The sequence below is a fragment of the Vibrio sp. 1CM7H genome, assembly GCF_023161645.1.
In the GTDB taxonomy this organism is placed as follows: domain Bacteria; phylum Pseudomonadota; class Gammaproteobacteria; order Enterobacterales; family Vibrionaceae; genus Vibrio; species Vibrio diabolicus.
The window spans coordinates 707,389-765,059 of record NZ_JALNTV010000003.1; the positions used below are offsets into that span (position 1 = coordinate 707,389).

At 44.6% G+C, this 57,671-nt stretch carries 46 protein-coding genes, 1 pseudogene and 1 other annotated feature (2 of these 48 only partly in view); of the genes and pseudogenes, 16 read left to right on the plus strand and 31 right to left on the minus strand.

The window, feature by feature from the left end; genetic code table 11:
- Positions 1 to 454, plus strand: the 3' portion of a protein-coding gene (locus MSG33_RS15430; protein ID WP_248381400.1) for an ABC transporter ATP-binding protein. 251 nt of this gene lie to the left of the window's left edge; only the last 454 of its 705 coding nucleotides appear in the window; its start codon lies off the left edge, out of view; its stop codon occupies positions 452 to 454.
- 66 nt (positions 455 to 520) lie between these two features.
- On the opposite strand, the gene MSG33_RS15435 is transcribed toward MSG33_RS15430, so the two are convergent.
- Together MSG33_RS15435 and MSG33_RS15440 are read right to left on the minus strand one after the other, a co-directional pair.
- Positions 521 to 1,204, minus strand: a complete 684-nt coding sequence (locus MSG33_RS15435) for a topoisomerase I (RefSeq protein ID WP_248381401.1) — start codon at positions 1,202 to 1,204, stop codon at positions 521 to 523.
- A 68-nt stretch (positions 1,205 to 1,272) separates the two neighbouring features.
- Positions 1,273 to 2,190: a leukocidin family pore-forming toxin gene (locus MSG33_RS15440; RefSeq protein WP_053809756.1), complete on the minus strand. Its 918-nt coding sequence runs from the start codon at positions 2,188 to 2,190 to the stop codon at positions 1,273 to 1,275.
- A 1,116-nt stretch (positions 2,191 to 3,306) separates the two neighbouring features.
- Here MSG33_RS15440 and MSG33_RS15445 point away from each other — a divergent pair.
- Entirely contained in the window at positions 3,307 to 4,281 is a 975-nt protein-coding gene (locus MSG33_RS15445; protein ID WP_164666455.1) for a DUF1852 domain-containing protein, read from the plus strand.
- A 30-nt stretch (positions 4,282 to 4,311) separates the two neighbouring features.
- Positions 4,312 to 5,340 (plus strand): methionine synthase, encoded by a 1,029-nt coding sequence (locus MSG33_RS15450; protein ID WP_248381402.1) that lies wholly within the window; start codon positions 4,312 to 4,314, stop codon positions 5,338 to 5,340.
- Between the two features lie 624 nt (positions 5,341 to 5,964).
- Here the strand turns inward: MSG33_RS15450 and MSG33_RS15455 are convergent.
- Positions 5,965 to 6,984, minus strand: coding sequence for a DUF2955 domain-containing protein (locus tag MSG33_RS15455; protein ID WP_203495791.1), 1,020 nt, complete (start codon positions 6,982 to 6,984; stop codon positions 5,965 to 5,967).
- Positions 6,985 to 6,993: 9 nt separating this feature from the next.
- Positions 6,994 to 8,058, minus strand: a complete 1,065-nt coding sequence (locus tag MSG33_RS15460; RefSeq protein WP_031852158.1) for an HlyD family secretion protein — start codon at positions 8,056 to 8,058, stop codon at positions 6,994 to 6,996.
- A gap of 99 nt (positions 8,059 to 8,157) precedes the next feature.
- Between MSG33_RS15460 and MSG33_RS15465 the strand changes: the two genes are divergently transcribed.
- Together MSG33_RS15465 and MSG33_RS15470 are read left to right on the plus strand one after the other, a co-directional pair.
- The gene (locus MSG33_RS15465) at positions 8,158 to 9,018 is read left to right on the plus strand and encodes a LysR family transcriptional regulator (RefSeq protein ID WP_005376746.1); all 861 of its coding nucleotides are present in this window, start codon (positions 8,158 to 8,160) and stop codon (positions 9,016 to 9,018) included.
- 150 nt (positions 9,019 to 9,168) lie between these two features.
- The gene (locus tag MSG33_RS15470) at positions 9,169 to 9,711 is read left to right on the plus strand and encodes a hydrolase (protein ID WP_005457944.1); all 543 of its coding nucleotides are present in this window, start codon (positions 9,169 to 9,171) and stop codon (positions 9,709 to 9,711) included.
- Positions 9,712 to 9,750: 39 nt separating this feature from the next.
- On the opposite strand, the gene MSG33_RS15475 is transcribed toward MSG33_RS15470, so the two are convergent.
- Complete coding sequence (locus tag MSG33_RS15475) at positions 9,751 to 10,647, minus strand: 1-aminocyclopropane-1-carboxylate deaminase/D-cysteine desulfhydrase (RefSeq protein WP_046874495.1); 897 nt, start codon at positions 10,645 to 10,647, stop codon at positions 9,751 to 9,753.
- A 280-nt stretch (positions 10,648 to 10,927) separates the two neighbouring features.
- Between MSG33_RS15475 and MSG33_RS15480 the strand changes: the two genes are divergently transcribed.
- Positions 10,928 to 12,166, plus strand: a complete 1,239-nt coding sequence (locus MSG33_RS15480) for a leucine-rich repeat-containing protein kinase family protein (protein ID WP_046874459.1) — start codon at positions 10,928 to 10,930, stop codon at positions 12,164 to 12,166.
- 95 nt (positions 12,167 to 12,261) lie between these two features.
- Here MSG33_RS15480 and MSG33_RS15485 read toward each other — a convergent pair whose 3' ends face one another.
- Positions 12,262 to 13,551, minus strand: a complete 1,290-nt coding sequence (locus MSG33_RS15485; protein ID WP_248381403.1) for a HAMP domain-containing sensor histidine kinase — start codon at positions 13,549 to 13,551, stop codon at positions 12,262 to 12,264.
- Positions 13,548 to 14,225 (minus strand): response regulator transcription factor, encoded by a 678-nt coding sequence (locus tag MSG33_RS15490; RefSeq protein WP_048625732.1) that lies wholly within the window; start codon positions 14,223 to 14,225, stop codon positions 13,548 to 13,550. Before MSG33_RS15490 ends, MSG33_RS15485 begins: the two co-directional genes overlap by 4 nt.
- A 578-nt stretch (positions 14,226 to 14,803) precedes the next feature.
- On the opposite strand from MSG33_RS15490, the gene MSG33_RS15495 reads away from it, so the two are divergent.
- Positions 14,804 to 16,900: a methyl-accepting chemotaxis protein gene (locus MSG33_RS15495; protein WP_248381404.1), complete on the plus strand. Its 2,097-nt coding sequence runs from the start codon at positions 14,804 to 14,806 to the stop codon at positions 16,898 to 16,900.
- 102 nt (positions 16,901 to 17,002) lie between these two features.
- Here MSG33_RS15495 and MSG33_RS15500 read toward each other — a convergent pair whose 3' ends face one another.
- The 3 genes and pseudogenes from MSG33_RS15500 to MSG33_RS15510 all read right to left on the minus strand — a co-directional run bounded on the left by MSG33_RS15500 (position 17,003) and on the right by MSG33_RS15510 (position 24,067).
- Entirely contained in the window at positions 17,003 to 17,956 is a 954-nt protein-coding gene (locus tag MSG33_RS15500; protein WP_248381405.1) for a hypothetical protein, read from the minus strand.
- A 3-nt stretch (positions 17,957 to 17,959) separates the two neighbouring features.
- A pseudogene (locus MSG33_RS15505) lies at positions 17,960 to 21,471 on the minus strand (T6SS effector BTH_I2691 family protein).
- 262 nt (positions 21,472 to 21,733) lie between these two features.
- Positions 21,734 to 24,067: a YgiQ family radical SAM protein gene (locus MSG33_RS15510; RefSeq protein WP_164666462.1), complete on the minus strand. Its 2,334-nt coding sequence runs from the start codon at positions 24,065 to 24,067 to the stop codon at positions 21,734 to 21,736.
- Between the two features lie 422 nt (positions 24,068 to 24,489).
- Here MSG33_RS15510 and MSG33_RS15515 point away from each other — a divergent pair, with 422 nt between their 5' ends.
- The 3 genes from MSG33_RS15515 to MSG33_RS15525 all read left to right on the plus strand — a co-directional run bounded on the left by MSG33_RS15515 (position 24,490) and on the right by MSG33_RS15525 (position 28,097).
- The gene (locus MSG33_RS15515; protein WP_248381406.1) at positions 24,490 to 26,946 is read left to right on the plus strand and encodes an EAL domain-containing protein; all 2,457 of its coding nucleotides are present in this window, start codon (positions 24,490 to 24,492) and stop codon (positions 26,944 to 26,946) included.
- A gap of 86 nt (positions 26,947 to 27,032) precedes the next feature.
- Positions 27,033 to 27,743, plus strand: a complete 711-nt coding sequence (locus MSG33_RS15520) for a hypothetical protein (RefSeq protein ID WP_012841615.1) — start codon at positions 27,033 to 27,035, stop codon at positions 27,741 to 27,743.
- A 153-nt stretch (positions 27,744 to 27,896) separates the two neighbouring features.
- Positions 27,897 to 28,097 (plus strand): DUF4250 domain-containing protein, encoded by a 201-nt coding sequence (locus MSG33_RS15525; RefSeq protein WP_005392843.1) that lies wholly within the window; start codon positions 27,897 to 27,899, stop codon positions 28,095 to 28,097.
- Positions 28,098 to 28,116: 19 nt separating this feature from the next.
- Here the strand turns inward: MSG33_RS15525 and metR are convergent, their stop codons facing one another.
- Positions 28,117 to 29,028, minus strand: coding sequence for an HTH-type transcriptional regulator MetR (metR, locus tag MSG33_RS15530; RefSeq protein WP_005392844.1), 912 nt, complete (start codon positions 29,026 to 29,028; stop codon positions 28,117 to 28,119).
- Between the two features lie 278 nt (positions 29,029 to 29,306).
- On the opposite strand from metR, the gene metE reads away from it, so the two are divergent.
- The gene (metE, locus tag MSG33_RS15535; RefSeq protein ID WP_248381407.1) at positions 29,307 to 31,589 is read left to right on the plus strand and encodes a 5-methyltetrahydropteroyltriglutamate--homocysteine S-methyltransferase; all 2,283 of its coding nucleotides are present in this window, start codon (positions 29,307 to 29,309) and stop codon (positions 31,587 to 31,589) included.
- Positions 31,590 to 31,721: 132 nt separating this feature from the next.
- Here the strand turns inward: metE and gspS2 are convergent, their stop codons facing one another.
- The 8 genes from gspS2 to MSG33_RS15575 form a co-directional block, all read right to left on the minus strand.
- Positions 31,722 to 32,114 (minus strand): GspS/AspS pilotin family protein, encoded by a 393-nt coding sequence (gene gspS2, locus MSG33_RS15540; protein ID WP_048625727.1) that lies wholly within the window; start codon positions 32,112 to 32,114, stop codon positions 31,722 to 31,724.
- Between the two features lie 3 nt (positions 32,115 to 32,117).
- The gene (locus tag MSG33_RS15545; RefSeq protein ID WP_005392847.1) at positions 32,118 to 32,414 is read right to left on the minus strand and encodes a YciI family protein; all 297 of its coding nucleotides are present in this window, start codon (positions 32,412 to 32,414) and stop codon (positions 32,118 to 32,120) included.
- A gap of 115 nt (positions 32,415 to 32,529) precedes the next feature.
- Complete coding sequence (yciA, locus tag MSG33_RS15550; RefSeq protein WP_005392848.1) at positions 32,530 to 32,925, minus strand: acyl-CoA thioester hydrolase YciA; 396 nt, start codon at positions 32,923 to 32,925, stop codon at positions 32,530 to 32,532.
- 227 nt (positions 32,926 to 33,152) lie between these two features.
- The gene (locus MSG33_RS15555) at positions 33,153 to 33,716 is read right to left on the minus strand and encodes a septation protein A (RefSeq protein WP_005392849.1); all 564 of its coding nucleotides are present in this window, start codon (positions 33,714 to 33,716) and stop codon (positions 33,153 to 33,155) included.
- 203 nt (positions 33,717 to 33,919) lie between these two features.
- The gene (locus tag MSG33_RS15560) at positions 33,920 to 34,162 is read right to left on the minus strand and encodes a hypothetical protein (RefSeq protein WP_005392851.1); all 243 of its coding nucleotides are present in this window, start codon (positions 34,160 to 34,162) and stop codon (positions 33,920 to 33,922) included.
- Between the two features lie 111 nt (positions 34,163 to 34,273).
- Entirely contained in the window at positions 34,274 to 36,814 is a 2,541-nt protein-coding gene (locus MSG33_RS15565; RefSeq protein ID WP_005392853.1) for a hybrid sensor histidine kinase/response regulator, read from the minus strand.
- Positions 36,807 to 37,991: an acyl-homoserine-lactone synthase gene (locus tag MSG33_RS15570; protein WP_248381408.1), complete on the minus strand. Its 1,185-nt coding sequence runs from the start codon at positions 37,989 to 37,991 to the stop codon at positions 36,807 to 36,809. Before MSG33_RS15570 ends, MSG33_RS15565 begins: the two co-directional genes overlap by 8 nt.
- Positions 37,992 to 38,146: 155 nt before the next feature.
- The gene (locus MSG33_RS15575; RefSeq protein WP_012841620.1) at positions 38,147 to 39,406 is read right to left on the minus strand and encodes a dicarboxylate/amino acid:cation symporter; all 1,260 of its coding nucleotides are present in this window, start codon (positions 39,404 to 39,406) and stop codon (positions 38,147 to 38,149) included.
- Positions 39,407 to 39,950: 544 nt separating this feature from the next.
- On the opposite strand from MSG33_RS15575, the gene MSG33_RS15580 reads away from it, so the two are divergent.
- Entirely contained in the window at positions 39,951 to 41,492 is a 1,542-nt protein-coding gene (locus tag MSG33_RS15580) for a long-chain fatty acid--CoA ligase (protein ID WP_248381409.1), read from the plus strand.
- A gap of 122 nt (positions 41,493 to 41,614) precedes the next feature.
- Here the strand turns inward: MSG33_RS15580 and MSG33_RS15585 are convergent, their stop codons facing one another.
- The 8 genes from MSG33_RS15585 to MSG33_RS15620 form a co-directional block, all read right to left on the minus strand.
- Positions 41,615 to 42,310 carry a Crp/Fnr family transcriptional regulator gene (locus tag MSG33_RS15585; protein WP_248381410.1) on the minus strand — a complete coding sequence of 232 codons (696 nt, stop codon included), beginning with the start codon at positions 42,308 to 42,310 and terminating at the stop codon, positions 41,615 to 41,617.
- Positions 42,311 to 42,510: 200 nt separating this feature from the next.
- Complete coding sequence (gene trpA, locus MSG33_RS15590; RefSeq protein ID WP_248381411.1) at positions 42,511 to 43,317, minus strand: tryptophan synthase subunit alpha; 807 nt, start codon at positions 43,315 to 43,317, stop codon at positions 42,511 to 42,513.
- Positions 43,317 to 44,507: a tryptophan synthase subunit beta gene (gene trpB, locus MSG33_RS15595; protein ID WP_005394827.1), complete on the minus strand. Its 1,191-nt coding sequence runs from the start codon at positions 44,505 to 44,507 to the stop codon at positions 43,317 to 43,319. The genes trpA and trpB overlap by 1 nt, the downstream gene beginning before the upstream one ends.
- Before the next feature lie 64 nt (positions 44,508 to 44,571).
- A complete protein-coding gene (gene trpCF / locus MSG33_RS15600; RefSeq protein ID WP_248381412.1) occupies positions 44,572 to 46,011 on the minus strand; it encodes a bifunctional indole-3-glycerol-phosphate synthase TrpC/phosphoribosylanthranilate isomerase TrpF in 1,440 nt (479 codons plus the stop codon).
- A 13-nt stretch (positions 46,012 to 46,024) separates the two neighbouring features.
- The gene (trpD, locus tag MSG33_RS15605) at positions 46,025 to 47,035 is read right to left on the minus strand and encodes an anthranilate phosphoribosyltransferase (protein ID WP_248381413.1); all 1,011 of its coding nucleotides are present in this window, start codon (positions 47,033 to 47,035) and stop codon (positions 46,025 to 46,027) included.
- 36 nt (positions 47,036 to 47,071) lie between these two features.
- The gene (locus MSG33_RS15610) at positions 47,072 to 47,680 is read right to left on the minus strand and encodes an aminodeoxychorismate/anthranilate synthase component II (RefSeq protein WP_248381414.1); all 609 of its coding nucleotides are present in this window, start codon (positions 47,678 to 47,680) and stop codon (positions 47,072 to 47,074) included.
- Between the two features lie 16 nt (positions 47,681 to 47,696).
- Positions 47,697 to 49,262, minus strand: a complete 1,566-nt coding sequence (locus tag MSG33_RS15615) for an anthranilate synthase component 1 (RefSeq protein WP_248381415.1) — start codon at positions 49,260 to 49,262, stop codon at positions 47,697 to 47,699.
- Positions 49,263 to 49,388: 126 nt separating this feature from the next.
- Positions 49,389 to 49,492 (minus strand) — a sequence feature (Trp leader region).
- Positions 49,439 to 49,564, minus strand: a complete 126-nt coding sequence (locus MSG33_RS15620; protein WP_005394819.1) for a trp operon leader peptide — start codon at positions 49,562 to 49,564, stop codon at positions 49,439 to 49,441. (Overlaps the previous feature by 54 nt.)
- Before the next feature lie 95 nt (positions 49,565 to 49,659).
- Between MSG33_RS15620 and MSG33_RS15625 the strand changes: the two genes are divergently transcribed.
- A complete protein-coding gene (locus tag MSG33_RS15625; protein ID WP_248381416.1) occupies positions 49,660 to 50,517 on the plus strand; it encodes a PHP domain-containing protein in 858 nt (285 codons plus the stop codon).
- A gap of 185 nt (positions 50,518 to 50,702) precedes the next feature.
- Entirely contained in the window at positions 50,703 to 51,323 is a 621-nt protein-coding gene (locus tag MSG33_RS15630; protein ID WP_005376791.1) for an L-threonylcarbamoyladenylate synthase, read from the plus strand.
- 104 nt (positions 51,324 to 51,427) lie between these two features.
- On the opposite strand, the gene MSG33_RS15635 is transcribed toward MSG33_RS15630, so the two are convergent.
- Positions 51,428 to 52,138 (minus strand): calcium-binding protein, encoded by a 711-nt coding sequence (locus tag MSG33_RS15635; protein ID WP_005394815.1) that lies wholly within the window; start codon positions 52,136 to 52,138, stop codon positions 51,428 to 51,430.
- Positions 52,139 to 52,685: 547 nt separating this feature from the next.
- On the opposite strand from MSG33_RS15635, the gene rluB reads away from it, so the two are divergent.
- Positions 52,686 to 53,624 (plus strand): 23S rRNA pseudouridine(2605) synthase RluB, encoded by a 939-nt coding sequence (rluB, locus tag MSG33_RS15640; protein WP_005376798.1) that lies wholly within the window; start codon positions 52,686 to 52,688, stop codon positions 53,622 to 53,624.
- A gap of 185 nt (positions 53,625 to 53,809) precedes the next feature.
- On the opposite strand, the gene MSG33_RS15645 is transcribed toward rluB, so the two are convergent.
- Together MSG33_RS15645 and yeiP are read right to left on the minus strand one after the other, a co-directional pair.
- Entirely contained in the window at positions 53,810 to 54,130 is a 321-nt protein-coding gene (locus tag MSG33_RS15645; protein ID WP_005376800.1) for an HI1450 family dsDNA-mimic protein, read from the minus strand.
- A gap of 2 nt (positions 54,131 to 54,132) precedes the next feature.
- Complete coding sequence (yeiP, locus tag MSG33_RS15650) at positions 54,133 to 54,699, minus strand: elongation factor P-like protein YeiP (protein ID WP_005376801.1); 567 nt, start codon at positions 54,697 to 54,699, stop codon at positions 54,133 to 54,135.
- Between the two features lie 194 nt (positions 54,700 to 54,893).
- On the opposite strand from yeiP, the gene MSG33_RS15655 reads away from it, so the two are divergent.
- Positions 54,894 to 55,661, plus strand: a complete 768-nt coding sequence (locus MSG33_RS15655; protein ID WP_248381417.1) for a nucleotidyltransferase domain-containing protein — start codon at positions 54,894 to 54,896, stop codon at positions 55,659 to 55,661.
- Here MSG33_RS15655 and MSG33_RS15660 read toward each other — a convergent pair.
- Positions 55,658 to 57,671, minus strand: partial view of a DNA polymerase II gene (locus MSG33_RS15660; RefSeq protein ID WP_248381418.1) — the 3' portion only. It continues 350 nt past the right edge of the window; 2,014 of the gene's 2,364 nt are visible here — the last part of the coding sequence; its start codon lies beyond the right edge, outside the window — the gene reads right to left on this strand; the stop codon is at positions 55,658 to 55,660. The two genes, MSG33_RS15655 and MSG33_RS15660, sit on opposite strands and share 4 nt — an antisense overlap.

Sequence of the window (57,671 nt, forward strand, 5' to 3'; positions counted from 1 at the left end):
CATCCGTAACCAGAGGATCGGATTTGTCTTCCAAAGCTTTAACTTATTGGAATACGCGACGGCGCTCGATAACGTGGCACTGCCGTTGGTTTACTCTGGCATCAAAGCCAAAGAACGTCGACAGCGCGCTGCTAAATTGCTAGAGCAAGTCGGGCTAGGGGATCGTTTAGACCATAAACCAAACCAGCTTTCTGGTGGTCAAAAGCAGAGAGTTGCGATTGCAAGAGCCTTGGTCAACGATCCGCAAATCATCTTAGCGGATGAGCCAACGGGTGCATTGGATTCAAAATCCGGCGCAGAGATTGAAGCCTTGTTCAACCAACTCCACGCTGAAGGCAGAACCTTGATCATCGTGACGCACGATAACGCGCTCGCAGAACGCACCAAACGCATCATCACCATCAAAGATGGTAAGGTGATTTCGGATAGGGTGCCGGTAGGTAGAGAGAAATGAGCTTTTCTTAATTGAGAACTGAGTTTTAAGGGAAATAGCGATACAGAGGCTATCTCCCTTTACTTTTTATTCGCGATGTTCGTTTTGTCTCTCTTTTATCAAGTCATGCTTTTGTTCTTTAAGTAGAGTGATTGCGAGTTTAGTGTCCTCAATCAATTTACTGCTATCGTTGAGATCTTTGCTCTTCAAAGGCAAAACCAGATAATGAATGCTGCCATCCTCATTCTGTACTCCGGTAGCAATGATGACATCACCTTCAGACGCCGTACCAAAATACTCTGAAACCACTTTGGTTTCGCTGACACCGTAGCTATCCAAATAGGATGATTCCGTGTTGTCAAACAAGATAGGAACCCCTTGCTTAGCTAATGTTCGCAATTGTTCTTGCTTTTGCTCGTCGAATGGATAGTCGGTTGTACTGATATAACTTACCTGTTCAGCTTCAATAAAATCGTACAGTTCATTGCTCAATTCATTTAATGGGGCAGATATCCAAGGTGTAGCTGGAATGACATCGGAAGTAGCGTCATTGTCATTCTGTGGTGTTGGAACGGTAACCACCTCTTGAGCAGCATCGCTCTCAGGAGGCGTTACATTCATTGTCGCAGCGTCTTCTGTCTTGATTTGCTCGTCAAGGCTTGCAACAGGTTCGGTCTGGGAATTCTTGTTATTTGAATTAATTAGAAATATGGCGAGTACTGCACCAAGTGCTAGCGCCGATCCAGTCAAGAGTTTTTTATTACTTGTCATGTCTTACCGTTTATTTCATTAGTAAATACGGCGGCCACTTATTCACTCCGTGGCCGCAGGCTAATAAGTTAGTGGTAGAGCGCGTCATTCCAAGAGATAGTTACGGCTCGGCTAGTCTCTGTCCATTGACTGCTATCACGATTTTTCTTCCAGGTATTTTCTGGGGTGGTATACCAGCTACACCAGTCACGACCAAAGTAGTAATTGGTTTTTCGCCAACCTGCAACCAGCTTGACTTCTGACGTATCTAGGCCATCTTGAATATCATTTTTTCGATATACAACACCGACTTGCGGTTTAAAGTCAGAGCGCATCACGACAGGTAATTCGCTATAGTCAATTAGGTTGCCCATGTCACAGCTGGTCCAACGGTACAATAACCAGTCTTTAGGTGGAGTATTGTGGCGGATAGTCTGGTTTTCGATAAGCCAATTAATGCTCTCATTGGTCTGATCAAAATCAGCCACCGTCTGAAATTCTGGTTGATCGTAAGTTACGCGGTTGCTCCAGGAGATACCACCGCTAATATTTGGAGAATCAGAAGCACTGAAGCCAAGATTAAAGTCCAAAGACTCACTGACAGATGCTGTTGCAATAGTGTTTTCTGGAGCATGGCTCATATGACGTAAAGGGGCACCATTTAAATAACTCAGTGCCAGTTTAAAGGCGGTTGGGATTGTGTAACGGTAGTCTCCACCGGTGGCAAAACCATAGATCTGCTCTTTATTCGGCACATTAGTCATGTCGAAACCAGAACCTCCGTTTAGAAGCAACTTGGCTTCCTTAGCTCCATTCGGCAGCAAAGATTGATTCCAGACATTTTCTAAGGAGTAAATTAAGCGGATTTTCTTCGAGCGTGCATCGCTATCATCGAGCTGTAGCAAGGTCGAAGTGTAAGCTTTTAATGTATCTTCAGCATGTGCTGGAGCTAGAGAACCAAGTAATGCGAGCGCGATAATACTCGCGGAAAGATGCTGTTTTTCCATTGTTGTTTCCTATTAGTCAGCTCATAAAGGTTATTATTGGTTTTTAACAATAACTCTATGGGTGTTTTATAATTATGGACTGGTTATTAATTGGTGCTCAATAATTGAGCGGTGAAATATTGCATCTTGTTTTTTAATAAAAAAAGGAAAAGTATAGATTCGTGGGATTAATGTCTCATAGTTTTTAAATTCATTACTCAACTATAATAAATAAGAATTTGGTTATTAAGTTTTACCTTTTTAAGTTATTGCTTAATTTTTATCTTCTAATGTTATGTTTAAAATTCCTTATTGATAGAAGTGAGGTTTATAAGTATTAACCATGTTATTGTTGAGGTTTCTGTTATGCCAAATTAAGTAAAGTGTCGTTATGTGGTCATTACGGCTTCCTGAATTTAATTTAAATTAAAACAGTAGGTTATGTTTGTTTTATTATTAGTTATTTCGAGCTTCATGTAATAGTTGGGTGACAAAGCTTGTCAATGAAGTTGTCATATTCGTGTATGAGGTTATATGTGCTTTTACAACAGAAAAATGAAACTTTACGTTTGAGATGGTAAATATAGGAAAAGAAAGAAATAAGATAATTAAATAATAATTTTTCCGAAAATATTAAATGTAAGGTACTTCTGATTAAACGAATGCTTGAATAAATGATTGAATGTGAAAAGTACTATTTAAGCTACGCTGTCCTATATTCCAGTTAGCATCTTGTTTATATAATGCGTTTTCCAAGTTTAAAACTGGTTCACATACAGCTAATCCCTCACGAGTCATCAGTTTCTTAATTACACATATTGGCACTATGCTCGCCAAGTTACGTGTATTGGTGTCAATGAATAACAGTATCTACGATAGTTCCCTCAGGGTCGGAACTCCCACTATGAATTTCTTTCATGTTCAATGTGAAACAATACCAATATTATTCAACTCGTGAAGCAAGTATAAAAAACGGACTGCTCTGGTGTTAGGCACTGTGACCACCGTTTTTAGTACGAACTGTTCGTCGTGAACGCTGCGTAACCTAACGATTGGGAAAACCAAAAACAAAAATATCCCCATGTACAGAGTTAGGAAAAGTCTGCTTTATCTAAGGAAATAGGATACCAACTCACGATGAATAACGATTTCACATTTGCTATCAAAAGCATTCGCTTTGATGAGAATTACCAACCATCAGACAACACGCGAATCACTACCAACTTTGCTAATCTGGCTCGAGGAAACTACCGCCGAGAGAATCTGCGCAATGCACTCCGAATGATCGACAATCGTTTTAATGCGTTGGCATATTGGGATAACGCGCAAGGTGACCGCTACTCTGTTGAGCTTGAAATCATCTCTGTTGATATGGATATCCAAGGTAGTGGCGAAGCCTTCCCATCGATTGAAGTGCTCAAAACCAACATTGTTGACCACAACACTAACGAGCGCATTGAAGGCATTGTGGGTAACAACTTCTCGTCTTACGTGCGTGATTACGACTTTAGCGTTTTGCTTTTGGACCACAACAAAAACCAGCCCCGTTTCAGCATCCCAGCTAACTTCGGTGATTTGCATGGCAAACTGTTCAAAGCTTTCGTTAATTCTGAGTCTTACAAACAGCATTTCAAAAAGCTGCCTGTGATTTGTTTGAGCGTATCGGACAACAAAGTATACCGACGCACCGAAAATCAACATCCTGTTTTGGGCTTTGAATATCAGCCGAACGAATCTTCGTTGACGGAGCAGTACTTCAAAAAGATGGGCTTACAGGTGCGCTACTTTATGCCACCAAACAGTGTCGCACCATTGGCATTCTATTTCTTCGGTGACTTGCTGAACGATTATTCAAACCTAGAGCTTATCAGTACGATTAGCACGATGGAGACATTCCAGAAGATTTACCGACCTGAGATTTACAATGCCAACGCGGTTGCCGGTAATTGCTACCAGCCAAACCTAAAAAACCTAGACCACTCGCTAACTCAAATCGTTTACGACCGAGAAGAGCGCAGCCAACTGGCGATTGAACAAGGGAAATTTGCCGAGGAGCATTTCATCAAACCTTATCAATCTGTGCTTGAACAATGGTCTGCAAGCTACGCGTAATCGATAACGAGAATCTAGAAAGGAATGACGATGAAAACACTATTACCGACTTCAACGGCTGGCAGCTTGCCGAAACCTTCTTGGCTAGCGGAGCCAGAAAAACTTTGGTCACCGTGGAAACTGCAAGGTGAAGAACTTATTGATGGCAAACGCGATGCGCTACGTGTCGCTTTGCAAGAGCAAGAACTGGCAGGCGTTGATATCGTCAGTGATGGCGAGCAAACTCGCCAACATTTTGTGACGACCTTTATTGAGTATTTAAGCGGCGTAGATTTTGAAAACCGTAAAACGGTGACCATTCGCAACCGCTATGAAGCAAGTGTTCCGACGGTGGTTGGCCCAGTAAGCCGCACAAAGTCCGTGTTTGTTGAAGATGCAAAGTTCTTGCGTCAGCAAACTAAGCAACCGATCAAATGGGCGCTGCCAGGCCCTATGACGATGATCGACACGCTTTATGATGATCATTACGGTAGCCGTGAAAAGCTGGCTTGGGAATTTGCGAAGATCCTCAATCAAGAAGCGAAAGAGCTTGAAGCGGCAGGTGTCGACATTATCCAATTTGATGAGCCTGCGTTCAATGTGTTTTTCGATGATGTGAACGAGTGGGGCATTGCATGTTTAGAGCGTGCGATTGAAGGGCTGAAATGTGAAACGGCGGTGCATATCTGCTATGGCTACGGCATCAAAGCGAACACGGATTGGAAGCAAACGCTAGGCACTGAATGGCGACAATACGAAGAAGTATTTCCGAAATTGCAGCAGTCTAATATCGATATTATCTCGCTCGAATGTCATAACTCACGAGTGCCTATTGAGTTACTTGAGTTGATTCGCGGTAAGAAAGTGATGGTTGGTGCGATTGACGTTGCAACCAACGAAATTGAAACGCCAGAAGAAGTGGCGAATACACTGCGAGAGGCATTGAAATACGTTGATGCCGACAAGCTTTACCCATGTACCAACTGTGGTATGGCGCCTTTGTCTCGTGAAGTATCAACCGCTAAGCTCAATGCGCTAAGTGCGGGAGCGGAGATCATTCGTAAAGAGTTGGTGGGTTGATATTAAGACTTGGGCTCGACACCATAAACTAAAGTTAGGGTCATTCCAGCGAGTTTAAACGAGACTAGGAATCTGATTACAGCTCGCTAGGAAATGGCGATAACTTTCGCACTTCAAAGCACGTGGTTAGTAGATCCTGAATCACGCTCGTCCCTCGCTGTTCAGGATGACGGATGTTGGGAGATACGTTACTCAAATACCCAATTATTTGGTTTGTATCCAAGATTGGGTCATTCCAGCGAGTCTAAACGAGACTAGGAATCGGATTACAACTCACTGGAAAGATGGCTATAACCTTAGAACTTCACAGCACTCGGTGGGTAGATCCTGAATCACGCTCGTTCCTCGCTGTTCAGGATGACGGTTGTTGAGATATACGTTACTCATGTACACAACTATTTGGTTTGTATCCAAAGTTGGGTCATTCCAGCGAGTCTAGGAATCTACTAACAACTCGACGGGAAATGGCGATAACCTCCAAGCTTTACAGCACTCGGTGGGTAGATCCTGAATCACGCTCGTTCCTCGATGTTCAGGATGACCGTTTTAAATAAAAATGCCGCTCGCAGTAAAGTGAGCGGCATAGTTTGTTTTCCGTTTTCCGTTTTCAGCCTCGGCCAAGGCTTAATTCAACTCCACGTTCCTCATCTCAGGATGCTTTAGCAACATCACACGAATCCAGTGATGTACCACCCACATCACCATCGCGGTGAGCAGAACCGCGACGAAAATCGAGCTGAAACGGTACAAGATCGAAAAGAACGCGTCTTTTTGTTCTGGCACCAATGAGGTCGTCAGCGGAACCGATAGGGCAGACATGGCAGAAAACGCGATAGCCGCTTTAATTTGCCCCTTGGTGAGCCACAAGCAGAATGGTCCCATGGCAATGGTAAAGGCGAGCCAAAAGAGTAGCCCATGCCCATACCAACTGCCTAATATAAGCTGAACAGCCATCCCCGCTATGCAGCCTAGTGCGGTGCCGATGATGCGAATTTTTGCCATGGCGAGCGAGCCCGCTAAAGTCATTGGGGTTAGGATGATCAAAATGGAAGCTTGTGCGGATAGCGAGTCATATAAGTCCGCTACTTGGAATACGATAAACGCCGCCATCGCCACTACCCAACCCATGGCAACTTGGCTGATGTAGTCAATATCGCTTTTCACTGGGGTCGACATCTCAATGTGCTCGGCGGGGGATTTTGGCTCCGGGAACAACCAATACGCGAATGCGCAAACAAAAATATTGCTGAACGCCATCACCCACATGTTGACGTTGAACTCTTCAATATCCATGAAGTTATAGCTGGCAAAGTTCAACACAATTGAACCCACCAATAACCCCATGTAACCAAACAAATAGGTTTTCTGGTTCATCATTGCAATGCACTTAAACAGCATCATGATTCCGACGGCAACGGTCATTAATGTTGGATGAAACTGCAAGTATTCCAGCAAAAATGTGGCTTGTATGGTTGTCCACACCGCAGAGAAAAACACGATCAATAAAGCCGAAAGATTAAAGTTGTCCATTCTGCCCAATATAAACAGCGGCATCATGATGGCAAAAAATCCGTAAGACCAACCGAAGACCATGCTTAGCGCAAGCCCTAAAGAGCAGCCGAACCAAATTCGTAAGGTTTTCATTGTCACCGCCTAGTAAATGAAGTGGAACCAGCTTGCGAGGTGAATCTGTGCTTGCGCCATCCACTGCCAGAAAATGCTGTTGTCTGGGTACAAAACAATGGTAGCGCGAGAGCCGACAAACAGTGCTGGTGGTAACTCTTCGCTGCTGGTTAGGTTCACTCGTGTACGCTGCGCATCACGTACCCAGCGGTTGTTCACTTCCACTTTGGTTAGTGCGCCATTAGGCGTTTGTTGTGCGGCTGCTACACCGTAATCGCGGCTAGCTAAATCAAAGTCGTACACCGAACCTGGGTTGGCATCAAATGTGACCAAGGCGTGGAAAGTCTTGTCTACGTTCGCGACGGATTTTTCACGAAAATCAGCGGCTACCCAGAGTGATCCTGTTGGTACAAATGTCAGCAATGGCATGTTGGTGTTTGCCATCGTGCCAACTTCTAGTTGCAGGTTGGTCACGACACCATCACTGGGAGCGAGTACCGCGGTATTTGCCAAATCAAGTTGAGCCTTTTCGATGCCGTTTTTGGCAATTCGAACGGCGGTGCTTTGACCTTTTTGATCGCCTAATTGCGCCTCAATGACTTTTAAGTTTTGTCTTTCCGCTTTAAGCGCTGCACGTGATACCTGATTTTGGGCAAAGGCATTATCGAGTGTCGATTGAGAGATGACTTTCTGCTTCGATAGTGTCAGTAAGCGGGTGTACTCGCGGTGCGCATTATCAAATGTCGCTTGGGCGCGGGCAATATTGGCAAGAGCGGCTTCGCGTTGAGAATACAGCGTTGCTTCTTTTTCATAAGCGGATTGCAGAGACAGCTCCGCCTGTTCAAGTGCTATCTTGTATTTACGATCATCAATCGTAAACAACACATCGCCTTTTTGAACGGACTGGTTATTCTCGATGAGAACGTCGGTCACTTTACCAGATACCTCGGGCGCGACTTGGACAACGTATCCTTGCACTCGTCCTTCGGTCGTTAAGGGGGCGTGGCGGTCAGCAATGATAATGTACAAAAATAGTACGATGAACAGGACAATCAAAGTTCGCATCCAGTGTTTGAATTTTTGGTCAGCCGTCATTACAAGTTCCGTTAAACATATTGGATACCGGATTATAGAGAAGTCACTCACAATTCAGTAGAATGATAATACGAACATAAATGACCTAAAAATAGGACAATGAACGTTAGTTTTGATGATATTTATCTATTCACTCAGACGGTGGTTCACGGTGGTATAAGTGCAGCGGCAGAGGCGAATCAACTACAACGCTCAAAAGTGAGTCGTCGCCTGCAAGAATTAGAGAAATCGCTCGGGGTACAGCTTTTGATCCGCACAACACGCAGCATTGAGTTGACGGAGCACGGGAAACGCTTGTTTGAGTTGGTGGGGCAGCCTATTGACCATATTCAGCAAGGTTTAAATGCCATGCACGAATATCAACAAGAGCTGACGGGCAAGGTGCGTTTAGCCATTCCTTCCGCATTGATGAGCTCTGCCGCGTTTAACGCGATCATCACCGAGTACACAACGCGGTATCCGGAGATTTCGGTCGAGATTGAAAACCATCAAGAGAGTGTCGATCTCAAGCGTCAATCGTTTGATTTACAGCTTCTTCCGAGCGTGGTCAAAGTCACCGATGACAGCTATGTGCAGTTCAGTCTTTTGCCTTATCGTAGTCACTTTGTTGCGTCAAAAGCCTATCTAGAATCGCATCCGCCAGTAAAAACGGTGGAAGATCTTAAGCAGCATCGCCTTTTAACTAATCGTTACAATGCCGATTTGCTCGATTCAGATCTGCATGTGGCGTTGCGCTCGGACGACCTCAACTTGCTGCGCTCGATGGCGATAGCAGGAAACGGCATCGCGTTTATTCCTCAAATTCATTCCAAGCCTGCACTGAGAGACGGTTTGTTGGTCGAGGTTCTGCCTCAATTCGCGCATCCGAAGCAGCATCTTACTCTGATTTATCCCTCGGCCTTATTTCTGCCCAATAAAGTCAAAGCCTTGATTGAACTAATTCGAGAGAAATTTAAATAGTCAGTTCAAACCACTCTTACCTAAGGGCAAAGGTGTGAGCGAAGGTCATCTTTCTAGGTTTTATTGTTCTAACATGAAAGGATTCTGATACATTAACTGTTGTTCAACTTGTTGAGTATGGTTTGTGGTCGCACAAGATAGGAGATGGAAATGTTATCGAAAGGAAACACGGGCCTGATTGTGGTGGATGTTCAGGGCAAACTCGCTACATTAATGCATGAAAGCGACGCACTGATTGAAAATATCACAAAACTGGTAAAGGGCGCCAAAGCACTAGATTTGCCTATTCTGTGGCTAGAACAGAATCCTGAAAGGTTGGGCCCAACCGCGGAGCCGATTCGTGAAGTGCTTGAAAGCACGCATTTACCTATTACCAAGTACACGTTTGATGGCTGTAAAGAGGCGACGTTTAAAGTGGCGGTGGAGAACGCGAAAGTTGATACCTGGTTGGTTTGCGGTATTGAATCCCACATTTGCGTCTATCAAACCGCGGTTTCTCTGCGCCAGTCCGGTTATCGCGTTGAATTAGTCACGGATTGTGTATCTTCCCGAACCGCTGCCAATAAAGCGCTCGCTCTTGCGAAGTTAACCGCTAACGGTGTGGTGCTCACTGGGCTAGAAATGTGTTTGTATGAAATGGTCGAAGATTGCCGAGCACCTGAATTCAAAGAAATTCTGGCGCTCATCAAATAGTGGAATCACTGTAATCAGCAACAACTTTATTTGAACACGCTATTCAAATTCTCGTTGATATCTTGGCAACATCGACTCGTTGCCAAGTAACCCGCCTTGGTGAATGTAAATCACCGTTTTATCTGTGTTCTCTTCCAACCAAGGGGTGAGGCATTGCCACATATACGGGTCGTATAACAGGTCAAATTCGAGGTCGGTTTGTTCAAAGAGAGCTTTCCATGTGATGTAATCTTCTTCGTACAAGCGGCCAAAATGGTGTTTGTTGCGCACGGTTAAAATGGTTGGGTGGCTGTTTTCACCGAGCTGGTAGAACTGCTCAGCTAAGTAATCTGCATCGCCTACGCAAGGGCAAGTTAGCACTTCAATGCCGTGTGGGCTTAAATGTTTATGAAGATATAAAGCGGTCGTGCCGGTGCCTGATGGTAGGGCGACGGTAAACTGCTCTTTACCTCTTAATCGCGTCCAATCAAGAATTTCTCGTGCTAACTGTTTGATGCCAGCTTCAGCGAGGTGGGAACGTCCACCTTCTGGAATAAGCAATGTCGACTCATCTAATCTTCGTACCTGGTGGATGTATTCACTAGGGTGGAGTTCGCTACCGATGTCTTGCATGGCGGTGATTTTCATACCCAAATCGAGAGCGCCGCGATAGTTTCCTATGGGGGAGCTTTTTAGCCAAGATGGAATGTGATGAACATAAAACTCAAATGCCCAACCTTTAATCTGGGCGAGAGCCGCTAGCGAGTACATGGCATTAGATTGAGCGGAGCCAAAGCTTATTAACGTGGTGATGTCGGGATTTTGCTCTTCCATTAACGTCATAAACTTACGTGCTTTGTTCCCAGAAAAGTGGGAGTGGAGCATGTCGTCACGTTTAAGGAAAAATTTGTGCCCATTAAAGCTATGTTGGGTGATAGGACTTTCTGAGAGTTTCATGTCGATGCTGACGGAATAAACCGTGTCACCTTTGCCATTTAAAAAGGGCGCGTAGTGTAACGCCATTAAACCCAGATAAAAAGTCTGTGTTTCAGTACAACCATTTCGGTTATTCCTGATGTTTTGACTCGCACTCACCGGTGCTGTAATACCATTGTAATGGTTTCACTTCTATCCTTTGGTTGCTTTGATTCCATGCTATTCCACCCCATGTCTCGCCTTTCTGCCTCAAGCCACGTACACTACTCAGCTTATTTCCATTCAATCAGAAGGCTTGGTTTTGCAGACTCTAGAACAATTAAAAACAGGACAATTAGTAGGAATTAAACAACTGAAGTTGGCGGAAGGGCTAACTGAGTTCCCTATGGAAATTTTAGAGCTTGCAGACTCGCTTGAAGTGTTAGATTTATCCGGCAACGCACTGTCAGATTTGCCACAAGAACTGGAACAGTTGACCAAACTAAAAATCATCTTTGCGTCCAATAATCAGTTCACTCATTTACCAGAGGTATTGGGCAAGCTGCCAAACCTTGAGATGGTTGGGTTTAAAACCAACAAGATCAAAGTGGTGAGTGAAGCCTCACTACCAAGTCAGTTACGTTGGCTGATCCTGACCGACAACGAGATTGAAACGCTGCCAAACAGTCTGGGTGAAAGGCCGCGCTTAAGAAAGCTTGCACTGGCGGGGAATCGCATCAAACGACTGCCAAGTAGCATGGAAAACTTAGTTAATTTGGAATTGGTTCGTCTCTCTGCGAACCAGCTAGAGCACTTTCCGGATGTGTTGATGAAGCTACCTAAATTGGCATGGTTTGCTTTTGCAGGTAACCCATTCTGCAAACACCCATCTTCGCTAGACAGTGTGCCGAAAGTGACCTCAAACAGTTACTCGCTTAATCATGTTCTCGGCCAAGGAGCAAGTGGCGTGATTTCTCATGCTAACTGGACTGATGCTCAATACGACTTCCCGAGTGAAGTTGCGGTAAAAGTGTTCAAGGGCGAGGTCACAAGTGACGGCTACCCTCATGATGAACTTGAAGCGTGTTTGCAAGCTGGGCATCACAACAATCTAGTGAAATCCATCGCGCAAGTGGATGACGGTAAAGAGCTTGCGTTGGTGATGGAGTTGATTCCTAACAGTTACTACAACTTAGGTTTACCGCCAACGTTGGAAACCTGCACCCGAGATACGTTCCCACAAGGGTTTACGCTGACAGTCGAGCAAATGAATTCTATTGTTGAGCAGATGGTGGACGTATTTTATCACCTACACGACAACAAGGTGTGTCATGGTGATTTGTATGCGCACAATACGTTGGTGAACGAACAAGGCGAGATGATCTTCGGTGACTTTGGCGCGGCGAGCATTTACGGCTATTTATCAGACGAGCAGCAAGCTGCAATCAGAGCCATTGAATCCAGAGCGTTGAAGTACTTTATCGAAGATGTGTTTTCTGTGTGTGAAGCGTCGGAATCGGCATCGCAAGCATTCGAACGACTAGTTGGGCTTGCGGCATAAGATTTCATTCAATCGAATCAGAAAGAGGTATCGAACTGCCCGTTTTGATACTGAGCAAATGAGATACCTCTTGATTGAATCTAGTGCTGAGGAAGTTACTCTGAGCAAGCCTCATGATGCTCTGACGAAAGGTCAATCACTGCCTCACATCCCCCCTCAGGATGTGTATCAATAGTGAATTGCCAGCCATAGCGTCGGCATAAGTCGTCCACAATCATGAGCCCCAAACCATGGCCTTCGGCATCTGGCACGGAAGAGAAGCCTTCGCCTTCATCTCTCACCGACAGTGTGGTATCGGTCATGGTGATATGAATCGTTCCCGCTGACGTGGCTGCAATGCCGTTGCGAATTAAGTTACTCAACGTAATGTTAAGCACTGCAGTGGTCGCTTTGGTTTGCGGATGACCCAATATCTGTACATTAAATTCCAACGACTTTTCATCGGCTTGCGCTTGGCTAAGAGCAACGATGTTGTGAAGCTCTTGCTCTGATATGGTTCGAACGGGGCTGTCGTCTGTGTTGCGTTCATATCGCACCAAACCCAACAAAGCATCAACCATGGTCGACATCTGCAAAGTGGCATCTTGAATACGGCCAATCTGACGTTCTTGAAACGATGTACTTGGACTTCTGGCTAGCAAGCTGCTTGAGCCTTTCATCACTGTGAGCGGTGTTCTCAGTTCATGGCTGGCATATCGTGCAAAAGCTTGTTCTCGTTTAATCACTTGATTGATTTGATGTCGATATTCATTAAGCTGATTTGCGAGCGTTTGGAATTCATTTGCAGAGCCTTCAGGGACAACAAATTTTTGTGTAGTGTCACCTTGATGGCGGTCCAGCTGTGTTTTTAGGGCACTAACAGGTTCAATGAGACGCAGAGAAAGTCTCGATAATAGGCTGCCAAAAATCAAAAGTAACCCGATGACAACCGCCAGCACCATAACGAGAACAAACATAAACTCGTTAGATGTAATTTCTATCTCATCAATCAGAGAGATCAGAATAATAGGGTGTTCCTCTCCATCTTGCGTGTAGGTGCTCATGTAAATCATGCGAGTGTCTGGTTCGTCAGCAACTTCAGCGAGAAAATATTTTTTATTTTGAATAAAGGGTTGATAGAGCTCAGGAACGAGATTGATGTCGTTGTATGCCGTTGTCAGTAAATCGAGTTTGATGATTCCGCTATCAGGATGGTTTCGAAAGTGCTCAATCGCCTCTTTTTTATCGATCATAATGCGTCGTTCACCGACGCGATCTTCCGACCATAATAGCGCTCCGCTAACCAATGCGAAGCATAGCAAGCCAATCACAACCGACACTAGAAGGAAGAAGAGTTCAAGGCGTCCGGTTAAGCTTTGTGTATTGTTAAATAAGCGGCGAATCATGCCCCGGGCTCCAATCGGAAGCCGACTTTTGGAATGGTTTTCAAAACGTGCTCTTTGAATGGTTTGTCGAGCTGCCCACGCAATTGATAAATATGGCTACGCAACACATCGTTATTTGGCTCATCTTCTTGCCACAATCGGAAAGCAATCTCCTCACGTGTGACCACTTCTGGCGCGTTTTTCACCAGCATTTCTAGAATCGTGTACGTGGTTGGATTCAACGCCAACAGCTTATCTTGACGGTAGGCTTGATGCGTTTTTTGATCGATAGACACTTCGCCATACTGGAGTTTGGTTGATGCAACCGTACCGCGGTAGCGTTTAATCAATGCAGTCATGCGTGCTTCAAGAATATCGAGATCAAACGGTTTGGTGAGGTAGTCGTCGGCGCCGTGTTGGAAGCCTTTGAGCATGTCGTCTCGGCTATCAAGTGCTGTCAGCATCAACACCGGAGTGTTATTACCTGCATCGCGTAGCTTGTTGCACAGTGTTAGGCCATCCATGCGCGGCAGCATGAGGTCGAGCAAAATGATGTCAAACGCATTATCCATCGCTAGTTTTAAGCCTAGCTCACCGTTGTCGGCATAATCCAGCTGCATGCCAGCACACTCAAAATAATCAAACAACATTCCCGCTATTTCACGATTATCTTCTACCAAAAGTACACGCTTCATTTATTCTTATCCAATCTCGATAAATTCGAATGTTGATCTTAACGAACATTATTCACTATAGGTGTGAAAAAGTTGTCGACGATGATTTTCTCACCTTTGTGTCGGTTTTCAATGTCTAGCTTGAATACCGTCTTATTATCCAAGTAAATCTACGATCTTTTGTTCATATCTATCAATTTCTCTTGATGTATAAATGGGGTGGATTATTTGATTCTGTTAACTCTATATAAAACATGAAGATACTAAATTATTTATGTGACCTTGAGCACATTGTTAGTAATTACTGATTTTTACTGACTCACTCATAGAAAAAGTTCTTACTTCTCTTAAGTCCATTTTTTAATTATGGTTATTGCTTTTAAATACAAACGCTTAGATTCTCCTTTTTGAGATAATTCAATTAAATCAATGGCTTCATGTATAAGCGAAAACCTGCATTATTTTATTTTTATTAATAAAACTACATTTTCTGTTCTTGCTCTGTTCATAAATGAAAGCCTTCCATTAACTTTACTTGTTTAAAATCCATGATCCTTCCAATGCTTAATGCCAGATAAAAATCAATTTGTGAGGCGATCATGTTTAACAGTATACGCACTCGAATTGCTGTCAGTGCGGGTGGGGCAATGGCCTTCACTCTATTGATTGCAATGGGTATGACAACCAATGCGTTCACGCAAGTGAATGAACAAATCACTACAAAAGTAAAATCTCAACTGAACGAAGCCACCACGACCGACCTGAGCAATACGGCGATTCAGCAAGGGCTGAATATTTCCAACCAGTTAGAGCCAGTGTTGGCGAACCTAAAGCAAGCGCGTTCAATTATCGAATTAAGCGCAGAGACGGCCGCGACGCCAGACATTATTGTTAAACAGTTTATTGCGTCGCTAGAAGCTCAGAACAAAGCTGTGTTTGCTGGTTACATGGTATGGGAAAAGCCATCGTGGGTTGAGCCAACGATTCAAGACAAAAGCCTTGGCTTTAATAGCGAAGGCTACTTAGCGCCATTCTTTTCGCCAAATTCGCACAACAGTTTTGATGTCGTGGCGATGGATAGCTTTAGCAATACTGAATTAAACAACAACGGTGAGCGTAAAGACGATTGGCACTTGATGCCTTACGAAACGGGCAAAACGTTCGTGATGGAACCGTACATGTATCCGGTTCGCGGCAAACAAGAACTGATCACGACCATTAGCCAACCAATCAAGTTACGTGGCGAGATCATTGGTTCTCTCGGTTTTGATTTGTCATTGAACGAGTTACAAAGCCAAAGTGAAGATTACGCGAGCGACTTATTTGATGGACAAGGCCGTATTCTGATTTCTTCGTGGAAAGGCATCACGCTGGCGAACAGCAGCCAAGCGGATCAAGTGGGTAAGAAAGTCTCTCATGAGTTGGCGTCTCAATGGGCGCGTATTCAATCCATTGCGAAACAAAAAGGCGCAGGCCTTGTGACGTTTGGCGGGGATGAGTATGCGATTACTGCAATTGACACCAGCGATGCGCCTTGGATCGTTATGGTGTCGGTTCCCAGTAGCTTCCTTAAAAAGAACGTGGATGACTACGAGCGATGGAGTGAAGAACAAAGTGCAGAAGCTCTTGAAAAGGGAGTGTGGGCAGGGATTATTGCGGCTCTGATTGGTATTGTTGCGATGACGGTGATCGCGACCTCGTTGGGCAAAGTATTAACTAACTTAGTGGAGCGTTTTAAAGACGCAGCACAAGGCGAGGGCGACCTAACTTACCGCATTGAGGTTAAAGGTAAGGACGAAACCGCCCAACTGGCGCACTGGTTTAATACCTTCCTCGCTCGCATTCAGGAAATGCTTTTAACCGTAATGGCGACGGCGGATCAAGTCGATAAAAGTGCAAGTGAAGGTCAAGCTCGCGCGGCAGCTTCGAGAGATCAACTGAACGTTCAAGTGAACGAAGTCAACTCGCTAGCAACGGCGATTAATGAGATGAGCGCAACCGCACAAGAAGTGGCAAATTCTGCGGTACAAGCAGCAGCGGCGGCAAGCCAAGTTCAAAGCAATAGTGCGAATGGCATGTCGCGTATGGACAATGCTGCAAGCGCGGTGGATAACCTCGCTTCGCAAGTGAATGATGCACAGCACCAGACGCAGAATTTGGTGGCTTCAAGCACGGCGATTCAGGGGATTCTGAGTGAGATTGGTGGCATTGCCGATCAAACCAACTTGTTGGCTCTGAACGCTGCGATTGAAGCTGCGCGTGCTGGTGAAGCGGGTCGTGGTTTTGCTGTGGTAGCCGATGAAGTCCGCAACCTTGCAACGCGCACACAAGGCTCGACAGAAGAAATTCGTGCAATGTTGGCTCGTTTGGAGCAAGAAACGCAATCAATCGTCCTGTTAATGGAGCAAAGCCAGAAGCAAGCGGTGGATACCAAAGAAGAAACACAAGCAGCGCAGTTGGCGTTGGCCGAAATCAACCAAGCTATTGAAGTGATTAATGATATGAATAATCAGATCGCTTCAGCGGCAGAAGAGCAAAGCTCGGTATCAGAAGAGATCAACCGTAATGTGGTTGTGATTAATGATACGGCGATGGAAGTGATGGATACCATGTCATCTTCGGTAGCGATCAGCAATGAACTGACGGCAAAAGCCAGTGATCTTCACGGTGAGTTGAGTAAGTTCAAGTTGTCTTAATCAAGCGAGTGAGAGAGTTTAACCCAACTTAAAACGTTTACTTCTCACAAAAAAAAGGCTCCAGAGTTACCTCTGGAGCCTTTTTTTAATGCTTGCTGCAAACTATGAAGCGGGAGTTGCTTGCTGTTCACTAGCCGCTTTTAAGCGCTCGATTTCTGATTCGGTTTGCCACTTGCCGTTGTAAAGATACTTACACTCTGGGAGAGGCGCTTTCGCATCCCTTAAATCAAACACTTCATTGGTAGGGTATTCTCGATAACAAGCAGGAGTCGTAAAAAGTCTAGGTTCAGGCTTCGCTTCAAACAGCTTTTTATGATCATTGACCTCTTTACAATCCAGCTTGTAGATATTTGAAAGTTGTGTGACCATGGATTCTAAGTCCGATTCAGTTTTAAAGAAAATGTAACAATAGAATCGCCCCTGTGAGCGAAAAGTAATCTCCTGAGCAGTATCTTGGTATTCGCACCTGTCATACTTAAAAAAGAACTTAATTACTTTTCTTTTCTTATTGTAATCAGCAAAGAGCCAGTCTTCTCGCTCTCCAACTCTCACTTCTGTTGGTTCATCAGGCTTGCGTTTAAGCATACCAAATGAAAGCAAAATGAAGGCACCTGCTCCCGCTAATGACATCGGACCAACCAGTGCTACCATCACCACACACACCACTGCACCTATCCAGCCAACAGCTTGCGTAGCGGTATTTACCCATTTAGGCATATTGCGACGCTTTTTCATCACAAAGCCTTTGCTAGAAAAAATATAGTCATAGCGATAGTCGAGGCCAATCGTAAGGTAAAAGGCTCCAGACACCATCACCGACAAAATAAAAGAAAAAATAGTTACGCCAACCGTGTCACTCGTGTGTATAAACAAAGTTAATAGGAATGGGGCGATCACAAATGGAAGCGAAAAAAGTTTAAAGTAATAGCGAAATGGTTCCTCTACATCATACTTATGCCATGTTCTGACATTATCGCCTGCGAGTATTTCTTGCTCTTGCGCCTCTTGATAAACTGCCAATTCTTCTGGGGTGATATAAAATGGTGAATATGCCAAGGGTTACTCCTGAAAACCTAATGTGCCAACAATGGGGATGAGTGATTTCTTAATGATGTTTTGTTTGGTATTGTCTGAAATCACGCCATAAGTTGCACTCTGTTTTACGCTATTTTGGAACCAATACTCATGCTTGGCTGGAGCATCATCTTCCACATCATATGATACTTGCATGGCAAAGTATTGGTCTGCTTCTTCAATTGGCAATGTTACCTTGTACACCAGTGATTCTTTTCTCGCTTGGTCTTGAGTTTGTAGCGTAACTAAATCTGCGTTGTGATGCCACGAGCCTGACGTCAAATCATCTTCTGTTGCCTTGGTGTTGGTAGTCACTGTAATACCATTCGTTGCAGCACGCCGTGGCAGTTGAATATGTACTTCCAAGCCAACTAACTCACGATGTGTATAGCCTGGATAAGCCTGTACTTTTTCAATAGGTTGATGGTATACCGTAGGCTGTTGAATAATAGATTGTAAGTCAAACAGTGCTTGCTGCACCAATGCTGAATTATGCTTCTCTCTTTCGGGTAAGCTCGAAGATTGGCTCCACTGAGTGCGAGACGGGTGATAACCCCAAGGCAGTTTATCTAACCATTTTTGGTAATCATCTTGTTTCATTTTATTCAGCATATAACTGATGGCTAGGTATGTGACTGTAAGAATAACTAAAGCTGCCGTTACCGGGCCTCCAAAAAGCAAGTTAGTCGAAAAAGTACCAGTAGAGGCTCCTAAGAACTGAAACGCACCAATCGCACCAGTTAAACCAAGCGTTACGGTATTTGCTAAATATAATTTGCTCTCGAGACCATATACGTCATCTACACTCTGCCAAGAACGGTAAGCCTCAATACCTGAAGCTAACGCACCTAAAGCTCCTGTAATCGCGAGCCATTTATTGAATACCTTTAAATCATCTAGGATCAAGTTTTCAAAACCTTCGACATTTTGATTCACTAGCTCTTTTAAGACTTTGTATGAATGAGCTCTTAATTTGGGATCACCCTTCACACTATCCCAGAATTTACCTGTACGAATACCCGTCCAAGCTCCGGCTGTATAAAAAAGCTTTTGCTGAATATCCAAGAAATCATCTTGAGACATAAGCCCGGTCTCTTGAATACTGTTTATCGCATCAGCAAGTGCGAGGCAGTTGAAAATTAGAGCTAGGAAACCTAGGCCACCCACATCTTCAAACCGTTTATTAAGATTACTTAACCTGTTATCCCATATGTCTTTACGCATTTGAATTGTTGCCTCAAGTACGTCATCTGGAAGTTCTATGTAATGTGGGTATTCCAACGTCGCAACGGCTAAGCTTTTTTGGAGGTGCCGCTGTTGCTGGAGAGCCTTCTTATACTGCTTGTTTGATATAGTTTTATCGCCCTTTTTGAAGGCTGCTAACACTTCCTTGTTTTGATTCGATGCGATGAGTTTTTTATCATGATTAGATTTCCAAGAACCAAAATTTTGTGCGTAGCCTTTGTTGACGTTGATTGGAGTATCCATCGACAGACGTTCTACAACGGCAGCTCTTATGTAAAAACTTTTTCGGGTGAACGGTTTTGACAATAGAGATATTATGATGATGGACGCTTGGGCTGTAAGGCTAACGCCAACCTCTATTGCCCCCTTCAATAAAGCGCTGTTAGTCGCTTTGAATATGCTATCTAGCTCATCGAACCCTTTTGCTATATCTTTTAAAAATTCGGTTTCGGCAGTATTTGGGTTAGAAATAAAGTCCATTACTTTTGCATACATACCCACACGGTTACTTGCCTCCGAAACGTAGTCCATAAACTTTTTGTCTGAGCTTTCAGTGTCTGGAACATTTTTGGCAACGTCTACTTCACCTACCTGATTTGAAACTTGTTCAGGAATTAGCTTCTCCACTTGTTTAAAGAGACTACGACTAAACCCGGAAGTGTAGAGTGCAAGTAAACTGGTTGGTTTATCCCATTGGCTTTCAGCCCATTGGCGGTCTTCTTCTTGCACCACCAAAGTAAATGACTCAACGGCTTGTTTATGAAGTTGATACAAGCTGTATTGTGTATCTTCACTGTATAGGTCGAAGGTTCTTTCGAGATGATGGGGCGTTAAGGACTCCATGACTGCTATAAAGTCTCGTTTTACTGAGACAACTTCGGCAAGCATGGTTTCTTTTTGTTCTGACAGCTCTTGCATCTCACTCAGCATTTGCTTCCAGTTGAGCTGCTTACGCCAACGTTCAGTCGCTATCCATTGCTCGTATTTACCAAATCGGTTTGCTGAAATGCCATATTTCTTCTGTATGGCCTCTGCTATTTCTGAAGTGGATTTTTGGTAATCATCGATAGCTTGCTGGGAAAATGAAGATGGCATTCCTTTGATGATAGCTGCTTGAGATTCACTGGTAAGGTCAACCATTGCTGAGTTGTCATAGTAATCCGCCATGTCCATATAGAATTCAAGCTCTTGGTTTTTGCGCTTTACTCCTGTAGGCATGTCTATCTCGTCACTTGCCCCGAACATGCACAATTGCATGGCGGTCTGCATCAAGTTCCACTGGTTTGAAAACTGATCAATGAAAAGGCGGTAGGGGCTTGCTGCGCCAACAAAATGCAGCGACATGTCTTGAATGTCTGCGGCGTAATCTTTTATCGCGACGAAGTAGCCCGATTCTTCTTCTGGAATCGCAGAGGTTAAGTCACTCTCGGCTGCGACAGGTTTAAAGGTAGAACCATCTTCGTCAGCTTTGGTAGCGATGCCAGAATCTGCAAAACGCCCATCATCAACTGCAGAAGGTTCAATATCAGCCACTTGAGTTAACTTATCGATTGGTGCAATGTTGTGCTGATTCTCGTTTGCAGACAGAACAATGGTTTGCATGCGATCGATATGATTACTCGGATTGTTAAGGACGCGCATGAACGTGTGCCATGTCCACCGGTGCTCAGAGAAACAAATCGATAGTACGCTTCCGTTGACGTAAGTAAGGAAAGGCCTTGCATCTTGTGGTGTCCCACGCTGTTCTGATTTTGGGCTTTCTGATTCTCCCAACTTATAGAGCGTGAATTGCGTTCCTTTGATTTCGTATTCGTCTAAGCTTTTGTTAATTGCATCATAGACATACAGCCAACCATCGCGTAGTTGACGCAGGGTGTAGCCAACGGTATTGAGTTTGGCTGGGCCTTGGCCTTTCCATTCTTCAGGCAAACCAAAAGGTTGTGTTTCTTCCGTTTCTAGCTGATCGATGGCGTAGCGAACAGGGATGAAGTGTGCCGGTAAAGCCTCTGTTGGTTCTTTCTCGTTTTTTAAATTGAGAGGTTCTGGTTCTGACGGCGGTGGCGGATCGATTTTTTTTGTTTCTCCCTCCCAAAACATACTGCGCTCTGGGGGTGAGCCAGCAAGATCATCGGATTCCGTGGTTGGAACGATATTCAGCGATTTCAGCGTTCAAATGCCTGAACGGCCTCCTCATAGGTATAGCTGTTGTCGTGCCAGAACATCGAAGTTTTTGGAGGAAGTGGATTACTCATCGTTAGCCCATGTTTAAGAGTTTTACTCTATTACGCAAATATCGCACCAAAATAAAGTAATTTAAAATCAATGAGTTAGTTTTTTATTATTTTTCTTCAATCAAATAATTGTTTGTTTTTCCAATAAGTTGGTTGGTGTTTACCATTTTTTGTATTGATTGAATCAAAGTTTGAGTTGTGAGTGATACCTCAATGAACCGACAAAACAAAAGGGCTCCAGAGTTACCTCTGGAGCCCTTTCTAGTATTTAAGTGCTAAAGAATTAACGACGCTTTGGTTTACGTTGACCAGCTGGTTTGCCTTGTCCTTGTGGGCGACCTTGACCTTGCGGCTTGCTGCCTGCCGGGCGGTTTGCACCGTTGCCGCTAGGACGTTGGCCGTTGCTTGCAGGGCGTTGACCACCTTGTGCTTTGCCAGAACCGTTACGGTTGCCAGATGGTTTACCATCTTTTGAACCGCCTTCAGAGCGTTTGTTCAAATGACCACCGAAGCCTGGTTGGTTTTTGGTATGTTTGGTTGCAAAGCGGTTTGCCCCGTGACGACCAGATTTACGACGTTGTGCAGGTGTTTGTGCTTCAATGTCTTCCGCAGGAACGAGACAGCCTTGTTTGTCACCAATCAAATGTTTTTTACCCATACTGATTAGGGCTTCGCGAATCATTGGCCAGTTTGCTGGATCGTGGTAACGCAACAGCGCTTTATGTAGGCGACGTTGACGTTCACCTTTTGCTACAGGTACATCTTCACGTTTTTTATACTTCACTCGTTTCAGAGGGTTTGTCTCTGAGTAGTACATCGACGTTGCGTTACACATCGGTGATGGGTAGAAGTTTTGTACTTGGTCACACTCGAAGTTGTTTTTCTTCAGCCACAGAGCAAGGTTCAGCATGTCTTCGTCTTCTGTGCCTGGGTGCGCAGAGATAAAGTAAGGGATTAAGTACTGCTTCTTACCCGCTTCTGCGCTGTACTTCTCGAACATCTCTTTAAAGCGATCATACGTGCCCATGCCAGGTTTCATCATCAGATCAAGAGGGCCTTTCTCTGTATGTTCCGGTGCAATCTTCAAGTAACCACCAACGTGGTGAGTTACGAGCTCTTTTACGTATTCTGGTGATTCAATCGCAAGGTCGTAACGTACGCCAGATGCGACCATCACTTTCTTCACGCCTTCAACTTTACGCGCTTCGCGGTATAGATCGATGGTGTGTTTGTGGTCTGTATTTAGCTTGTTACAGATGCCCGGGAAGACACAAGAAGGACGACGACAGTTCGCTTCTGCTTTTGGATCTTTACAACCTAGGCGGTACATGTTTGCAGTCGGGCCACCAAGATCGGAAATTGTGCCGGTAAAGCCCGGAACTTTGTCGCGAATTTCTTCAATTTCGTTAATGATTGACTCTTTCGAGCGGTTTTGAATGATTCGGCCTTCGTGCTCGGTAATCGAACAGAAAGAACAGCCACCAAAACAACCACGCATGATGTTCACAGACGTTTTGATCATGTCATACGCTGGAATTTTTGCTTTGCCGTACATAGGATGAGGAACACGCGCGTAAGGCAAGCCAAACACAAAATCCATCTCTTCGGTCGTCAATGGGATTGGGGCTTGGTTTACCCAAAGTTCACGATCACCATGGCTTTGAAGTAACGCTCGACCTGAGTACGGGTTCGTTTCTAAATGCAATACACGACTTGCATGAGCATAAAGAATGCGATCGTTTCTTAGCTTTTCAAACGAAGGTAAGCGAACCGCAGTTGTTGCAGCATCGTGGCGTGATGGGCGAATCGTGATTGGTTTTGCAACTGGCTCATCTTTTTTAGTTTCACACTGAGTTTCTACTTCGTATGGGTTCTTTGGTACGAACGCTTCTTTACGAGGTTTTTCAATGCGAGAAGAATCGATAACCGTGTAGCCTTCTGGCGCGGCTGGCAAGTTCACGGCGGTACCACGAATATTGGTCATGGTGCTGATGTCTTCGCCATTTGCGATGCGATGCGCTACTTCTACAAGTGCGCGTTCTGCGTTACCGAAAAGTAGGATGTCTGCTTTTGCATCAAACAGTACCGAACGGCGAACTTTGTCTGACCAGTAATCGTAGTGCGCAACACGGCGTAGGCTGGCTTCGATACCACCTAAAACAATAGGCACTTCTTTATAGGCTTCACGACAACGCTGAGAGTAAACCAAAGTCGCGCGGTCTGGGCGTTTACCACCTTCGTTATTTGGTGTGTACGCGTCATCGTGACGAAGTTTTTTATCCGCGGTGTAACGGTTGATCATGGAGTCCATGTTACCCGCAGTGATCCCGAAGAACAGATTTGGCTTACCAAGCTGCATGAATGCATCTTTGTTTTGCCATTCTGGTTGAGCAATGATACCGACACGGAAACCTTGTGCTTCTAGCAGACGGCCAATGATAGCCATACCAAAGCTTGGGTGATCCACGTAAGCATCACCGGTTACGATGATAATGTCACAGCTATCCCATCCTAGGGCGTCCATTTCTTTGCGACTGGTCGGCAAGAAAGGTGCCGTACCAAAACACTCTGCCCAGTATTTTTTGTACTCATGAATAGGAGTGATGTTATTGGTCATATTTTGCTCTCTGTTCCAGGGAGCGCGAATTATAGCGATTTGAGGATCAGGTATCTATACCAAACTCATCTATTCAAGCTTAGTTCATCGAGTTTTATTTGGTTTGCAAAAATATCAAGGCTATATCGGCGATTTTATGTCTAATATCACCTTGAAAGCCTCATGGTTATAGGTCGAGTCGTGAAAAATGTCGCAATGTTAATACAACCAATAAGCAATGGTGTGCTTATTAAAAACAACGCCTATAATCAAATTAATGCATAGGAAAATGCAAAAAGCCGAACAAGCTCTGAAAAGGTTCTAAGTCGATTGGCTTACGTTGCCAGAATCTATTTTACAAGAGGATCAGCAGGTCCCAAATGGAATAAGGCACGTTGACTACGAACCCTGAGCATGAGGCTAATTAAAAAGGGGGCTAGGGAATGAGTGACTCAACAACAATAGCACATGAAAAAGTGCAACCGACATCCAATCCGACTCCAGTGATTGAATGGTCTTACAAGATTGATACTCGCGAGTTCGAATGCGACCAGCTAGGAATGGCAAATGCTTTTGGGTTAAATACGCCAGTCACCTGCTTAGATGATTTGTTTGAGCACATGCTGATGGGGCAACAGGAAACACTAAGGCAACGAATTTTAGAAGTGGAGCTCCTAGGTGGGCAAGGTCGTTTTTCTTGTTGCATGATGCTTAATGAAGCTCGCTTAATACATGTCACAATTAGCTTTGAAAAGCTCAATGAGCGTATTGTTCAAGGCTCTATCATCCCGCAATTGACGATCACTGGCTGCGAAGAGTTAGCGAAAATTCTCGAAACGATTTTTGATTTACCGAACGTAGGGGTTTTAGTCGCGGACGAAGACACCCGAATCTTAGGTTGTAACCGTGCCTTTGAATTGCAAATGGGTTATCAAAACCGTGATTTGGTTGGACTTAAAACCTATATCTTTAGCTCATCTCACCATAGTCAGGCGTTTTACGACCAGCTCTGGCAACATATTGATGATGAAGGATACTGGAGCGGTAATTTATTGAGTAGAACTGCAAATGGTAGTAATCAGGCGCATCATCTTTGTATCTATCGGCTAACATTTCATTCTGGACGGATTCTTTATCTCGGCTTCTCTACTGACATTTCGGCTTCCTTGTTGTGGATGAAAAATCGCTGTGAACAACAACATGATTGGTCAGCTTTTTTGCCTTCTAGAGAAGAGTTCGAACTGCAATTAGCTAATTTGGCGAACGAAAGTGGGAGTAAAGAACTCAATATCGTCATGACTCTCAGACCAAATTTTTCTGAAAAATGCTTACTTGAACAGCAACTAGGCTTCGCCGATTTTATTATGCGAAGCCGCTACACCAGTATAGCGGGTCAACTTTCTAGGGATGTGTTTGTTGTCTGTTTACAAACTCCTCACTGTCAATGGCTAAGTCCTTTACGTTTGATTCAAATTGCAATGAAAGGTTTCTTCACTGAGCTTAGGAATGAAATGGGAACAAAAATGCATACCACTATCGTCGAGGGACAAACGGGTGTGTCAATCCTCGGCTATGATACAAACAGGCCAAAGCAAGCGTTAGCGCATGCAGCCCAGGCGATGTTGTCCTCACTTTCTGGAGAAGGTGGCTATTTTAATTTTTATAATAGTGAGCTTCATTCTGAGTTAGTAAAACGCCAGCATTTAGAGGCGTTTTTGGAAGCGCAAATAGACAGTGGGCTGGTGGATGTTCATTTTCAACCAATCATTGACAGCCGAACTGGTAAAGTCGTTAAGTTCGAGGCCTTAGCGCGCTTTTATCATGAAAGTGATGCCTATAGCACTCAAGAGATGATTACTGTTATTGAAGATTTAGAGTTGATTGCGGCTCTGGATGATGGGGTTTGTCAAGCCGCGCTCAAACACTTTCCGCGCTTGCAAGACATATATGGAGAGGAAATAGGGTTAACCATCAATCGCTCACTGAATACTAAATTGGATTCGCTCCAGGTTCTTCAGCGTTCGCATGACCTAATTAAAGCCAGTGGTGTCGATCCTAAACGAGTCACGATTGAGCTGACGGAAACAGCGTATTTTGAGCAAGACGAAGAGCATACCCAAGCGCTAGAACAAGTGCGCAAAGAGGGCATTAAAATTGCGATTGATGACTTCGGTACAGGGTATTCTTCTTTTTCTTACCTAGAGAAAGGGCAGTTTGATTTACTGAAAATCGATCGAAAATTCGTTAAGAACATTCAGCACGGTAATACCAGTTATAACATTGTCAAAATGGTCACTGATCTTGCTCAGCAAATGAATGTAAAAGTGGTTGCCGAGGGCGTGGAGTCAGAACAGGAGCTTCAAACATTGGCTGAAATAGGTGTGGATTACATGCAAGGCTTTTTGTTCTCTCGTGCTCGGCCTGTCGATTTGATGGAGAAAGCGGAAAGTTACGAACATTTGTTTTCGGGTGTTGCTGTCAAACCAAAACAAGATGATGTATTGCAATCACTGAGCCATGAAGAGGTAAGGCACCTTGATCCCGGGGAACCATTATCGTTGGCGGTGGAATATATGAATTTAAGTCCAAGTTCGCCGTTGGTTGTCATTAACGAAAAGCGCTGTGTTGGCTTAGTTACTAAAGAGCAAGTTAACTTACACCTAACGCCTTCCATGGGGACAGAATTAGAGACTGAGCGAGAAAATTGGATTTGGAAACGCCCGGTGAACCAGATAATGAGCACGGAGTTTGTGCTCGTCAATGCGCACTTATCTGTCGCTGCTGTTCGAGAGCTAATCAAAACAGGCATTCGCTTCCCGTGGGTTTTATGTGATGAAAAAGAAGAATACAGAGGCGTGTTAACTCAAGAAGATGCGTTGAAGTATCTCGCTTCTTGTTGAATAAAAAGTCTCGCTGTTCTAGTACATTTGGGGATAGACTTTCGGTGGTTTGACGATCGGTGATTTGATATTATCGCCACCCCAAAATGACTTTTGAGCGTGCATTTAACATGATTCAACAATTGCTGGTTACTTTTCCTCCGATGCTATTTGGCGCGCAAGCGCTACTGACTTTACTTCTTATCAAGGGCGATATTTGTCCGGGTCAGAGAGGCCGTCTTCATAAAATGTTGCCAGCAGTGGCGTTATTGTGGCTTGCGGTTGCTTCTCTTCGCATTGAAGCATTTATGATCGTGTTCGCTATTTTCTATTTCTACTCTCAGGTTCAAACCAAGAAAACGCGTGAAAAAGGCCCTCTTTGGGCGATGCATTTAGCGAATGGTTTGGCTTTTGCGTATGTAAGTATTCAAGCATTTGAACAGCCAAGCTGGCCTGCGTCTATTGCGATGGCAATAATGATATTTTTCCTTGGGGCGTCATTTTCTCAATTGCTTCTGACTATCGCTCGTAGCAGATTGCAGGCATTTCACCGCATTTTGCCAGTTACGGGCATTGTGTCTGGAATGCTGCTGGTAATCGCAACTCTATTTGCTTCTTACCAGTTAAATGAAGCGACATTGAGCGCCGCAACACAACCAATTTTGTTGTCTTTAGCCATGCTAATTTCTTCAATCATTGTTTGGTGTTGGCATATCTTCACACATAAAAAACCGGAAAAGGTTCAACTGAGCGTCGCCCTGTTGCTCGCGCTCGCGTCAATGACGAGCCTACAAGGTTTATTCTCTCTGGCGGCTTAATCTCGAGTCGAGAAACAGATCAATACTGCTTGTACTCAAGTCCTTTCTAGGTTGCTTGAGTATAAGGCACTCACGTTTTGGATCGCGCTCACTTTAAATTCACGTGATTACGTCTACGCTTGTTTATATACCTTGTCGAAGAGGAGAGTCGCGATGGATTTAAGCAATGTAGGTAATTTGGATAGCATTATTTTGCTAGGTATCGTCAATGAAAAGCTACGTTTAGAGTGCGACAGTTTTGACGAGTTAGTATCGGTGTATGAAATGGATGTAGAGTCCGTAGTAGGCAAGCTTGATATGCTTGGTTATCAGTACGATCCATTGACCAACCAATTTAAAGCATATCAACGCTAAACCTTCTTAATCCATATCCCTAAGCCATCTTGATTCCGTCAAGGTGGCTTTTACATTGTAGCCTTGCGGTTGCGAAAAAGGCTTGTAAGTAACGTTTATCTTTCTCTGAGTGACGCGTTGCAGCAAATAAGCGACGCCATAAGCCTTGGCCAAAAGGTTTACTGGTAATAAGCCCTTGGCGCGAAAATTCAGAAATCGCCCAATTTGGCAGTGCTGCAACCCCTAATCCTGCGGAGACCATTTGCACTAACATTAGAGTATTGTCGGCTTGCTTCCATTTGGCGGGTTCTACACCCGCTGGCTGCAAGAAGTGTTTTACGACGTCTAGCCTTTGTTTTTGAACCGGATAAGAGAGCATGGTTTGATCTGCGAGATCTTGCGGATCAATAACTTCTTTTTCCGCCAATGGGTGGTTGGTCGCGGTAATTAAGCGCATTTCAAAGTCGAATAAAGGTTCATAATGCACTTCAGAACGAGGTTGAATATCTGACGTGATAACGAGATCCAACTCGCCAGCTAACAGTGCAGGAAGTGGTTCAAAGCCAAAACCTGATGAAAAATCCAGTGTTACGCTAGGCCAGGCAAGTTGATATTCCCTAAGAGCAGGCATGAGCCATTGGAAACATGAGTGACATTCAATCGCCATATGCAACCGACCATTGACGTCTTCTTTCAAGCTTGCCAAATCATTTTCTGCTCTTGCGAGTTTGGGAAGAATATCTTCTGCAAGACGCAATAGGATTTCTCCCTCTGAAGTGAACTTCACCGGACGAGTTTTTCTAAGGAATAATTGTCCCCCAATCCGTGCCTCTAAATCTTTGATCTGGTGAGACAAGGCCGATTGAGTGAGATGCAACGCGGTCGCGGTCGCGGTTAGAGAGCCGGTGTCTCGAAGCGAAGTGAGTGTCCGCAAATGTTTTAGCTCTATCATGAATTCCTTTCATCCTTTGTTGCTCGCTATGAACAGAATAGCAATCGTATAAATAACTTAACGACAAAAAATGGATATGTAAACGTCTAGACGTCTATTTGTTGTGTTTATTTGCGAATCATGTCGCCTCATGATGAATTTTTTTAATAAACAAGTTGAATAAATGGACGTTGTTCAAACCGCAGATGAGAGCGATAGTTTAGCCATCCAGACATCTTTTATGACGAAAGATACTCTGACCCAAACAAATTAAACAAGATTGAAAAAGGAATAGGGACATGGCTACAACAACGCACGTATTAGGTTATCCACGCATCGGTGAAAAACGAGAATTAAAATTCGCTCAGGAAAAATACTGGCGCGGAGAAATTGATCAAGCAGAGCTTAAAAAGGTTGGGGCAGATCTGCGCGCTAAAAACTGGCAAACACAAACAGATGCTGGCTTGAGTTTTACCACCGCTGGCGATTTCGCTTGGTACGATCATGTACTGACGACCACGTTGTTACTGGGTCACGTGCCAAAACGTCACGCAGAAGGTTTCCCTGATTTGGATACGCTATTCAAAGTGGGTCGCGGTCAATCTCAAGCTGGTTGCGGCTGTGCGGGCGCTGCAGCATCGGATATGACTAAATGGTTCAACACAAACTACCACTACATCGTACCTGAATTCAGCAAGGACGATACATTTGAAGTGAGTTGGCCTCAACTGTTTGAAGAAATCAACGACGCAACCCTAGCTGGGCATAAAGTGAAGCCAGTTTTGCTTGGCCCAGTCAGTTATCTTTACTTAGGTAAAGAGGTAGAAGAAGGGTTCGATCGCCTGACGCTACTGCCACGATTGCTTACGGCTTACCAAGCTATTTTGGCAAAGCTCGCGAGTCAAGGTGTTGAGTGGGTTCAGATTGATGAGCCAATTTTGTCACTAGAGCTTGAAAGTCAGTGGGCTGATGCGTTCAAGCTAGCGTACCAAGTGATTCGAAGCGATGTAAAAGTGCTGCTAACGACGTACTTTGACTCTATAAGCGATACGCTAGACAAAATTGTAAAGCTACCAGTGGATGGTTTACATATCGATTTATCTGCCGCGCCTCAGCAGCTTGACGACGTGGTTGCCAAACTACCGGAGGGGTGGGTGCTGTCTGCTGGCGTGGTCAACGGTCGTAACGTGTGGCGCTCGGATTTGAGTGCGCAACTTGAACGTCTACAGCCAGTAAAAGAAAAACTGGGCGACAACCTTTGGGTTGCGAGCTCATGCTCTTTGCTACATAGCCCGGTTGATCTGGAACTGGAAACAGAGCTAAGTGAAGAAGTGAAAAGCTGGTTTGCGTTTGCAAAACAAAAAGTAACAGAAGTCGCCTTGCTTGGCCGAGCACTCGATGGTGATCAAGATGCGATTCTCGCTTGTGATACCTACAGCCAGCCAATCAAAGCACGTAAAACGGCAACGCATGTGAATAAGCCACAAGTTCAAGCACGTTTAAACAGTATTACTGCGTCACTTGCCGAGCGCAGCGCACCTTACGCGGAGCGTGCTGCGCATCAAGCTGAAGTATTGGGCTTGCCTCTGTTGCCAACCACGACAATCGGTTCTTTCCCTCAAACGGGTGAAATTCGTGTTCAGCGCAGTGCTTATCGCACTGGCCAGTTATCTGAGTCCGACTATATCCAAGCACTAAAAGGACATATTGCGGATGCGGTAAAACGTCAAGAAGCCCTTGACCTAGATGTGCTTGTTCACGGTGAAGCTGAGCGGAACGACATGGTGGAATACTTCGCGGAGAACTTGGCGGGCTTCCAAACGACGAAATTTGGTTGGGTACAGAGTTATGGCTCTCGCTGTGTGAAACCAGCCATTGTGGTTGCTGACATTGAGCGTGAAAAGCCGATTACGGTGGAGTGGTCGACGTACGCACAATCGCTAACCAGCAAGCAGATGAAAGGTATGCTGACGGGCCCGGTAACGATTTTATGTTGGACATTCCCGCGTGAAGACATCACACGTCAAGAAATCGCCCAGCAACTGGCACTGGCACTGCGTGATGAGGTTTCTGATCTGCAAGATGCAGGCATCAATATCATTCAAATCGATGAGCCTGCGATTCGTGAAGGTCTGCCGTTGAAAAAGCGCGATCACAAAGCGTATTTAGAATGGGCGGTGGATGCATTTAAGATCTCGGCAGCGAGTGCAAAACCAGAGACTCAGATTCACACTCACATGTGTTACAGCGAGTTCAATGAAATCATTGATTCAGTCGCGGCGCTCGATGCGGATGTGATTACCATTGAAACATCACGCTCAAATATGGAACTGCTTAAAGCGTTTGAAGAGTTCAATTACCCGAATGAAATCGGTCCAGGTGTTTATGACATTCACTCACCAAACATTCCGACGGAAGAGTGGATTGAAGGCCTAATAAAGAAAGCGGCAGAAAAGATTCCGGTACAACGTTTGTGGGTGAACCCAGACTGTGGTCTGAAAACACGTAACTGGGCAGAGACAGAAGCGGCATTGGCGAACCTCGTGTCAGCGGCGAAGAAACTTCGTGCTGAGCTGGCGTAAGGCACCTTTTTAGCAAATAAAAACGGAGACCGTTGTCTCCGTTTTTCTATTCTTAGCCGTTCATTTTCGTCGTTATACTATCCCGCAATAGCGGATGAATTGCTCGTATCGAAAACAACGCACTCACTGTGACTATTTCATTTGAGTACAAGTTTGCGCGGAAACCAACTCATCTGCCATCAACTGACCGCGAGAGTTACGCACTTTAATACGGTACATTAAGCCCATATCAATTTGCTTACGAACTTCCGGGTTATTGCAATAGGTGTAGATACTGGTATTCAGTACTTGATTTAACGGCTTTGCACCGAGTGCGTCATCGTTATAAATCATCATCATTTCAACAACATTTTTGTTGGATGAGACACGCATTATCTGCAGTGGACCGTATTCCAAAGGGAGACCTGCGGACAAGACTCCCGCTCGGTTTGATGCCAATAGCTCAAGCTGGCGTTGATTATCATCGGTAGATGAACAGCCCGCCAGCGCACCAAATGCCAAGAAAAGACACAGTAATTTTTTCATAAATTAAAACACTTTTTTGAACGGTTTCACGATTACATTATCGTAAACACCAGCCGCTACGTAAGGATCGGCTTCTGCCCACGCTTTAGCGTCTTCTAGAGAGGCGAACTCAGCGATGACAGTCGAGCCCGTAAATCCAGCTTCTCCTGGGTTGTCAGAGTCTATCGCAGGCATAGGACCAGCAGTAAGAAGGCGACCTTCGTCTTGAAGCTTTTGTAAGCGCTCCAAGTGTTGCGGGCGAACGCTCATGCGTTTTTCCAGCGAGTTCTCGACGTCCTGAGAAAAGATGACATACCACATAGCATAGTTCCTTAATTGGTAAGGTAAAGTGTTAATTTAACGCCTTTTTTGTGTCTCTCACAAGTGAACAACAGAAAATGTGAGATCCTTTCTAACAGTTAGCGCTGTAGGTTGACTAATTCTGAACCGGGCGTGGTTTGCCTTCACTGTCAATGGCTACGTAGTTGAAAGTCGCATCACAAACCATGAAGCGCTCGCCGACACCGTGTGCTTTTACCGGCTTGACCCATACTTCCAGATCGACACTCATTGAGGTGCGACCAATCTTAGTGCATTCGCCATAGCAGCAAACGACATCGCCAACACCTACAGGCTTCTTGAAGGTAATGCTTGACACTGAAACGGTAACAACGCGACCAGAAGAGATCTCTTTGGCCAGAATCGCACCTGCTAGGTCGAGCTGAGACATAATCCAACCACCAAAAATATCGCCATTGGCATTAGTATCGGCAGGCATTGCAAGGGTACGAAGCAGCAGTTGACCTCTCGGAGAGCTAATTTCTTGACTCATTGTGACATCCTAAATCTTAAAGGCGCTCAAACTAAGCGCCAACATAGTAAATACCTAGAACCAAAGGTCCTTAAAAAAACCGCAGACACCGGACCAGAGAAAGTTGGTTTACAGCAGCAAGAATGGTCTGATTCCGGTATGCCGTTTGATCGGTTTAGTGATACATGGAGCAAAACAGCGACCCGAAGGTCGCTGCAAAGTGCGCGGATTATAGCAAAACTGAGTTTTTAATCATCAGTCGACACATCGGATGAGTTATTTTTTTGTTCTTTTGGCATGTGTTTGTAAATGTAGAAGCCAGTCGCAATCATGTAGGCAAATGTCGCAATCAACATTCCGAATACTTTGAAGTTGACCCAAACATCCAGTGGTAGCTCGTAAGCGATATAAATGTTCAGACCAGCAAAGAATGAGAAGAAGCCGACCCAAGCCCAGTTGATCTTCGCCCAAATAGCATCAGGTAGTGAAATTTCTTTGCCCAACATGCCTTTAATGGCCGATTTCCCCATTGCGTGACTCGCTGCTAAACCGATAGCTAGAATCACATAAATGATGGTGACTTTCCATTTTATGAAATTGTCGTCGTGGAAGAAAAGGGTCATGCTGCCAAATATCGTCACGATAACGAACGTAATTAGCTGCATTTTCTCGACTTTTTTATACAGAGCATAGGTGACGACAAGCTGAATTGCCGTTGCAACGATCAGCGCTCCTGTTGCTGCGTAGATGTCGTACATCTTGTACAAAGCGAAGAAGACGATGAGTGGGATAAAATCTAGGATTTGCTTCATGGTGGCAAAATCTACCTAATTAGTGAATTGAAGACAGTCTAACGGAATCTGACAAGATGTGAATACCGTCAAGGTTAGAGGTAAGAGAAGTAATCCCCTGACTGAATGATACAACAAGCAACATTTCGCAAAGATGAAGTAGTAAACCGAAGGCATAAAAATTGCCGCGATAGAGCGGCAATTGAGTTGATAGAATTTAAGATTTAAGCAACACGTTGATATTGAGAAATAAGCGTTTTGACATCTTCTAAATAGCCTTCACGTAACAGGTTATCAACGGTTGCTTCAAGCTCTTCGAGAGACATCGTAAAGCAAGTGGATTTGCCGGTCATTAGGCTCAAATACTGATGGTATTCTTCTTCTGTATAGTGGCCTAAGCGATCGAGTAGTAGTGCTTTGATTCCATGATGAATCAAGCCGTAGTATGTGTGTCGATGAAGTAACATGGCGATCTCCTTATCAAGCTCATCCGCTAACCATTTGCAGCTTGCTTGACCCTCTGGATAATTCGATTTACTTCAGTAATGCACATCTAGTGCCAGTTTTATCTTCGCAAATTAGAAAGTGTTGGAAGTAGCAAAACTCTCATGTTGCAACCAGCGCTTGATGACGGTTTGGAGCGCATTTAACGTGGTTGGCTTTTCAAGTCTGTCATCCATGAGTTTTGCAATGAGCTCCAGCTCTTTGGCTCCAGACTCTCCAGATAGTGCGATGATCGGAACGGAAGACGCAATTTGCTTAATTCGTTGGCTTGCGTCAAATCCATTCATCACTGGCATCTGTACATCCATAAGCACCAAATCAATCTTGTGCGACTGAAATAGCTCCACCGCAGAAGCGCCATTATTTGCTTGTAAGCTGTTGACTCCCAGCCTTTTTAAGTACATTTGAACCAAAGTACGCTGCACCTCTTTGTCATCAACAATGAGCACTGTTGGTGCATCGTTACTTACTTGTACGTGTTGGTCTGTGCGAGGTTCAGAATGTGGTGCATTTACTTTCCAGCCATTGAAGTCCGGTGTTCTCAACGTCTCTGGTTTGGGGGCGTTTGGGACGACCGGGAAATACAAGTAGAACTCAGTAAATTCGCCTAATTCAGATTGGCACTCAATTCGTCCGCCAAAAGAGCGCATAACGCGTTGACAGTAGCCCAAGCCAAGGCCGCTGCCGCCACTTTTTTGATACGAGAAGAAGTCGTCAAATATCTTGTGTAAGATACTGCTATCTATGCCAGGGCCACTATCTCGGAAGACCAGAATGTTTTCGTAGGCCCCCGTTTGGCTACGAATCTCAATTTGACTATCGGGATAAGAATCAAAATAGTAGATAGCATTGCGAATCAAATTGAAAATGACAAAGTTAAACAGAGTTTCGTTTAATTTCGCGACAAAATCGTGCTCTTGGGGCAGATTGATCCTTTCAATTATTTGATCGTTTTCAAAGCCATAACGGCTGACCGCTTGATCGACAGCTTTATGTATAGACGTAATAGTTAAGGGTTCGTGCTCAGGTGAGCTGTCGCTGACTTCTCGCAAAATAATGTCGATAAGTTGGCGACCACGCTGAATCGCTGCTTCTCCTTTATCAATCTCACTCTTTAACGTCTCAAGTGAAGCGTTTGATTCGATATGCTGTTTTAAAGCTTCAAATCGTAATTGCACTTGAGCGAGAGGGTTACGCATTTCATGCGCAATAGAGTTAGCGAGCGCACGGCTTTGGCGTACTTTTCTATCGGCCTCGATGGTGCTCTGGATGCGAACTAATAAGGTTTGCAATGCTGAAATTTCTTCATTAGAAAACAGCTTATTATCCATTTTGTGTGAAGAAATCAGTAAGTGCGTAACGGACTTTCCACGACCAAAAAGAGGCATTACGAGCGCCGTATTGCTGGATCGCATACGTTCGTAGAGCTTGCGCATTGAGCCTTTCGACGAGGAGGCATAATCAATTTCTTCAGACAGTTCATCAAGCACGAGAACAGACTTGCTTGACGGCAGATAATCTTCATAAAACGTTTCGGTGTAACTGCTGGTGACGAGCTGCAATTTATTATTTGGTATATTCAGTAACGCTGCTAACTGGCGCATTGCATCATCTATTGAGCGTTTAAATTCCTCTTCTAATCCAAGAATTTGTTGAACGGGTGTATGTCGTTTCCCATAAATAAAATAGGACGCGAAACGACTGACGCGTTTGTAAAGCAAGTGCCAAGTGATACCGATGAGTGCGCATAAAGGCACCGCTACAAGCCATTGGTTATCTTCCGAGATAGGAATAAATATTGCGCCCAGCGGGAGGACGAAAATGGCACAGACAAACAGCGCGCTAACGGTTAAGTATGTGAGGTATTTAGCGCTATAAAAGCGAGAGGTAAGCAGGGCATAGCCTACAAACAACATTTCACTAATTGAAAGTGCTGGTGGTAACCAGGTTAAGGAAAAGTCACCAAGGAAGTAAGTCATTCCAAGGTGTATCACTGCAGTTGATAACATGAAGACCAAAATGCCGGCTATCATATAGTTACTTTTTGCCAGCGTGAGTTTGCTGCTGTTCGCTCGCATGGTAATCAAGTTCAGCAGGGTTAATACCACAAATGTCAGCAAACTAATAAAGAAATATGAGGTATGGGGACCAAACTCGATCACGAACTGGCTTGGACCGCTAATGGTGACATTTTCGACAGTAAGGTTTGGCACTAAGTTGATGTAAAGCGAGTACGTTGCTAGTGCCACAAAGATGATTTTTTGCCAGGCTTTGACCGCAGTTTTTTTGATATCAGCCGCTAGCTGGCAAGAAAAATAGAACGCGAATGCAAAGGCAAAGAATGACGCCAAGTTCGCCAACTTAGCCATAAAAATACCGCCAGCGGAGCCCAACTCCGGCAATAAATCGGTATGGAAGTATGCATTGCTGCTGATCCAAACGATGATGCAACTAGAATAAGCAATGTACGGCGCATGATGCGAGCCTAAAATCGTTTCACTCTTCTGTTTTAGGCGATAGCAGTAATATAACAACCAAGCGAATACCACCAGTACAGTAGCGTATAGCGTCATTGCTTTTGGATAAAAAAGGCCGTGAAGATGAATATCAAGCATGTTCATTCACCTTTTCATCAATTCTTTTTGTTCGTACGCGGTGTTTGTAGTCGCGAAACTGTATGTCTTGAAATGCTTCAACCATCATACCTAAATTCCAGAAACCGCGGTATGTCTTGGTACCGTCACCGTTAATGTCGCGGTATCCTGAGTGAAAGTAGGCCTCTAAATCAATAGATTGATAGAAATTTAACATAAATATTTGTTCAATAATGGTAAAGCTGAGCTTATAGCCTGCTTTATATAGCTCACTCATCAATGCTTTTTGTGCCAAATACAAAAAGTACAGTTTTTGTTGGATGTTGCCACCCACTGTCAGACGCAGCACTTCGCAAACCGCTTCAGTGTTTTTCAAGTGAGATTGGAACTGCGCATCAAATTCAATAAGAGTCCGTTGGCGAGTTAGATCGTTACCTCCAAAAAGGCCTAATTGATTAAGAGTAATGTAGCCATAATCAGGAAGGCAAAACTGCCATTGCTCACTACTAAATGGTGATGAATAGCTGAGCCAGGTATTTCTTTGGTGCCAGTTTTGCACCAAAGCGGAGGAGACCATGATTGGTGTAGATGACGGCTTGAACAATAGCACAAAGTGTTGACCTTTCTGCGAGAGTGATAATAGAGGCAATATCTCAAACCATTGTTCAGTTTGGACGAAGAGCTCAAGATTGCTCAGTGTGATTGCTTCGGAAATCGGCATTAATGCAGCGTGATTTGGCAGTGTTACCTTTAGGTCGCATTCGGCAATATCTTCGATCAATATGCTTGAATAGTCGCGGTCGTCAAACGAGAGCTGAGTTGGTCTTGTCGCTTCATTTAAAGGGTGCTTTTGCTTGATCGCAGCAATCTCACATTCACACCAGAAAACCATCCAATGCGGGTAACAATCTGCGGCAATTTGTTCAATTAAGAGCGCCTCTTCGGAGAAAGGCGTTGGATACTGCTGTACTAAATCTCGATAATCTATTAATTCAAACAGTACGGACAGACTCTTAGATGCGTATTTAGGAAAGAGGGATTTAAGAAGCTTTATTCTATACAAAGCAACTTGTTGAAAAAGAGAAGACCTTCCTTGCGGTGTAAGAGTAAGAAGAACCGTGTCAACCAGCGCCTGTTGTTTTGACTCGATCGGCAAATCTGTACTGGCGAGGGGCTCCAAAGACAGCTTAAGACTCATGATATAACCTAGTTCTGACGTTTTTTATATTTTGTAATGGTTTATATCATTTTGATAAATTTATGCTATTGGTTTCTATTTATATAGTTACGTAATGCAAGAAAAGACAAAAAAACCGCTCATAGTGAGCGGTTTTTAGTTCATTCGAGAAAGGACTAAGCTTCTTGCTTTTTAAGCTCAGCTTCTGCCGCTTCCTCTTCTATTAGCGCATCAACGATAACTGCACATGCTGCATCACCAGTGATGTTTAGTGCTGTACGAATCATATCGAAAATACGGTCAAGAGCGAATAGCAGTGGTAGACCTTCAATTGGAATGCCAGCGGCAAGAAGTACGGCAACCACTAGGAAAGAAGGACCAGGAACACCCGCTTGACCAACCGCACCCAATGTAGACGTTACGATAATTGCAATGTAAGCGCCCATACCTAGGTCGATATTGAACAGTTGAGCAAAGAAGATAGCAACCAAGCCATAGTAAATCGCATTACCTGACATGTTGATCGTTGCGCCTAGAGGCAGAACAAATGACGCGGTTGAATTTTTTACGCCCAGTTCTTTTTCACAGGTGTCCATTGTGACAGGCAGTGTTGCCATAGAAGAGGCCGTTGAAAGCGCAACAGCTTGTGGTTTTTTCATTGAAGACAGGAACTTCTTCGCTGATGTCTTGGTGAAAATATGCACCATTGCTGGGTAAACAACGAAACCGAAGATTAGGATTGCGGCAACGTAAACAACGAACAGTTTGAATACCACCATTAGTGCGCCAAAACCGAATGTACCGACTGCTTCTGCCATCAGACCGAACACGCCGATAGGGGCAATGATCATCACTTTGTTGATCATCCAAACCATTGCGTCAACGATGCAGTTAACACCATTAATGATTGGCTCACGACGCTCTTTTGCTTGCTTAGAAATTGCAATACCAAAGAACATACAGAAAACTAGGATCTGTAGGATGTTTGCTTCATTTAGTGATTGGAAAACGTTGGTTGGGATCATACCAGTGATGGTTGCCCAGAAAGTAGGTAGTTCACCTTTTGAAGCGTATTCTGCTGAGAACATGCCTTCAACGCCAGAGACGTCGATCCCCATGCCTGGTTGGAATACTTCACCCATAAATAGTGCAAGCGCAACGGCTAGGGCGGATGTTAAACCGAAATAACCTAGAGTGACGATGCCAACTTTGCCTGCTGACTGGCTGTTCCCAAGACCAGCTGCGCCAGAAATCAAGGCTACAGCGACCAAAGGAATAACCAACATTTTGATTAAGTTGATAAAGATAGCACCTAAAGGAGCGAACACTGTCGCATCATGACCCATCATGGCACCAACGGCTGTGCCCACGATCATGGCGATTACGACTTGTACGCCAATGTTGTTTAGCAAACTCTTTTCTTTTAACACTTCCATAACCTCTGTGCTAATAAAATGTAAAATCCTAAAATTACCCACTAACCATGAATGGTTTTATGGATAATTATCTCGCCTTGCTTTTTACACTTATCGTTTACAATTGGCAATATGCAGCAAGGTATTATTGATGGATTAATCGATATTTTATTGACGAACGATAAAGTTTTGTTCAATAGCAAACGTTTGCTATTGATTTTTGTTATGCCTGTTAGCTGTGTAATTGTTTTTGTTTATTTCTTTTTCTTGTTTGTTTTTTGTTAACTGAGATGGGTTTTGTGTTTGCGAGCGTAGTCTGCGTCTTGCGTGACTTGGATTGATATTTATAACAATTAACCTCTTTCAAGCTCACATTTTTACCAATTAGCTTTGTGAAATGTTAATTGCTTTACATTCTTAGTTCGGATTGCATTGTAAACATAATGTTAATCAAAAATGGCAAAACAAATATTAAGTACCAACATTTTAGTGTAGGGGAGTGCTCTCTCTGTTAATGCTCCCGAGCCGATAAAACGAAAATCAACAAGTAAGAGGTGAAGCGATTATGATGAATCTTGCTGCTGCATTACAAAGAAATGCTGCGAGTAAACCAGGTAAGACGGCGTTGATATGTGGTGATGTCGAGATAACTTATGCGCAGTTTGATGCGATTACCGGAAAGATCGCGGCATCTTTAATCAACAAAGGGGTCGTTCCGGGCGATCGTATTGCGCTCTCATGCCCAAACATTCCTTTTTTCGCGTTTGTTTATTATGCGATACAAAAAGCTGGCGCGGTTGCTGTTCCATTAAATGTGCTTTTGAAAGCGCGAGAAATTAAGTATCACTTAGAAGATTCAAAAGCGAAGTTTTACTTCTGTTTTGAAGGGACAGCAGAACTGCCAATGGCAAAAGAGGGGGTTAAAGCGTTTGAGCAGGCTGATATATGTGAAAATATGGTCGTGATGACTCAATCTCAAAGTGAAAACGAATGGAATGGTGTGCCAACTCTCAATGCGTTTATAGCCGATGCAGAACCATTGTCAGATTATGTACCGCGTAATGCGGATGATACTTGTGTTATTTTGTATACATCAGGGACGACAGGCTTACCAAAAGGAGCTGAACTGACGCAGCAGAACATCATAATGAATGCTCTGGTGGCACAAAACATTATGGGCAGCCAGGCCGATGATATTCACTTAGTAACTTTGCCTTTATTTCATACCTTTGGTCAAACCGTCCACTTAAATGCTAGTGTTTTGGGCGGGGCAACCTTGGTGTTAGTGCCTAGGTTTGAGCCTAAACATGTTCTTGAGCTGATGGAAAAACACAAAGTGACGTTGTTTGCTGGGGTGCCAACGATGTATATCGGTTTGCTTCATGTCCAACACCAATTTGATACATCCTCACTACGTGTTGCTATCAGCGGTGGAGCCCCGTTGCCAACCGAAATATTTAGAGCCTTTGAGGAACAATTTAATGTCCCAATTCTTGAAGGATACGGGTTATCAGAAACAAGTCCTATTGCATGTTTTAATCATTTAGATCAGGAACGTATACCAGGATCGGTAGGTCAACCGATTCAAGGCGTTGAAGTAAAAGTTGTCGACATTGAAGGCAATGCACTACCGATCGGTGAAGAAGGTGAGATTGTTGTGCGTGGGCATAATGTTATGAAAGGATACCTTGACCGCCCGGAAGTCACTGAATCCGCGCTACAAAATGGTTGGTTCCATACTGGTGATGTTGGCCGTTTTGACAGTTCAGGTAATCTATTTATCGTCGATAGAATGAAAGATCTGATCATTCGAGGTGGATTTAACGTTTACCCTAGAGAAATTGAAGAAGTGTTTATGACTCATCCTGCAATCTCAATGGTAGCGGTGATAGGGATTCCAAATGAAGAGTATGGCGAAGAGATAAAGGCTTACGTTGTGCTTAAACCGGGAGAGTACATTGACGCAGAAACATTACAAACGTGGGGCAAAGAGCAGTTAGCCTCTTTTAAATATCCTCGTTATGTTGAAATTCGTGAGCATCTCCCGATGAGTGCAACAGGAAAGATTTTAAAGCGTGAATTGAAATCTGAATTGAATGTGGCTTAGTCGATTCAATGAACTTCTCGTCACAGCGCCACTTGCTTAGAGAGAGTGGTGTTGTGCACGTTACTCAAGAATAGAAGATGGCAATCTCTCGCTAGCGTGTACACATGAACTATCTGTTTACTCTATTGTTCGAGTTGTTTTATGTGCGCTTCTAAGCGTTTTGGATTAGTAATGGTCACTGAACCATATTTCAGTTCTAGCATCCCAATACTCTCTAAGTTTTTTAGTACTTTATGAACACTTTGACGAGTTAGCCCCATCATGTTGGCGATATGCTCTCTAGTCACTCTCACGACACACGGCTGAGTATTGATAGCTTGGTTGTGTTGGTATTCAGCAAGCAACAGCAATCTTCTTGCAATCCGCTCTTCGATTCCTCTAATCGCATCATCTTCGATAACTGAAATGGCAGACCATAAGCGGCGGCTAAGTAAGTCGAGAATCGTAGGGTAACTTTGAGGATATTTGGCGAGTAATTGGCGAAACTTATCACCAGGTAGTTCCAGTAAGGTCACGCCCGAATGCGCGGTTGCGCCAAAAATACGGGGCATGCCGGGAGAAAAAACATTGTCTCCAAACCAGCCTCCTGCCTCGAAAATCATTAATGTGACTTCTTTGCCTTTTGAACTCATCGAATTAATTCGTACGGCACCCTGTGCAATGACCATAAGAGAAGATTGAGGTTCCCCTTTATTGCAAATCAGTGCTTTTTCGTCGAAACAGCGAACTTTAGCTATTTGTGCTGCTTCACTAAGTCCTTTCTCGGGCAGCCCTGATAATACAGGACATTTGGCTAATAATGCTTTGACATCTTCCATGTGCAACCTTACTGCATCCTGCTCTAGTTATTATTTGTGCTGGTTAAGTGGCAAAGTTTATCACTCTTTGATTGCTCTGCTTTAGATTGGTTTGGAAAGTGCGGGCGTTGAATAAAAATGATATGGTATAAACGCCATACAAGAAAACGCCCGCTAAACAGAATGTTAAGCGGGCGCTATAGCGTTACATCAAATGGAAATTATTTCTGAGTGGCAGCTTTCATCGCTGACACAAAATCACCAAGTTTATCGAGCATAATTTGTGGCTGCTCGACATTCGCTTCAATGATTTTCACCACAGCTGAGCCGGAGATGGCCCCTGCAGCGCCAGACTCTATTGCTTGTTTCACCTGTGCTGGTTCAGAAATACCGAAGCCAAGCAGCGCTGGTGGTGCATCGAACTGGTTTAATCTATCTAACATGTGACCAACTGGCATATTTGCTTTTGTCTCTGCGCCTGTCACGCCAGCACGAGAAAGCAAGTAAGTGTAGCCACCACCCAGTTCTGATACTTGCTTCAGTGTTTCGTCACTTGCCGTTGGCGGTGCGATGAAGATTGGGTGAATACCAAACTTCTCTGCTGCTGCAACAAACTCTGCACTTTCATTGGTTGGTACGTCTGCAATCAAAACAGAATCGATGCCTGCTTTTGCACAGCGCTCGTAGAAGTTTTCGACACCGCGTGAGTAAACTAGGTTCGCGTACATCAGAAGGCCAATAGGCAGCTCTGGGTATTTAGCACGAATCTTACCAATTTGTTCAAAGCAGATATCTGGTGTAGCGCCTGAATCTAGCGCACGAATGTTAGCGCCTTGGATGGTTGGGCCATCTGCAAGCGGATCTGAAAATGGAATACCAAGTTCAAGGGCGTCTGCGCCAGACTCAATGAGGGTTTCCATGATCTTGTAAGATTGTTCTGCGTCTGGATCGCAAACCGTTACGAACGGTACAAATGCGCCTTGGTTTTTTTCGTTTAGGCGCGTAAACATCTTCTCATAACGGCTCATTAAATCACTCCTTTTTCTTCTAGGATGGCGTGTACGGTGAAGATGTCTTTGTCACCACGACCAGATAGGTTTACGACCAATAGTTGTTCTTTCTCAGGATTCTCACGAGCCATGCGCAATGCATGAGCTAGAGCGTGAGAAGACTCTAGAGCTGGGATTATCCCTTCGCTGCGAGCCAATTCTTGGAATGCCTCGAGCGCTTCGTCGTCCGTTACGTTGTCGTATTCTGCACGGCCAATTGCGTTTAGGTGTGCGTGCTGTGGACCAACTGAAGGGAAATCAAGACCCGCAGATACAGAGTAAGACTCCTCAACTTGGCCGTTAGGATCTTGCATCAATGGCGCTTTCATACCAAAGAAGATGCCCGTTTTGCCATGTTTAAGTGGTGCACCGTGTTGGTCTGTATCGATACCTTTACCTGCTGGCTCAACACCAATTAGGCGAACGCTTTCTTCTTCGATGAAGTCAGCAAACATACCGATAGCGTTTGAACCGCCGCCCACACACGCGATAACGGCGTCAGGAAGACGACCTTCACGTGCCAAAATCTGATTCTTAGTTTCTTCACCGATCATTCGTTGGAAATCACGCACGATGGTTGGGAATGGGTGAGGACCTGCCGCTGTACCTAGTAGGTAGTGCGCATCTTCATAAGTTGCAGACCAGTCGCGCAGCGCTTCGTTACATGCGTCTTTAAGTGTCGCTGAACCTGAGTGAACCGGAATGACTTCCGCGCCCATTAGCTTCATACGGAATACGTTTGGGCTCTGACGCTCAACGTCTTTTGCTCCCATGTAAACGCGACACTTAAGGCCAAGTAGTGCACACGCTAGTGCGGTTGCTACGCCGTGTTGACCTGCGCCGGTTTCTGCGATGATTTCGTTTTTACCCATGCGTTTCGCAAGCAGAGCTTGACCTAACACTTGGTTGGTCTTGTGTGCGCCACCGTGAAGCAGGTCTTCACGTTTTAGGTACAGTTTGGTTTTCGTACCTTTAGTTAGGTTACGAGTTAGAGTTAAAGCCGTTGGGCGGCCCGCATACTCTTGAAGAAGCGTCATGAACTCACTGCGGAATTCTGGATCTTCTTGCGCGTCGATAAACGCTTGCTCTAGTTGCTCCAATGCAGGAACTAGAATTTGCGGAACGTACTGACCGCCGTATTCGCCAAAGTAGGCATTCAGTTTTGCCATCGTTATATTCCTTCTCGTATTTTTCGCTACGAATAGCTTTAAATTTTTTAGCTGATATCCAGCTTTAGTAGTTGCGAATGGCGGTGAATGCCGCAAGCAACTTCTGTGAATCTTTTTTGCCTGGTGCACTTTCTACACCAGAGTTTAAATCTAACCCCAAGCAACCTAGTGTCGCTGCTTGTTGAGCATTTTCTGGCGACAGTCCGCCTGCTAGCATAATTTGACTTGGGTCACCGATCAGTGACCAGTCGAACACTTGACCAGTTCCGCCAGTTTGGGTGCCAACTTGAGCATCTAATAGATGGCGGTCAATGTGGTCTGCAAGTAGTTCTGGCTTCGCATCAGTCACGCCGTAAGCTTTCCAAATTTCTACTGTTGTTGGCAGTTCGGCTTTGAGTTGGTTTACGTAAGCTTGGTCTTCTTGACCGTGCAGCTGAACTGCTTTTAAACCCAAAGAGGTCACGACTGAAGCAACAAAATCGATATCGTGATTTTGGAAAACGCCAACGTAATTCAGTGGAGCACCGCTCATGGTTAAGCGAGCACTTTCAAGGTCAACTGCACGCTTCGACTTCTCGACAAAAATCAGGCCACCAAATACCGCACCAGCTTGATATGCTTTTGCTGCGTCATCTGGATGCGTTAAGCCACAGACTTTGTTTTCACCCAACGTGACTTTGCGTACTGCAAGCTCTAGGTTGTCTTCCGCCATCAGCGAACTACCAATCAAGAAGCCGTCTGCGTATTCCGCTAAATCACGAACTTGTTGATGCGTATAAATGCCAGACTCTGAAATCACGGTCGCGTTTGGTGCTAATTCGCGAATTGTCGGTGCCAGTTCTTTAGTACGATTCAAATCAGTACTTAGGTCGCGCAAGTTACGATTATTGATTCCGATAACACGCGCTCCTAACTTAACCGCGCGATGAAGCTCTTCTTCGTTGCTGACTTCGGTCAGGATACCCATGTTCAGGCTGTGTGCTGCTTCTTCTAGGACTTTGTACTCTTCATCATTGAGGACAGACAGCATTAGCAAGACAGCATCAGCACTGTAATGACGCGCTAGGTAAACTTGGTAGGTATCTACCATGAAGTCTTTGCACAGAACTGGCTGTTTGACTTGACCACGCACTTGAGGAAGAAAGTCAAAGTTACCTTGGAAGTATTTCTCGTCTGTTAATACTGAAATTGCATCAGCATGGTTGTTGTAAACCGATGCAATGTAATCCAAGTCGAAGTGATCACGAATCAAACCTTTGGAAGGAGACGCCTTCTTACATTCGGTGATGAATGCCGTCTTTTCGCCACTCAGTGCATCGTAGAAGCTGCGGTCCGATGGCAGCAAATCAGACTGAAATGTGCTTAGCGGTTGAGACACCTTACGGTCTGCTACCCACTGATATTTGTCGCGGACAATTTTTGCCAGTACTTCTGCCATTTCTGCTTCTTTCTTAGAAACGTGTTCAGACAGATTGTCAGCTTGCTGAGTGTTGAAGTCAGTCATATTCTTCAATTCCTTAAGCGTGTGCGGCAAGTTGTTGTACCAATTGGTACGCCTTGCCTGAATTCATTGCCTCAATCGCTTGTTGCGTGTTGGCTTTTAAATCTTCGTTACCGAATAGACGCATTAGCAGAGCAACGTTCACCGCTACTGCACCCAATTGTGCGTCTGTACCTTTACCCGTCAGGATATTGGTAATGATCGCCTTGTTTTCTTCAGGATCGCCACCTTTGATTGCTTCTAACGTGTGCGCTTCTAGACCGAAGTCTGCAGGCGTTAGTTTGTATTCTGTGATCTTACCGTCTTTGATTTCTGCAACCGTTGTTTCGCCATGAATCGCGACTTCGTCCAAACCACTTCCGTGTACCACTGCGGCGCGCTTCATACCCATTTGTAGCATGGTTTCCGCGATAGGACGAACCAGTTCTTCACTGTAAACACCCATCAATTCGATGTTTGGACGAGCTGGGTTAATCAGCGGACCAAGAATGTTAAAGATGGTTCGTGTTTTCATAGTTTGACGCACAGGCATCGCATGGCGCACACCACCGTGGTATTGAGGTGCAAATAGGAAAGCAACACCGATATCGTCGACCGCTTTGCGTGTATCTTCTGCGCTCATGGCTAGGTTGATACCAAATGAATCAAGAAGGTCAGAAGAACCCGATTTGCTTGAAACGCTGCGGTTGCCGTGTTTTGCTACTTTTAGACCACATGCTGCAGCAACAAACGCCGCAGTGGTTGAGATATTGATGGTGTTGTGGCCGTCACCGCCGGTACCTACGATATCTGCGAAATCGTAATCTGGGCGAGGAAATGGGATTGCGTTTGCCAGCAGTGCTTTTGCCGCACCCGCAATTTCATCCGGTGTCTCGCCTTTGATTTTTAGTGCAGTCAGTGCTGACGCCATTAAAATTGGGTCTAGTTCTCCACGGATAATGATGTCGAATAGCTGTTGGCTCTCTTCCTGAGTAAGCGATTCTTGCTCGTACAATTTGGTAATAATAGGGTTGATGATTGCGTCCATATTTCCTCTCCTAAATTTCTTATGTGCCAGTGCTTTTTAAGCAGTGAGTGGGTTCATTGAAGTTTGTTCTTCAAGTGCCCATTCAATGGCATTGGCCAACAGTGTTGCTCCGTAGGTCGTCATAATAGATTCCGGGTGGAACTGGAACCCGCAAACTTTATCTTCTTCATGTACAACAGACATCACCAAGTCATCCACTTCTGCCGTGATGGTTAGACTCTCAGGAACCTTGGTCGCAACCAGCGAATGGTAACGTGCAATCGCAAGTGGTGATGGTAGGTTCTGGTAAATCGCATGGTTTTGGTGCTCCATCATAGAGACCTTACCGTGAATGATTTCGCCTGCGCCAGCAACGGTGCCGCCGTATGCTTCAACAATCGCTTGGTGACCAAGACAAATACCAATCATAGGAACTTTGCCTTTCAGCAATTGAATTAGCTCTGGCATTGAGCCTGCTTCAGACGGCGCACCAGGACCTGGCGATAGCAGTACCACAGGGTTCTCAAGCTCATTCACTGCTTGTTCAATGGTTTTTGCTGGAATGTTGTTTCGGTAAATCTTGACTGAGTGACCTAGCGAGCGGAATTGATCCACAAGGTTGTAGGTGAACGAGTCAAAGTTGTCGATAAAAATGATATTAGCCATCTCTGAACCCTATTCCTTATTGTGACTTATGCGCTGCTTGGATAGCAGAGATTACCGCTTGTGCTTTGCCGCGCGTTTCGTCTGCTTCCGCTTGTGGATCAGAGTCGAACACCACGCCAGCACCAGCTTGAACTTGAGCAATGCCGTTCTCAACGTAAGCTGAGCGAATTACGATACATGTGTCGAGTGTACCTTCACCAGTTAGGTAGCCCACAGCACCGCCGTAACTACCGCGTCGTGCGCCTTCTACGTCGCGAATCAACTGCATTGCACGAATCTTTGGTGCGCCAGTGAGCGTTCCCATGTTCATACATGCTTGGTATGCGTGCAACGCGTCTAGGTCTTCACGCAGTTGACCAACCACACGAGATACCAAGTGCATTACGTGGCTGTAGCGGTCGACTTTTAGGAGGTCTGCTACGTGGCGAGTGCCAGCTTGAGCAATACGAGCGACGTCGTTACGTGCCAAGTCAACCAACATCATGTGTTCTGCGTTTTCTTTCATGTCGGTGCGCAGTTCAAGTTCGATGCGGCTATCTAGGTCGAAATCAATCTCGCCGTTAGGGTGCTTGCCACGGCGACGAGTGCCTGCGATTGGGTAGATTTCAATTTGGTTAGTGTCGGTTTCGTACTTAAGCGCACTTTCTGGTGATGCGCCAAACAGAGTGAACAGCTCATCTTGCATGTAGAACATGTAAGGGCTTGGATTACTTTGTTTCAGTTCTTTGTAAGCCGCGAGTGGAGCAGGGCAAGGTAGAGTGAATCGGCGAGATGGTACAACTTGGAATACATCGCCTTTCACTACGAACTCTTTTAAGTCGCGAACAGTTTGGCAGAAGTCTGCATCAGATACGCTAGGTTCTACCGTTACGTCAGCGATTTGTTTTGCGCTTGGCAGTAGTTTTGGCGCTGCACACTGAGCGCTAATTTCTGCAATACGAGTCTCTAACGCTGTTTTCTCTGAACCGTCAACAAACAACGTCGCTTGAAGCTGGCAAGATTCCGTTTGATGGTCGACAACAAGTAGTGTTTCCGCGACGTAGAAAACGTAATCTGGACACTGATTTGTTACTTCTGCATTACCAAGCGGCTCGAAGTTTGCGACTAAGTCGTAGGCAAACAGACCACCAAGGAAAATCGCGTGTTTGTCTTGCTGTGAAATATCAAAACTATGCTGAACCAAACGCAGCGCATCGAAAGAAGAGGCTTTACGTAGGCGAGAATCTTCATCTAACGTGTCGCATGGCTGGCTAAACTCCAAAGTCAGCGTTTCGCCATCGAACTTACTTTCAACGTCACCACGGATGTTCTGGTTTAGGTGAGACAGTAGGTTTTTACCGTTGTTGGTTAACGCCTGCATGTTTACAGTGTGGCCGTAACAAACGATGCGCACCGCTGAATCGACGATTAAAAGTGATTTTAGATTCTGTTTCGAATCAATTTCAGCGGATTCGAGAAGCAAGCTATCTCTTTTGTTCTCACAAATGGTATGGAACAAACGTGTTGGGTCTTGAGTGTAAGGAACCGAAGTCTTTAATACTTCTAGGCATCCAAGTTTCTTGATTTCTATGGCCTTATTCACAAGACCTCCTTGTAGCTGTCTAAATCTTCCTGCCGTACATAGTCGCATAAAGCAAACGTTCTCCCAATCTAGAGTTAGCCATATTCGATTAATGTTTAGGCAGTTGAGTGTGAAATGAGCAAAAAAACAAAAAAGCCCGCTTGAGTAGCGGGCTTTACAACGTTTGGTTCTATAAACTAGAAGTATACGTTTGCCCACCAAGAACTAGTCCAAGTGCGCCACCAAGCAAGATCTGATGAGTTTGTCTTATTAAGACAAACCGCAACTTTCGCTTTTTGGTTTTGGTTAAATTCTTGTAACATGGTGAACCTTAAATTACGTACTTTGTATTTGTGTACTAGTTAACTAGTGCGAGAGTAAAAAGTCAACCCCAAAACAGCATTAAAACGATAAAAATATGAGAATTGATTTACATAGTCACACCACTGCATCGGACGGTCGGTTAGAGCCTAAAGATTTAGTGGAAAGGGCGCTGAGTTTTGATATCGAGGTTTTGGCGATCACTGATCACGATACGGTTGACGGTTTGGCGTTAGCCAAGCAACACGTTCAAGACAATAACTTGCCGATCAAAATCATCAACGGCATTGAGATATCGACTGTCTGGCAAAACAAAGACATTCATATTGTCGGCTTGAATATCGATCCGGAAAATGAACAATTATCCGCCCTCATCGAGCAGCAGAAGCAGTATCGCATAACAAGGTCAGAGTTGATTGCAGAGCGACTACAAAAAGCAACTCGGGAAGGCGTGCTCGAAGAGGTAAGGCAGATCGCCGGTGATGCGCCTGTTACGAGAGCGCACTTCGCGAAATGGCTGGTGGATAATGGTTACGCAAAAACCATGCAAATGGTGTTTAAAAAATACCTAACGCGTAATAACCCAGGTTATGTACCACCGAATTGGTGTTCGATGAAAGATGCGGTTGATGCTATTCATGCGGCTGGTGGGATGGCGGTATTGGCGCATCCTGGAAGATATAAGTTGACAGCGAAGTGGATTAAGCGTCTTCTAGCAGCGTTTGTAGAAGCAAACGGCGATGCGATGGAAGTTGCACAGCCACAGCAAGCGCAACAAGAAAGGCGCAACTTGGCTGATTATGCTATACAATACAAACTATTAGCGTCTCAAGGCAGTGATTTTCACTACCCATCCCCTTGGATGGAGCTAGGAAGGAACCTTTGGTTGCCCGCAGGCGTCAAACCAGTTTGGAAAGATTGGGGTATTGATCCTTCGTTGGATATATCAAAGTAACCTCAAAGCGTGGGTTTCAGCATCAAATAACTGGAAAGTGTATATTAGGTATTAATGTGGCTTTCCTTGTCGTTGGAACTGCACAACACTTTGAATCTTGAAGTCACTTGATAAAGCACAACAAGGCGGCATTCAAGCTCCACATAAGAATATAGAGCCGAGAGGCTCGATAATGAGGAATTACAATGAGCCAGTTTTTTTACGTTCACCCAGAAAACCCACAGGCTCGCTTGATTAATCAAGCAGTAGCAATCATTCGTAACGGCGGCGTTGTGGTGTACCCTACCGATTCAGGGTACGCACTTGGCTGTCAGTTGGAGAACAAACAGGCACTGGAACGAATCTGTCAGATCCGTCGTCTGGATGATAAGCATAACTTTACATTACTGTGTCGTGATTTGTCGGAACTTTCTCTATATGCGCGAGTGGATAACTCTGCATTCCGACTACTGAAAAACAACACACCAGGTCCTTACACCTTCATCTTCAAAGGCACGAAAGAAGTGCCGCGTCGTTTGATGAACGCGAAACGTAAGACCATCGGTATCCGTGTTCCAGACAATCAAATTGCCTTGGACTTGTTGGAAGCATTAGGTGAACCGATGATGTCTACGTCGTTGATTCTACCTGGCAGTGACGTAACAGAGTCTGATCCGGAAGATATTCGCGATAAACTAGAACATGCGGTTGATGTGATTCTTAATGGCGGTTACTTAGGTGAACAACCTACGACCGTCATTGACTTTAGCGAAGGTGAACCTGTTGTGGTGCGTTTGGGATCAGGTGACCCGGCACCATTCGAATAATTCGATTAATAGACGTACACCACCGTCAAACAAAATAGGAGGCATCGCGCCTCCTATTTTAGTTTCTTATTATTGAGTATCTCAGCGAACTTCGCTGATTGAGATTAAGCGAAATCGAAAATGTCGATACCATTTTGTTCAGCATAGTTGATGTATGCAGAGCTCACGCCGTTTAATGTTACTTCGACATTGTATTCATCACTAGAGAATACTGCCCAGCCACACTCATTATAAGATAAAGTCAGATCATCCGCTGAATCCAAGAACGTATCTCGAATGCCATCATTGTCGGTGTCTCTGCCCATATCGAAGACAAGTTTGTCATGAAAAATATTAAAATCGACAATATCGGCTTTAATATCAATATCGTTGGAGGATACAGGTTGATCCGGTACACCAATAGCCAGGCGGTTTGTAAGCACGAAAGTGTCGTCTCCACAGCCGCCGCTCAGTACTGATTCACCATCGCCAACGACGAGCGTGTCGTTACCCCAACCCCCACTCAAGTAGTTGTTGCCTGAGTAATCAAAAATTGTATCATCGCCACAACCACCAAAGAGCTTGTCATTTCCTAATCCGCCCGATAGGAAGTCGTTGCCAAAGCCGCCAGAAACAAAGTCGTTCCCTCGGCCACCGAGCAAGGTATCGTCTCCCCAGCCCCCGAAGACAACATCATTGCCTCCGTATCCTACGAACTTATCATCACCACAGAAGCCGAAGAAAATATCGGTTGTTTCAGACCCTTTTGTACCGGTCATATCGTCATCTTGAGATGTCCCAAAAATCCAATTTAGGTCTAGATTTAGCATAGACATTGTTCTATTCCTTTTTGTCTGATTTATGCCAATCGCCGAAAATGCAGAGCTAATCTAGCTAGTTAAAATACACGATAACGTTAGTGTCATTTTTAATAGTAAATAGTGACTTACCGATGCTTCTTGTCTTGCTATGAGTGCTCATTTATCCACGATGATTGGTATTACTTAGCAGCAAACTGGGACTGTTTATTCTTCGTTGTTTTTAAAGCAGCACGAACAGTAAACACACCCCAAGTGGTTATCGTTGTAACCCTGACAATTTTATCAGGTACTGCACGGTTAAAGTGGCTCGGGAAGACCGATATTAGTGGGATTCTCGCTGGGCAATATCAGCATTAAGTAGGAAAAAAGTTGCAGAATAGAGTAAATATTTTCGATGTTTTAAAGTGAATTTTTGGTGTGGAGAATGGCGCCGATTTAGCTTACATTAACTGAGAAAGTTACGTATAATGTCGGACCGAAAAATCCCACTGAAATGGGTAATTAGCAAAATACAGACCAATTCTGGTCTAGACGTCTGTGAAGACGACACATAGGTAGATAAATGAGCGAAAAGTTACAAAAAGTATTAGCACGTGCTGGTCACGGTTCTCGTCGTGAGATTGAATCGTTAATTAAATCTGGTCGCGTTAGCGTGAACGGTGTAGTCGCTAAGCTTGGTGAAAGACTTGAAGACGAGAGCAGCGTAGTTCGTATCGATGGTCACATTGTCTCTGCAAAGATTCAAGAAGAAGTGATTTGTCGTGTACTTGCGTACTACAAACCCGAGGGTGAACTGTGTACTCGTCACGATCCAGAAGGTCGTCGTACTGTTTTTGATCGTCTGCCAAAAATTCGTGGCTCTCGTTGGATTTCAGTTGGTCGTCTGGATGCGAACACTTCTGGTCTTCTACTTTTCACAACGGATGGTGAACTGGCGAACCGCTTAATGCACCCAAGCCGCCAAGTTGAACGTGAATACCTAGTACGTGTGTTCGGTGAAGTAACTGAACAGAAAGTTCGTAATCTAGTAAAAGGTGTTGAACTGGAAGACGGTTTAGCTCGCTTCGAAGATGTTGTTTACGCGGGTGGTGAAGGCATGAACCACACGTTTTACGTTGTTATCAACGAAGGTCGTAACCGCGAAGTTCGTCGACTATGGGAATCGCAAGAGTGTACCGTTAGTCGTCTGAAACGTGTTCGTTACGGCGACATCTTCTTAGACAAGAAACTGCCTCGTGGTGGTTGGATGGAGCTTGACCTGAAAGAAGTAAACTACTTGCGTGAGCTTGTAGAGCTTCGTCCAGAAAAAGAAACCATGCTTGATCTGAACAAAGACAACACGTCACGCAAACGTGAGCGTGCACGCAGCCAAAAAATTCGTCGCGCAGTTAAGCGCCATGAAGAGCGTGTTAACACGCCAAAAGGTCGCAGTAACAACCCTTCTCGTCGTAAGCCGAAGAAGACTGCTGGTGACCAAGGCGCACGTAACAAGCATCGTTAATCGATAGCAAAACATCAGAAAGGCTTGCCAATTCGGCAAGCCTTTTTCTTATTTGTTACATAGCGAAAGGATCTAAAGCCGATATAGAGAAGGGTGTTTGGATAAACAAATATCGCAGCTAAACAAAACAGCAGATAAAAAAATACCAGCACTAGGCTGGTATTTTTGTTCATGATGAAGAAACGTTAATCGCGTTTCCAAAGCATATGGCAGAACTTATGTTCAGGGTCTCGGCTGATTAGCATACGAGCAAATACGTCATCAAGAACGTCATTTTCCTCATTTACTAGGCCGATACGAACCTCTGCATATACTTCTTTGTCGATCTCAAAGCCAACATGTTCAACCCAGTCATCACCAGTTTCAACAAGTTCTGCGGCACCACGATCTTCAAATTGCGCAGTAAACAGAATCACGTCAGCAGGCTCTAGATTATCTGGAGCCATTTCAAGGAAAATGTCGTACGCTGCGTCGATGACGTCGTCGTAAGAAATCAAATCAGACATGCTTATGCTCGGCTCATGTATTTACGTTCAGCTGTGTTAATGATAACACGGTCACCAGTTGCAATGTACTCAGGAACCTGGATGACAAGACCTGAAGCGAAGCGTGCTGGTTTAGTACGAGCAGATGCAGAAGCACCTTTGATTGAAGGGTCAGTTTCTTCAATCACTAGCTCAACAGAAGATGGTAGTTCAATACCCACAGCAGCACCGTTAACAAGGATAATGTGGATACCTTGTGTATCTTCGTTGATGAACAGCATGTCGTCTTCAACTTCATTGTGCTTGAATGTGTATTGTGAGTAGTCTTCGTTATCCATGAAGATGTGCTCATCGCCGTCAGCGTATGAGTACACAACTGCACGTTTGTTCATTTCTACCGTTTCAACAACGTCATCAGACTTGTAACGCTCATCTACACGTGCGCCCGTGTTTAGATCTGTACAACGCATTTTGTAGATTTTAGCGCCGCCACGACCGCCAGGAGTCGTTACTTCGATGTCTTTAACTAGAAGAGTTTTACCATTAGACTCGATTGCGAAGCCTTTTTTGATTTCACTTGCCTTTGGCATTGTATATTCCTATTCATACTTATTAAGCAAAACTCGGTGATTATAGCGCTAAGTTAGCCGCCTAGCATTAAAATTCATTGCAGAAATTTGTTGTTACTCCCATGACTAAACACCTGAATGGACTTGATTCAGTGAGTCGGCTAAGAGAACATATAGTCCAACTTCTTGAACCATCTGAGATCACGTTTTAAGTCATGCCTCTGCCTGTTATCGATCCTAAACAACCATTTCAACCAGAGTTTGCGCCTTTAATTAGAGAAGTTACCGCTTGTCTCAAAGGTGGACTGGGGCAAAACTTACACAGCGTGTATGTGTATGGTAGCGTCGCTCGCAAAACAGCGGTCGCAGGAAGGTCGAACTTAGACCTGGTTGTCGTTACTCAATCATCCTTTGAGCACAATCGCGCGACTTTACTCAACACGATTAAGTGGCGCGCGCAGCAAAGTCATCCTCAAGTTAGTGGCGTATCGGTCCGCACAGCGTTAGTGAGTGAAGTGGCTAACTTAGATAGCATTTTCACTTGGGGCTTTATGCTTAAGCATTGCTGTGTCTGTGTCTATGGTGATGATCTGGCAGACTGTTTTGGTGATTACGTTCCAAGTTGGGAAATTGCTAAGCACTGGAATATGGATGTGGAAGATTGGATTACGGTGTATCGCAAAAAAATCGTCCAAGCGAAGACGATAGAAGAGCAGGTGGTCGTTCAACGCGTGATTGCTAAAAAGCTACTAAGGGCGTCATACTCTTTGGTGATGTATCGAGATAAACGTTGGTTTGATGACCCTATACAATGTGGCAAGGTATTCTTAACTTATCATCCTGAAAAGCAGCTTGAGATCGAGCGGCTAGAAATTTTACTTTCTGGCCGGGGTATTCCCAAGCGTTCTGTTATCGGGCTAATTGATGCGTTTGGTGATTGGTTAGTCAAACAGTACCAGAAAACAGAGTTTCGTATCGGTTAAAACAACCCCATTTGAGGTGCTGAAAGCCTGTCAAAATCCGTCCCAATGAAAGGGAGAATCGCATCTGCAACGGGTTTGAGTTGTTTATCAATGTAATGTTGATAATCAATCGGGCTATTGAGGTACTCATAAGGTTCAGGACCGTTCACGGTTATAATGTATTCAATTCGTCCTTTGTTTTGATACTGTAATGGGCGTCCAAGCTTGGCATTTATCTCATCCGCTAAACGAGCTGCACGCACTTGTGGCGGGACGTTCTTCTGATACTCATGCAGTTTTCTGCGCAGTCGCTTTTGATACACTAACTGTTCATCAAATTCACCGTTGTTAGTTTTCTCAACCATCTCTCGGACATAGTCGCTTGGGTCTTCACCATGGAAAATCATGCTATAGAGTGTATTTTGAAATTTCTGTGCTAATGAGGTCCAGTCAGTACGGGCGCTTTCTAACCCTTTAAATACAATCCGCTCTTGCTCTCCTTCACCGATTAAACCCGCATAGCGCTTTTTCGAGCCAGTTTCTGCGCCACGAATCGTTGGCATAAGGAATCTGCGATAGTGGGTTTCATATTCAATTTCCAACATAGATGTTAGGTTGTACTCAGAGCGCAGATGTTCTTGCCACCAAGAGTTGATGTAATCAACTAATTGATTTCCAACAGCGTCGGCTTCTACTTGACTGTATGGTCGATTCAACGACACAAATGTGGAATCCGTATCGCCGTAAATCACTTGATAGCCTTGTTCCTCAATCAGCACTTTAGTTTGCTTCATGATCTCATGTCCGCGCATGGTAATACTAGAAGCTAACCGAGTATCAAAGAAACGACATCCCGATGAGCCCAGTACGCCATAAAAGGAGTTCATGATGATTTTGATTGCCTGAGAAAAAGCTTTTTCATTGTTCTTTTTCGCGACATCACGTGCCGCCCAAAGCTTTTCAATCATTTCTGGTAAAAAGTGTTTCGTACGATGGAACTGACCACCGCGAAAGCCAGGTACTGCCTGCTCATCTTCTTTACCAATATCGAGTAATAACCCCTCAACCAAACCCATAGGATCAATCAAGAAAGAGCGAATAATCGATGGGTATAGACTCTTAAAGTCCAACACTAAAACGGAATCATATAGGTTAGGGATGGAGTCCATCACGTAACCGCCGGGGCTCGCAATCCAATTTTCTGGGTGTAGGTTCGGGGCAACATAGCCTGCGCGGTGTATTTGCGGCATGTATAAATTAGTGAATGCCGCTACCGAGCCACCGACACGATCCAGTTCTACACCAGTGAGGCGAGAGCGTTCAATTGCAAAGTCGAGCAGGTGAGTGTGATTGAAAATCTTGTTCACCAACACGCAGTCTTGTAAGTTATATTTAGCCAGCGATGGTTTGTCGGAGCGGTACATACGATTGATCTCATCCATACGGTCATGAACGTTGTGGATTTCTTTACCTTCCCCCAAGAGTTCTTGAGATACAGACTCTAATGACCAAGATCGAAAGTGGTAAGTAGCCGTTTTTAGCGTATCGATACCATCCATCACAACTCGCCCGGGAATGGAGATAAACCCTTGTTGGCTTTGAGATGAACTTCTAAAAAAGCTGGCTTGGTCTGCTCTGCCAAGCATTAGCTTCATGTTGTGCCATTCTGCTCGTTTGTGTAGCAGACGAAAGTCAAAATCAATGACATTCCAACCGACAATGACATCGGGGTCGAATTTTTTAAACCAATCGATGAGTGCTTCTAGAAGCGCCTTTTCATCCTGGACCCATTGTATCGGTGTATCCGAAGGTTCTGGTTCTCCGATCATGATAACGCGGGAATCCATGACGCTGTCTAATCCGATGGAGTAAAGAATGCCTTTCTCAGAGCATTCTAGATCTAACGAGACAACGTTTAACTTCGGCTCATATTGCCCCGTACGGCATTTTGCGTTCTGGACGCGTTGGTAGCCATTGGTACGAGTCACATTGCCTGTAAACTCAATACTGCCTTTAATAAAACGCTCCATG

Bases quoted from the DNA above. Each gene is read 5' to 3' on its own strand.
- MSG33_RS15435 (WP_248381401.1), bottom strand. From the start codon at position 1,204: ATGACAAGTAATAAAAAACTCTTGACTGGATCGGCGCTAGCACTTGGT.
- MSG33_RS15440 (WP_053809756.1), bottom strand. From the start codon at position 2,190: ATGGAAAAACAGCATCTTTCCGCGAGTATTATCGCGCTCGCATTACTT.
- MSG33_RS15445 (WP_164666455.1), top strand. From the start codon at position 3,307: ATGAATAACGATTTCACATTTGCTATCAAAAGCATTCGCTTTGATGAG.
- MSG33_RS15450 (WP_248381402.1), top strand. From the start codon at position 4,312: ATGAAAACACTATTACCGACTTCAACGGCTGGCAGCTTGCCGAAACCT.
- MSG33_RS15455 (WP_203495791.1), bottom strand. From the start codon at position 6,984: ATGAAAACCTTACGAATTTGGTTCGGCTGCTCTTTAGGGCTTGCGCTA.
- MSG33_RS15460 (WP_031852158.1), bottom strand. From the start codon at position 8,058: ATGACGGCTGACCAAAAATTCAAACACTGGATGCGAACTTTGATTGTC.
- MSG33_RS15465 (WP_005376746.1), top strand. From the start codon at position 8,158: ATGAACGTTAGTTTTGATGATATTTATCTATTCACTCAGACGGTGGTT.
- MSG33_RS15470 (WP_005457944.1), top strand. From the start codon at position 9,169: ATGTTATCGAAAGGAAACACGGGCCTGATTGTGGTGGATGTTCAGGGC.
- MSG33_RS15475 (WP_046874495.1), bottom strand. From the start codon at position 10,647: ATGAAACTCTCAGAAAGTCCTATCACCCAACATAGCTTTAATGGGCAC.
- MSG33_RS15485 (WP_248381403.1), bottom strand. From the start codon at position 13,551: ATGATTCGCCGCTTATTTAACAATACACAAAGCTTAACCGGACGCCTT.
- MSG33_RS15490 (WP_048625732.1), bottom strand. From the start codon at position 14,225: ATGAAGCGTGTACTTTTGGTAGAAGATAATCGTGAAATAGCGGGAATG.
- MSG33_RS15495 (WP_248381404.1), top strand. From the start codon at position 14,804: ATGTTTAACAGTATACGCACTCGAATTGCTGTCAGTGCGGGTGGGGCA.
- MSG33_RS15510 (WP_164666462.1), bottom strand. From the start codon at position 24,067: ATGACCAATAACATCACTCCTATTCATGAGTACAAAAAATACTGGGCA.
- MSG33_RS15515 (WP_248381406.1), top strand. From the start codon at position 24,490: ATGAGTGACTCAACAACAATAGCACATGAAAAAGTGCAACCGACATCC.
- MSG33_RS15520 (WP_012841615.1), top strand. From the start codon at position 27,033: ATGACTTTTGAGCGTGCATTTAACATGATTCAACAATTGCTGGTTACT.
- MSG33_RS15525 (WP_005392843.1), top strand. From the start codon at position 27,897: ATGGATTTAAGCAATGTAGGTAATTTGGATAGCATTATTTTGCTAGGT.
- metR (WP_005392844.1), bottom strand. From the start codon at position 29,028: ATGATAGAGCTAAAACATTTGCGGACACTCACTTCGCTTCGAGACACC.
- metE (WP_248381407.1), top strand. From the start codon at position 29,307: ATGGCTACAACAACGCACGTATTAGGTTATCCACGCATCGGTGAAAAA.
- gspS2 (WP_048625727.1), bottom strand. From the start codon at position 32,114: ATGAAAAAATTACTGTGTCTTTTCTTGGCATTTGGTGCGCTGGCGGGC.
- MSG33_RS15545 (WP_005392847.1), bottom strand. From the start codon at position 32,414: ATGTGGTATGTCATCTTTTCTCAGGACGTCGAGAACTCGCTGGAAAAA.
- yciA (WP_005392848.1), bottom strand. From the start codon at position 32,925: ATGAGTCAAGAAATTAGCTCTCCGAGAGGTCAACTGCTGCTTCGTACC.
- MSG33_RS15555 (WP_005392849.1), bottom strand. From the start codon at position 33,716: ATGAAGCAAATCCTAGATTTTATCCCACTCATCGTCTTCTTCGCTTTG.
- MSG33_RS15560 (WP_005392851.1), bottom strand. From the start codon at position 34,162: ATGTTACTTCATCGACACACATACTACGGCTTGATTCATCATGGAATC.
- MSG33_RS15565 (WP_005392853.1), bottom strand. From the start codon at position 36,814: ATGCTTGATATTCATCTTCACGGCCTTTTTTATCCAAAAGCAATGACG.
- MSG33_RS15570 (WP_248381408.1), bottom strand. From the start codon at position 37,991: ATGAGTCTTAAGCTGTCTTTGGAGCCCCTCGCCAGTACAGATTTGCCG.
- MSG33_RS15575 (WP_012841620.1), bottom strand. From the start codon at position 39,406: ATGGAAGTGTTAAAAGAAAAGAGTTTGCTAAACAACATTGGCGTACAA.
- MSG33_RS15580 (WP_248381409.1), top strand. From the start codon at position 39,951: ATGATGAATCTTGCTGCTGCATTACAAAGAAATGCTGCGAGTAAACCA.
- MSG33_RS15585 (WP_248381410.1), bottom strand. From the start codon at position 42,310: ATGGAAGATGTCAAAGCATTATTAGCCAAATGTCCTGTATTATCAGGG.
- trpA (WP_248381411.1), bottom strand. From the start codon at position 43,317: ATGAGCCGTTATGAGAAGATGTTTACGCGCCTAAACGAAAAAAACCAA.
- trpB (WP_005394827.1), bottom strand. From the start codon at position 44,507: ATGGCAAAACTGAATGCCTACTTTGGCGAATACGGCGGTCAGTACGTT.
- trpCF (WP_248381412.1), bottom strand. From the start codon at position 46,011: ATGACTGACTTCAACACTCAGCAAGCTGACAATCTGTCTGAACACGTT.
- trpD (WP_248381413.1), bottom strand. From the start codon at position 47,035: ATGGACGCAATCATCAACCCTATTATTACCAAATTGTACGAGCAAGAA.
- MSG33_RS15610 (WP_248381414.1), bottom strand. From the start codon at position 47,680: ATGGCTAATATCATTTTTATCGACAACTTTGACTCGTTCACCTACAAC.
- MSG33_RS15620 (WP_005394819.1), bottom strand. From the start codon at position 49,564: ATGTTACAAGAATTTAACCAAAACCAAAAAGCGAAAGTTGCGGTTTGT.
- MSG33_RS15625 (WP_248381416.1), top strand. From the start codon at position 49,660: ATGAGAATTGATTTACATAGTCACACCACTGCATCGGACGGTCGGTTA.
- MSG33_RS15630 (WP_005376791.1), top strand. From the start codon at position 50,703: ATGAGCCAGTTTTTTTACGTTCACCCAGAAAACCCACAGGCTCGCTTG.
- MSG33_RS15635 (WP_005394815.1), bottom strand. From the start codon at position 52,138: ATGTCTATGCTAAATCTAGACCTAAATTGGATTTTTGGGACATCTCAA.
- rluB (WP_005376798.1), top strand. From the start codon at position 52,686: ATGAGCGAAAAGTTACAAAAAGTATTAGCACGTGCTGGTCACGGTTCT.
- MSG33_RS15645 (WP_005376800.1), bottom strand. From the start codon at position 54,130: ATGTCTGATTTGATTTCTTACGACGACGTCATCGACGCAGCGTACGAC.
- yeiP (WP_005376801.1), bottom strand. From the start codon at position 54,699: ATGCCAAAGGCAAGTGAAATCAAAAAAGGCTTCGCAATCGAGTCTAAT.
- MSG33_RS15655 (WP_248381417.1), top strand. From the start codon at position 54,894: ATGCCTCTGCCTGTTATCGATCCTAAACAACCATTTCAACCAGAGTTT.